At 25.9% G+C, this 57,671-nt stretch carries 57 protein-coding genes, 1 tRNA gene, 2 pseudogenes and 1 riboswitch (2 of these 61 cut by a window edge); of the genes and pseudogenes, 28 read left to right on the top strand and 32 right to left on the bottom strand.

What is annotated here, in order from left to right:
• The 3 genes in view from T364_RS0108545 to T364_RS0108535 are tightly spaced (at most 17 nt apart) and all read right to left on the bottom strand, a layout consistent with a single transcriptional unit that may run on beyond the window.
• A protein-coding gene (locus tag T364_RS0108545; RefSeq protein ID WP_027129217.1) for an aminotransferase class I/II-fold pyridoxal phosphate-dependent enzyme crosses the window boundary here: on the bottom strand, nucleotides 1-747 show its 5' portion. The gene continues 402 nt to the left of window position 1, outside the view; 747 of the gene's 1,149 nt are visible here — the first part of the coding sequence; the start codon lies at nucleotides 745-747; its stop codon lies off the left edge, out of view.
• Nucleotides 748-764: 17 nt separating this feature from the next.
• Nucleotides 765-1,829 carry an iron-containing alcohol dehydrogenase gene (locus T364_RS0108540; protein WP_027129216.1) on the bottom strand — a complete coding sequence of 355 codons (1,065 nt, stop codon included), beginning with the start codon at nucleotides 1,827-1,829 and terminating at the stop codon, nucleotides 765-767.
• 1 nt (nucleotide 1,830) lies between these two features.
• On the bottom strand, nucleotides 1,831-2,559 hold the full coding sequence (locus tag T364_RS0108535; protein ID WP_027129215.1) for a transporter substrate-binding domain-containing protein: 729 nt from the start codon (nucleotides 2,557-2,559) through the stop codon (nucleotides 1,831-1,833).
• 456 nt (nucleotides 2,560-3,015) lie between these two features.
• On the opposite strand from T364_RS0108535, the gene ggt reads away from it, so the two are divergent.
• The 3 genes from ggt to T364_RS0108520 all read left to right on the top strand — a co-directional run bounded on the left by ggt (nucleotide 3,016) and on the right by T364_RS0108520 (nucleotide 5,829).
• Nucleotides 3,016-4,647 (top strand): gamma-glutamyltransferase, encoded by a 1,632-nt coding sequence (gene ggt / locus T364_RS0108530; RefSeq protein ID WP_027129214.1) that lies wholly within the window; start codon nucleotides 3,016-3,018, stop codon nucleotides 4,645-4,647.
• An 82-nt stretch (nucleotides 4,648-4,729) separates the two neighbouring features.
• Complete coding sequence (locus tag T364_RS0108525) at nucleotides 4,730-5,269, top strand: chromate transporter (protein WP_027129213.1); 540 nt, start codon at nucleotides 4,730-4,732, stop codon at nucleotides 5,267-5,269.
• Nucleotides 5,266-5,829 (top strand): chromate transporter, encoded by a 564-nt coding sequence (locus tag T364_RS0108520; protein ID WP_027129212.1) that lies wholly within the window; start codon nucleotides 5,266-5,268, stop codon nucleotides 5,827-5,829. The genes T364_RS0108525 and T364_RS0108520 overlap by 4 nt, the downstream gene beginning before the upstream one ends.
• A 29-nt stretch (nucleotides 5,830-5,858) precedes the next feature.
• On the opposite strand, the gene dtd is transcribed toward T364_RS0108520, so the two are convergent.
• Nucleotides 5,859-6,326 carry a D-aminoacyl-tRNA deacylase gene (gene dtd / locus T364_RS0108515; RefSeq protein ID WP_027129211.1) on the bottom strand — a complete coding sequence of 156 codons (468 nt, stop codon included), beginning with the start codon at nucleotides 6,324-6,326 and terminating at the stop codon, nucleotides 5,859-5,861.
• 202 nt (nucleotides 6,327-6,528) lie between these two features.
• On the opposite strand from dtd, the gene T364_RS0108510 reads away from it, so the two are divergent.
• Together T364_RS0108510 and T364_RS0108505 are read left to right on the top strand one after the other, a co-directional pair.
• Nucleotides 6,529-8,043, top strand: a complete 1,515-nt coding sequence (locus T364_RS0108510) for a nicotinate phosphoribosyltransferase (protein WP_027129210.1) — start codon at nucleotides 6,529-6,531, stop codon at nucleotides 8,041-8,043.
• A gap of 21 nt (nucleotides 8,044-8,064) precedes the next feature.
• Nucleotides 8,065-8,631: a xanthine phosphoribosyltransferase gene (locus tag T364_RS0108505; RefSeq protein WP_027129209.1), complete on the top strand. Its 567-nt coding sequence runs from the start codon at nucleotides 8,065-8,067 to the stop codon at nucleotides 8,629-8,631.
• A gap of 70 nt (nucleotides 8,632-8,701) precedes the next feature.
• Here the strand turns inward: T364_RS0108505 and rfbD are convergent, their stop codons facing one another.
• Genes rfbD through proB form a run of 4 tightly spaced genes read right to left on the bottom strand, consistent with a single transcriptional unit; the run spans nucleotide 8,702 to nucleotide 12,683 of the window.
• A complete protein-coding gene (gene rfbD, locus T364_RS0108500; RefSeq protein WP_035945594.1) occupies nucleotides 8,702-9,541 on the bottom strand; it encodes a dTDP-4-dehydrorhamnose reductase in 840 nt (279 codons plus the stop codon).
• 8 nt (nucleotides 9,542-9,549) lie between these two features.
• The gene (rfbB, locus tag T364_RS0108495) at nucleotides 9,550-10,569 is read right to left on the bottom strand and encodes a dTDP-glucose 4,6-dehydratase (RefSeq protein WP_027129207.1); all 1,020 of its coding nucleotides are present in this window, start codon (nucleotides 10,567-10,569) and stop codon (nucleotides 9,550-9,552) included.
• A gap of 56 nt (nucleotides 10,570-10,625) precedes the next feature.
• Nucleotides 10,626-11,870, bottom strand: a complete 1,245-nt coding sequence (locus tag T364_RS0108490) for a glutamate-5-semialdehyde dehydrogenase (protein ID WP_027129206.1) — start codon at nucleotides 11,868-11,870, stop codon at nucleotides 10,626-10,628.
• A 12-nt stretch (nucleotides 11,871-11,882) separates the two neighbouring features.
• On the bottom strand, nucleotides 11,883-12,683 hold the full coding sequence (proB, locus tag T364_RS0108485; RefSeq protein WP_027129205.1) for a glutamate 5-kinase: 801 nt from the start codon (nucleotides 12,681-12,683) through the stop codon (nucleotides 11,883-11,885).
• Between the two features lie 157 nt (nucleotides 12,684-12,840).
• Here proB and nox point away from each other — a divergent pair, with 157 nt between their 5' ends.
• The 6 genes from nox to T364_RS0108455 all read left to right on the top strand — a co-directional run bounded on the left by nox (nucleotide 12,841) and on the right by T364_RS0108455 (nucleotide 20,371).
• Nucleotides 12,841-14,175, top strand: coding sequence for a H2O-forming NADH oxidase (gene nox, locus T364_RS0108480; protein ID WP_027129204.1), 1,335 nt, complete (start codon nucleotides 12,841-12,843; stop codon nucleotides 14,173-14,175).
• A gap of 268 nt (nucleotides 14,176-14,443) precedes the next feature.
• Complete coding sequence (locus tag T364_RS0108475; RefSeq protein ID WP_027129203.1) at nucleotides 14,444-17,260, top strand: DEAD/DEAH box helicase; 2,817 nt, start codon at nucleotides 14,444-14,446, stop codon at nucleotides 17,258-17,260.
• A gap of 174 nt (nucleotides 17,261-17,434) precedes the next feature.
• Nucleotides 17,435-18,118 (top strand): MORN repeat-containing protein, encoded by a 684-nt coding sequence (locus T364_RS10995; RefSeq protein ID WP_027129202.1) that lies wholly within the window; start codon nucleotides 17,435-17,437, stop codon nucleotides 18,116-18,118.
• Between the two features lie 15 nt (nucleotides 18,119-18,133).
• A complete protein-coding gene (locus tag T364_RS0108465; RefSeq protein WP_027129201.1) occupies nucleotides 18,134-18,748 on the top strand; it encodes a hypothetical protein in 615 nt (204 codons plus the stop codon).
• Nucleotides 18,749-18,758: 10 nt separating this feature from the next.
• On the top strand, nucleotides 18,759-19,652 hold the full coding sequence (locus T364_RS10990; RefSeq protein ID WP_051532703.1) for a type II toxin-antitoxin system HicB family antitoxin: 894 nt from the start codon (nucleotides 18,759-18,761) through the stop codon (nucleotides 19,650-19,652).
• A gap of 2 nt (nucleotides 19,653-19,654) precedes the next feature.
• On the top strand, nucleotides 19,655-20,371 hold the full coding sequence (locus tag T364_RS0108455) for a hypothetical protein (protein ID WP_027129200.1): 717 nt from the start codon (nucleotides 19,655-19,657) through the stop codon (nucleotides 20,369-20,371).
• A gap of 55 nt (nucleotides 20,372-20,426) precedes the next feature.
• On the opposite strand, the gene T364_RS0108450 is transcribed toward T364_RS0108455, so the two are convergent.
• Nucleotides 20,427-20,513 (bottom strand) — tRNA-Leu (locus tag T364_RS0108450).
• 147 nt (nucleotides 20,514-20,660) lie between these two features.
• Here T364_RS0108450 and T364_RS0108445 point away from each other — a divergent pair.
• The 3 genes from T364_RS0108445 to T364_RS10770 all read left to right on the top strand — a co-directional run bounded on the left by T364_RS0108445 (nucleotide 20,661) and on the right by T364_RS10770 (nucleotide 24,961).
• Nucleotides 20,661-21,785 (top strand): alanyl-tRNA editing protein, encoded by a 1,125-nt coding sequence (locus T364_RS0108445; RefSeq protein WP_027129199.1) that lies wholly within the window; start codon nucleotides 20,661-20,663, stop codon nucleotides 21,783-21,785.
• Nucleotides 21,786-21,860: 75 nt separating this feature from the next.
• Nucleotides 21,861-22,910: a dual-specificity RNA methyltransferase RlmN gene (gene rlmN / locus T364_RS0108440; RefSeq protein WP_027129198.1), complete on the top strand. Its 1,050-nt coding sequence runs from the start codon at nucleotides 21,861-21,863 to the stop codon at nucleotides 22,908-22,910.
• A 14-nt stretch (nucleotides 22,911-22,924) separates the two neighbouring features.
• The gene (locus T364_RS10770; protein WP_051532702.1) at nucleotides 22,925-24,961 is read left to right on the top strand and encodes a transglycosylase domain-containing protein; all 2,037 of its coding nucleotides are present in this window, start codon (nucleotides 22,925-22,927) and stop codon (nucleotides 24,959-24,961) included.
• Nucleotides 24,962-25,048: 87 nt separating this feature from the next.
• Here T364_RS10770 and T364_RS0108430 read toward each other — a convergent pair whose 3' ends face one another.
• The 3 genes from T364_RS0108430 to T364_RS0108420 form a co-directional block, all read right to left on the bottom strand.
• Nucleotides 25,049-26,341 carry an NCS2 family permease gene (locus T364_RS0108430; RefSeq protein ID WP_211249040.1) on the bottom strand — a complete coding sequence of 431 codons (1,293 nt, stop codon included), beginning with the start codon at nucleotides 26,339-26,341 and terminating at the stop codon, nucleotides 25,049-25,051.
• 56 nt (nucleotides 26,342-26,397) lie between these two features.
• Nucleotides 26,398-26,498: riboswitch (purine riboswitch) on the bottom strand.
• The gene (locus T364_RS0108425) at nucleotides 26,490-26,981 is read right to left on the bottom strand and encodes a nucleoside deaminase (RefSeq protein WP_027129196.1); all 492 of its coding nucleotides are present in this window, start codon (nucleotides 26,979-26,981) and stop codon (nucleotides 26,490-26,492) included. It overlaps the preceding riboswitch by 9 nt.
• 198 nt (nucleotides 26,982-27,179) lie before the next feature.
• The gene (locus T364_RS0108420; RefSeq protein ID WP_027129195.1) at nucleotides 27,180-27,890 is read right to left on the bottom strand and encodes an NAD-dependent protein deacylase; all 711 of its coding nucleotides are present in this window, start codon (nucleotides 27,888-27,890) and stop codon (nucleotides 27,180-27,182) included.
• Nucleotides 27,891-28,032: 142 nt separating this feature from the next.
• Between T364_RS0108420 and kdsB the strand changes: the two genes are divergently transcribed.
• Both kdsB and T364_RS0108410 read left to right on the top strand, forming a co-directional pair.
• A complete protein-coding gene (gene kdsB / locus T364_RS0108415; RefSeq protein WP_027129194.1) occupies nucleotides 28,033-28,770 on the top strand; it encodes a 3-deoxy-manno-octulosonate cytidylyltransferase in 738 nt (245 codons plus the stop codon).
• A 9-nt stretch (nucleotides 28,771-28,779) separates the two neighbouring features.
• The gene (locus T364_RS0108410) at nucleotides 28,780-30,309 is read left to right on the top strand and encodes a SpoIID/LytB domain-containing protein (protein WP_027129193.1); all 1,530 of its coding nucleotides are present in this window, start codon (nucleotides 28,780-28,782) and stop codon (nucleotides 30,307-30,309) included.
• Between the two features lie 232 nt (nucleotides 30,310-30,541).
• Here T364_RS0108410 and T364_RS0108405 read toward each other — a convergent pair whose 3' ends face one another.
• Complete coding sequence (locus T364_RS0108405; RefSeq protein WP_027129192.1) at nucleotides 30,542-32,242, bottom strand: DUF2207 domain-containing protein; 1,701 nt, start codon at nucleotides 32,240-32,242, stop codon at nucleotides 30,542-30,544.
• A complete protein-coding gene (locus T364_RS0108400) occupies nucleotides 32,223-32,777 on the bottom strand; it encodes a LemA family protein (RefSeq protein WP_027129191.1) in 555 nt (184 codons plus the stop codon). The genes T364_RS0108405 and T364_RS0108400 overlap by 20 nt, the downstream gene beginning before the upstream one ends.
• 129 nt (nucleotides 32,778-32,906) lie before the next feature.
• Here T364_RS0108400 and T364_RS0108395 point away from each other — a divergent pair, with 129 nt between their 5' ends.
• Nucleotides 32,907-34,457 (top strand): ABC-F family ATP-binding cassette domain-containing protein, encoded by a 1,551-nt coding sequence (locus T364_RS0108395; RefSeq protein WP_276845380.1) that lies wholly within the window; start codon nucleotides 32,907-32,909, stop codon nucleotides 34,455-34,457.
• 112 nt (nucleotides 34,458-34,569) lie between these two features.
• Here T364_RS0108395 and T364_RS0108390 read toward each other — a convergent pair whose 3' ends face one another.
• Nucleotides 34,570-35,118, bottom strand: a complete 549-nt coding sequence (locus T364_RS0108390) for a DJ-1/PfpI family protein (protein ID WP_027129189.1) — start codon at nucleotides 35,116-35,118, stop codon at nucleotides 34,570-34,572.
• A gap of 187 nt (nucleotides 35,119-35,305) precedes the next feature.
• Between T364_RS0108390 and proC the strand changes: the two genes are divergently transcribed.
• The gene (proC, locus tag T364_RS0108385; RefSeq protein WP_027129188.1) at nucleotides 35,306-36,112 is read left to right on the top strand and encodes a pyrroline-5-carboxylate reductase; all 807 of its coding nucleotides are present in this window, start codon (nucleotides 35,306-35,308) and stop codon (nucleotides 36,110-36,112) included.
• Between the two features lie 12 nt (nucleotides 36,113-36,124).
• A complete protein-coding gene (locus tag T364_RS0108380; protein ID WP_027129187.1) occupies nucleotides 36,125-36,649 on the top strand; it encodes a gamma carbonic anhydrase family protein in 525 nt (174 codons plus the stop codon).
• Between the two features lie 49 nt (nucleotides 36,650-36,698).
• Here T364_RS0108380 and T364_RS11315 read toward each other — a convergent pair.
• The 6 genes and pseudogenes from T364_RS11315 to T364_RS0108350 all read right to left on the bottom strand — a co-directional run.
• Nucleotides 36,699-37,082 (bottom strand): annotated as a pseudogene (locus tag T364_RS11315) (arsenate reductase/protein-tyrosine-phosphatase family protein); the annotation flags it as partial.
• Between the two features lie 15 nt (nucleotides 37,083-37,097).
• Nucleotides 37,098-37,637, bottom strand: a pseudogene (gene rnmV / locus T364_RS11310) (ribonuclease M5); the annotation flags it as partial.
• Nucleotides 37,624-38,844 carry a class I SAM-dependent methyltransferase gene (locus T364_RS0108365; protein WP_027129186.1) on the bottom strand — a complete coding sequence of 407 codons (1,221 nt, stop codon included), beginning with the start codon at nucleotides 38,842-38,844 and terminating at the stop codon, nucleotides 37,624-37,626. The pseudogene rnmV and the gene T364_RS0108365, both read right to left, overlap by 14 nt.
• Before the next feature lie 82 nt (nucleotides 38,845-38,926).
• The gene (locus T364_RS0108360; RefSeq protein ID WP_027129185.1) at nucleotides 38,927-39,472 is read right to left on the bottom strand and encodes a Fe-S-containing hydro-lyase; all 546 of its coding nucleotides are present in this window, start codon (nucleotides 39,470-39,472) and stop codon (nucleotides 38,927-38,929) included.
• An 11-nt stretch (nucleotides 39,473-39,483) separates the two neighbouring features.
• On the bottom strand, nucleotides 39,484-40,326 hold the full coding sequence (locus T364_RS0108355; protein WP_027129184.1) for a fumarate hydratase: 843 nt from the start codon (nucleotides 40,324-40,326) through the stop codon (nucleotides 39,484-39,486).
• Between the two features lie 128 nt (nucleotides 40,327-40,454).
• Nucleotides 40,455-41,807 (bottom strand): hemolysin family protein, encoded by a 1,353-nt coding sequence (locus T364_RS0108350; RefSeq protein ID WP_027129183.1) that lies wholly within the window; start codon nucleotides 41,805-41,807, stop codon nucleotides 40,455-40,457.
• Nucleotides 41,808-42,023: 216 nt separating this feature from the next.
• On the opposite strand from T364_RS0108350, the gene T364_RS11165 reads away from it, so the two are divergent.
• The 5 genes from T364_RS11165 (at nucleotide 42,024) to mscL (ending at nucleotide 45,466) form a co-directional block, all read left to right on the top strand.
• Complete coding sequence (locus tag T364_RS11165; RefSeq protein WP_158413633.1) at nucleotides 42,024-42,170, top strand: hypothetical protein; 147 nt, start codon at nucleotides 42,024-42,026, stop codon at nucleotides 42,168-42,170.
• 69 nt (nucleotides 42,171-42,239) lie between these two features.
• Nucleotides 42,240-42,731 (top strand): PTS sugar transporter subunit IIA, encoded by a 492-nt coding sequence (locus T364_RS0108340; RefSeq protein WP_027129182.1) that lies wholly within the window; start codon nucleotides 42,240-42,242, stop codon nucleotides 42,729-42,731.
• An 81-nt stretch (nucleotides 42,732-42,812) separates the two neighbouring features.
• Nucleotides 42,813-43,874: a M42 family metallopeptidase gene (locus T364_RS0108335; protein WP_051532701.1), complete on the top strand. Its 1,062-nt coding sequence runs from the start codon at nucleotides 42,813-42,815 to the stop codon at nucleotides 43,872-43,874.
• Between the two features lie 15 nt (nucleotides 43,875-43,889).
• On the top strand, nucleotides 43,890-45,053 hold the full coding sequence (locus T364_RS0108330; protein WP_027129180.1) for an NAD(P)-dependent malic enzyme: 1,164 nt from the start codon (nucleotides 43,890-43,892) through the stop codon (nucleotides 45,051-45,053).
• An 8-nt stretch (nucleotides 45,054-45,061) separates the two neighbouring features.
• A complete protein-coding gene (gene mscL / locus T364_RS0108325; protein WP_027129179.1) occupies nucleotides 45,062-45,466 on the top strand; it encodes a large-conductance mechanosensitive channel protein MscL in 405 nt (134 codons plus the stop codon).
• A gap of 41 nt (nucleotides 45,467-45,507) precedes the next feature.
• Here mscL and T364_RS0108320 read toward each other — a convergent pair whose 3' ends face one another.
• From T364_RS0108320 to T364_RS0108305, 4 genes are all read right to left on the bottom strand, one after another.
• Nucleotides 45,508-46,266, bottom strand: a complete 759-nt coding sequence (locus T364_RS0108320) for a TrmH family RNA methyltransferase (RefSeq protein ID WP_027129178.1) — start codon at nucleotides 46,264-46,266, stop codon at nucleotides 45,508-45,510.
• 15 nt (nucleotides 46,267-46,281) lie between these two features.
• Nucleotides 46,282-46,743, bottom strand: a complete 462-nt coding sequence (locus T364_RS0108315) for a YbaK/EbsC family protein (protein WP_027129177.1) — start codon at nucleotides 46,741-46,743, stop codon at nucleotides 46,282-46,284.
• Nucleotides 46,744-46,871: 128 nt separating this feature from the next.
• Complete coding sequence (gene dnaN / locus T364_RS0108310) at nucleotides 46,872-47,963, bottom strand: DNA polymerase III subunit beta (RefSeq protein ID WP_027129176.1); 1,092 nt, start codon at nucleotides 47,961-47,963, stop codon at nucleotides 46,872-46,874.
• A 21-nt stretch (nucleotides 47,964-47,984) separates the two neighbouring features.
• A complete protein-coding gene (locus tag T364_RS0108305) occupies nucleotides 47,985-49,031 on the bottom strand; it encodes an extracellular solute-binding protein (RefSeq protein ID WP_035945667.1) in 1,047 nt (348 codons plus the stop codon).
• A gap of 271 nt (nucleotides 49,032-49,302) precedes the next feature.
• Here T364_RS0108305 and T364_RS0108300 point away from each other — a divergent pair, with 271 nt between their 5' ends.
• Complete coding sequence (locus tag T364_RS0108300; RefSeq protein ID WP_051532700.1) at nucleotides 49,303-50,277, top strand: magnesium transporter CorA family protein; 975 nt, start codon at nucleotides 49,303-49,305, stop codon at nucleotides 50,275-50,277.
• Between the two features lie 29 nt (nucleotides 50,278-50,306).
• On the opposite strand, the gene T364_RS11160 is transcribed toward T364_RS0108300, so the two are convergent.
• From T364_RS11160 to T364_RS0108280, 4 genes are all read right to left on the bottom strand, one after another.
• The gene (locus tag T364_RS11160) at nucleotides 50,307-50,456 is read right to left on the bottom strand and encodes a hypothetical protein (protein ID WP_158413632.1); all 150 of its coding nucleotides are present in this window, start codon (nucleotides 50,454-50,456) and stop codon (nucleotides 50,307-50,309) included.
• A gap of 12 nt (nucleotides 50,457-50,468) precedes the next feature.
• Complete coding sequence (locus tag T364_RS0108290; protein ID WP_027129173.1) at nucleotides 50,469-51,020, bottom strand: hypothetical protein; 552 nt, start codon at nucleotides 51,018-51,020, stop codon at nucleotides 50,469-50,471.
• Nucleotides 51,021-51,091: 71 nt separating this feature from the next.
• Nucleotides 51,092-51,856 (bottom strand): DNA alkylation repair protein, encoded by a 765-nt coding sequence (locus tag T364_RS0108285; RefSeq protein WP_051532699.1) that lies wholly within the window; start codon nucleotides 51,854-51,856, stop codon nucleotides 51,092-51,094.
• A complete protein-coding gene (locus T364_RS0108280; RefSeq protein WP_027129171.1) occupies nucleotides 51,831-52,355 on the bottom strand; it encodes a nitroreductase family protein in 525 nt (174 codons plus the stop codon). Before T364_RS0108280 ends, T364_RS0108285 begins: the two co-directional genes overlap by 26 nt.
• A 134-nt stretch (nucleotides 52,356-52,489) precedes the next feature.
• Between T364_RS0108280 and T364_RS0108275 the strand changes: the two genes are divergently transcribed.
• The 3 genes from T364_RS0108275 (at nucleotide 52,490) to T364_RS0108265 (ending at nucleotide 54,648) form a co-directional block, all read left to right on the top strand.
• A complete protein-coding gene (locus T364_RS0108275; RefSeq protein WP_027129170.1) occupies nucleotides 52,490-52,783 on the top strand; it encodes a hypothetical protein in 294 nt (97 codons plus the stop codon).
• Nucleotides 52,780-53,460: a pseudouridine synthase gene (locus tag T364_RS0108270; protein ID WP_027129169.1), complete on the top strand. Its 681-nt coding sequence runs from the start codon at nucleotides 52,780-52,782 to the stop codon at nucleotides 53,458-53,460. Before T364_RS0108275 ends, T364_RS0108270 begins: the two co-directional genes overlap by 4 nt.
• Nucleotides 53,461-53,679: 219 nt before the next feature.
• On the top strand, nucleotides 53,680-54,648 hold the full coding sequence (locus T364_RS0108265) for a tyrosine-type recombinase/integrase (RefSeq protein WP_027129168.1): 969 nt from the start codon (nucleotides 53,680-53,682) through the stop codon (nucleotides 54,646-54,648).
• 362 nt (nucleotides 54,649-55,010) lie between these two features.
• On the opposite strand, the gene T364_RS0108260 is transcribed toward T364_RS0108265, so the two are convergent.
• The 3 genes in view from T364_RS0108260 to T364_RS0108250 are tightly spaced (at most 17 nt apart) and all read right to left on the bottom strand, a layout consistent with a single transcriptional unit that may run on beyond the window.
• A complete protein-coding gene (locus T364_RS0108260; protein ID WP_027129167.1) occupies nucleotides 55,011-55,769 on the bottom strand; it encodes an alpha/beta hydrolase in 759 nt (252 codons plus the stop codon).
• A gap of 10 nt (nucleotides 55,770-55,779) precedes the next feature.
• Nucleotides 55,780-56,535 carry an esterase family protein gene (locus tag T364_RS0108255; RefSeq protein ID WP_027129166.1) on the bottom strand — a complete coding sequence of 252 codons (756 nt, stop codon included), beginning with the start codon at nucleotides 56,533-56,535 and terminating at the stop codon, nucleotides 55,780-55,782.
• Nucleotides 56,536-56,552: 17 nt separating this feature from the next.
• A protein-coding gene (locus tag T364_RS0108250) for an ATP-grasp domain-containing protein (RefSeq protein ID WP_027129165.1) crosses the window boundary here: on the bottom strand, nucleotides 56,553-57,671 show its 3' portion. Its footprint extends 75 nt past the window's final position; 1,119 of the gene's 1,194 nt are visible here — the last part of the coding sequence; its start codon lies off the right edge, out of view — the gene reads right to left on this strand; the stop codon is at nucleotides 56,553-56,555.

The following is a 57,671-nucleotide window of genomic DNA, read 5'->3' as shown; positions in this document are numbered from 1 at the left end:
TTTTTGTCCTATAATGTATCCTATTCTCCAACCAGTCATAGCAAAATCTTTAGAAAAACTACAAACACTAATAGTTCTTTCTTTCATATCTGGTAAAGTATAAATAGGAGTAAAATTTTTTTCAAAAGAATAGAAATCATATACATCATCAGCTATAACTAATAAATCATATTTTATAGCAAGTTCTTTAATAATATTTAGACTTTCTAAATTATAACAAACTCCTGTTGGATTACAAGGAGAATTTAATATAATTGCTTTTGTTTTATTAGTAATTTTCTTTTCGATATCCTCTTTTATTAATTGAAACTTATTTTCAAATTTAGTTTCAACTATGACTGGAATTCCATCAGAAAGTTTTATTGCATCGCTATAAACAGCAAAAAAAGGTGAAAGTAATATAATTTCATCATTTGGATTTAATATTGTTTTAAAAAGAAGATAAAGCCCATGACATGCTCCTGATGTAACTAAAACTTCATCAGTTGAAAAATTATAATTTTTAAAATTTTCTTTATGATATTTACAAATTTCTTTTCTAAGTTCTAAGTAACCAGCAGGGTTAGTATAGTGAGTATGACCATTTAAAGCATCTTTATAGGCTTTTTCTATAATAATTTTATCTGTTGTAATATCTAAATCACCTATTCCTAAATTAATTGTAGGAAAAGAACTTTTATTAATTACTTTACTTTCTCCCATAGGAGAAGACATATTTTGATATTTAGTCGCAATAAAATTTTTCATTTTGATTTCTCCTCTAACTAATTATTTTTATAAAATAATGCTTCTTTTAAATTATTTTTATTAATATTAAAATTAAAATCTATAAGATCTGGCCCTCTTAAAATTTCTTCTAATATATCATTTTCCTTTTCTAAAAATTCTTCTAATATAACAACATCAGTTAAATTTATTGGAAATTTTAATTTTTTATAAAATTCTGTTAATCTTTTATATTCTTCTAGATTATTTTCTAATAAAAGTTGAACTAAAATTCCATATGCAACAACTTCTCCATGTAGATGTTCTTTTTCGATTCTAGGTAGGATAGTTAATCCGTAAAATACAGAATGTGCAATAGCTCCATTTAAAAAATCATCTATAAAATTAGATACCATTCCAGTTGTTACAATTATAGTTAGGACTACATTTTTAAATGCTTCATTGATTTCATGAGAATAGTATCCTTCTTCACTATTTTTTATTATAATATTTTTGCAATTATGTGATAACTCTATTGCCATTTGTGTTGGAAAATTTATTTTTTTGTTATTAGCTAGACAATATTCATGTTTTATTTTAACTTCATAATATTTTGCTAAAGTATCTCCTATTCCAGCCCATGTGTATCTAGAGGGAGAATTTTTTATAGTTTCTAAATCTATAAATATTTTTTCAGGTGGAGCTTTAAAGAAAGCTATCTCTTTAAAGGTTTTATCTTGATTGTAAACAACAGATAAAGCTGATGTTCCAGCACATGTAGAAGCAATGGTTGGGATTATAAAAATAGTTTTATTTATTTGATTGGCAACTAACTTAGCTGTATCTATTGCTTTTCCTCCACCAATTCCTAAAATTAAATCTACTTGTTTTCCAATTATATTTTTAATTATAGTAGAAGAATGCTCATAACAGCACTCTCCTAAATAATTTTCTATTATAATATTTTTATTCTCTAATATAGGTAAAATATTTTCTTTTACAGCTTCAAAAGATTTATTTCCTGTAATTATTAAAATATTATTATAATTTTTTAACTCAACTTTTAAAGTTTTCCATATAACTTTATCCACATAATAACTTGTAAACGAGAAATTTTCAAACATATTAAACACCATATTTCTTTCTTAAATTATCTATAGTTCCATCTTCTAACATCTCTTTTAATACTTTATTAAATTTTTCTAAAAGTTCAGCATCTTCTTTATTAAATGCAACAGCTTTAGGTTCTCCTTCTTGGAAGCCTATTAACATTAATTCAGGATTTCCATTAAGATAACTATTAGCAACACTTTCATCAACAACAATAGCATCAACTTTTTGTGATTTTAAAGCTATAAGAGCAGCTGTATTTCCAGCAAAAGGAACTACTTTTGAATCTTTTATTTTTCTAGCTGAAGCTTCTTTTGTTGTCCCTAACTCAGCTCCAAAAGTTTTTCCAACTAAATTTTCAACTCCACTTATTGGATTAGATTTATTTCCTAAAAAAGCTACTTTAGAAACTAAATAAGGCATAGAAAAATTAACAGATTTGGCTCTTTCAGGAGTAATACTCATACCAGCAATAACTATATCTAATTTTTTTGTTTGAAGAGCTGGAATTAAACCATCAAAATTTATATTAGACCATTGATATTTTATTTCCATTCTTTTAGTTGCTTCTTCAATTATGTCAGCATCTAAACCACAAACTTTTCCATTTTCTATGTATTCAAATGGTGGATATTCAGCATTAGTTCCTATAATATAAACTTTTTCTTCTTGTTTTTTTTCAGAAGAACCTCCACAAGCAACAAATATAAATGCTAAAGATAACATAAATAATAATTTTTTCATAAATCCCTCCTAAATTTTTAATGATTAAAATAAAAAATACCAGCCAAAAAACTGGTATTTTGAAAACAATATTATATAACCTTATTAAAGGACATAAAAATATATTAAAAAGATTTCAAAAAGACACTTTTCTTGGAACAAAAATAATTATTTAATTGTAAATTGCTCCTCCTTAAATGTCTTAACATACTCTCCTCCAAATTTTTCAAATATGAATTTTTTTAGAATTATAATATAATTTTTTTTAAAAGTCAATAATTTTTTTAATATTATAAAAATTATTTAATAAATAACTTTTATTGATTATTTAGAAATATATTGACTATTAGAAATATATTGACTATAATTTTATTTATAATATTAAGAAATTTAAAAATAAAAAATATTAAAATAAAGGAAAAATGAATAAAACTAATAATAAAAATATAAAGTAAAAATATTAATTTAGGAGGGGTTATGGATTTTGATTTTGATGCTCTAAAATATAGTTATTCTTCAACCAGAAGAGTAGTTTATGGAAAGAAAGGAATGGTTTGCACCTCTCAACCTCTTGCTGCTCAAGTAGGATTAGATATTTTAAAAAAAGGCGGAAATGCTGTTGATGCAGCTATAGGAGTGGCTGCTGCTTTAACTGTTTTAGAACCTACAAGTAATGGAATAGGTGGAGATGCTTTTGCTCTTGTTTGGATAAAAGATAAATTATATGGAATGAATTCTTCAGGACCAGCTCCTATGAGATTTAATACAAAAAAAGTTATAGAAAAGTATGGAAATACTATGCCTAAATATGGTTGGATTCCTGTAACTGTTCCAGGAATTCCATCAGCTTGGGCTGAATTATCTAAAAAATTTGGAAAATTATCCTTAAAAGAAATCTTAAAGCCAGCTATAGAATATGCTGAGGAAGGATTTCCTGTTTCTCCTATAATTTCTAAATTATGGAATATGGCTTTTGAGAATTATAAGAATTCTTTTAATGAAAATAATAAAATAAAAGAGGAATTTAAACCTTGGTTTGAAACTTTTACTTTTGGAGGGAAAGCTCCTCAACCAGGTGAATTTATAAAACTTCCAAATCATGGAAAAACTTTAAGAGAATTGGCTGAAACTAATTGTGAATCTTTTTATAGAGGAAAAATTGCTGAAAAAATAGATGAATTCTCTAAAAAAACAGGAGGATTTTTAAGAAAAGAAGATTTAATGAATTTTAAAGCTCAGTTTGTAGAACCTATAAGTACTAATTATAGAGGATATACTATTTCAGAAATTCCACCTAATGGCCATGGAATAGTTGCTCTTATGGCTTTAAATATTTTAGAGGGATTTAAATTTGAATCTGTTAGAGAATCAGCAAAAACTATTCATAGACAAATTGAAGCTATGAAGTTAGCTTTTGTAGATGGGCAACATTATGTAACAGATAGTAGATATATGAAAGTTACACCAGAACAACTACTTTCCAAAGAATATGCAGAAAAAAGAAGAAAATTAATTGGAGAAAAAGCTATTGACCCTAAATATGGAGACCCATCTTGTGGTGGAACTGTATATCTTTGTACAGCTGATAAAGATGGAAATATGGTTTCATATATTCAAAGTAATTATATGGGATTTGGTTCAGGAATAGTTATACCTGAGACAGGAATTGCTCTTCATAATAGAGGAAATAATTTTAATTTAGATGTTGAAAGTGAAAATTGTGCTATTCCAGGTAAAAAACCATATCATACAATAATTCCAGGATTCTTATCTAAAGATGGAAAACCTATAGGACCATTTGGAGTAATGGGAGGATTTATGCAACCACAAGGTCATTTACAAGTTTTAACAAATACTATTGACTTTGGAATGAATCCTCAAGAAGCTTTGGATGCTCCTCGTTGGCAATGGGTAGGAGGAAAAAAAATAGAAGTAGAAAGAAATTTTCCTTATGCTATAACTGAGGAATTAATTAGAATGGGACATGAAATAAAAGTTGTTCCTGATTCTATTGCAATGGGAAGAGGACAAATAATTTGGAGAAATGAACAGGGAGTATTAGTTGGAGCTACAGAACCAAGAACAGATGGAGTGGTAGCAGCTTGGTAAATATAAAAAATTATTTACCTAAAAAGAAAAAGAGTATATAATATTTATTATATAGAATTTTTTAAGTTTGAGGGGATTAATTATGGAAAAAGAAAAAAGATCATATTGGAAACTATTTCTTTCAACATTTTATTTAAGTGCTTTTACTTTTGGAGGAGGATATGTTATAGTTCCTCTTATGAAAAAAAAATTTGTTGAAGACTTAAAGTGGATAGAAGAAAAGGAAATGTTAGATTTAGTCGCTATTGGACAATCTTCACCGGGACCTATAGCTGTTAATACATCTATCCTTGTAGGATATCAAAGTGCTGGAATTCCAGGAGCTTTTTGTTCAATAACAGGAACTGTTTTACCACCACTTATAATTATAACTATAATTTCTTTTTTTTATGAAACATTTAAAACTAATCTAATAATAAATGCAGCTTTAAAAGGAATGCAGGCTGGAGTTGCTGCTGTTATTTTTGATGCTGTATATAAAATGATTTTGGATATAGTTAAACAAAAAAGATTAAGTCAAGTTATAATAATGATAATCGCTTTTATAGTAGCTTACATATTTAATGTAAATGTAGCATTAATAATAATTATTGCTGCTTTAATTGGGGTGGTAAAAAAATGATATATTTAACTTTATATTGGAGTTTTGTACAAATTGGACTTTTTAGTATAGGTGGTGGATATGCTGCACTTCCTCTTATAGAACATCAAGTTATAGAAATTCATCAATGGCTTACAATGAGTGAATTTACTGATCTTTTAACTATTTCTCAAATGACTCCAGGACCTATAGCTTTAAATGCTTCAACTTTTGTAGGAACAAAAGTAGGAGGACTTTTAGGAGCAATAATAGCTACTGTAGGTTGTGTTACTCCATCATGTATAATAGTTATGACTTTAGCATATTTTTATTATAAATATAATAATTTAGCTGTTGTAAAAAAAGTTTTAGATGTATTAAGACCTGTTGTGGTTGCATTGATAGGATCAGCTGGACTTTCTATTATAGTATCTGCATTTTGGGGAGAAAAAGTTATAGGAAGTTTAGAAAATATTAATAAGATAGCAGTAGTTTTATTTTTATTAGGAGTTGGAATTTTAAGAAAGTTTAAATTAAGCCCTGTGACAATAATTTTTGTTTCAGGTATAGTAGGAGTTATTATTTATAGTGGAATAATATAAAAAATTGGGAGAAAAATCTCCTAATTTTTTTATATTCCATTTATGTTTTTTATATCCTTTGTATCAATAATCAACGTTACAGGACCATCATTTATAAGAGAAACTTTCATATCAGCACCAAATTTACCAGTTTCAACTTTACCAACATTAAATTCTTTAAATTTTTCTATAAAATTTTCATAAAGAGGAATAGCAATATCAGGTCTAGCAGCTTCAGTAAAACCAGGTCTTTTTCCTTTAATACAGTTTCCATAAAGAGTAAATTGAGAAACTATAAGAATATCTCCAGAGATTTCATCAAGTCCTAAATTCATTTTTCCGTTTTCATCTTCAAAAACCCTAAGGCCTTTTATTTTATTAGCTAACCATTCAACTTCTTTTTTGGTATCTGTGTGAGTTATTCCTAAAAGAACTAAAAATCCTTTTCCTATTTTTCCTATAGATTTATCATTTATTTTAACTTCAGACTCAAGAACTCTTTGTATCAATGCTCTCATAATTTTCTCCTTAAATATAATAATTTTTATTTTAATTATAAATATTATACTATACAAAAAAAATTTATTCAATTAAATAAATATAAATATTATCTTTAAAAAATTAAAATTAAGTTCATTTTTTTTTGATTTAGTGCTATAATATCTCTAATATCATATAAAAAATAAAAAGTACATATAAATAAAAGTAATGAGGTAGAAAATGGAGAGAGTAAAAGCATTAACAGATTTTGCAAGAGTTATAAACTCAGATAGGTATCAATATACAGAAAGTGATATCTTTGTAATGGAAAATACTCATGAAAGAGAAGCTATTTTTGATATGTATTTCAGAAAAACAGAGGATAATGGTCTTGCTGTAGTGTCTGGAATATATGAGGTAGTGGAACTTATAAAAATTTTAAATGAAACTTCTGAAAAAGAAAAAAGAAAATATTTTTCAGAAATAATTCAAGAGCAACATCTAGTGGATTATTTATCAAAATTAAAATTTACAGGAGATATTTTTGCTATGAGAGAAGGAGAAATAGCTTATGGAAATGAACCTGTAATTACAGTAAAAGCTCCTCTTATTCAGGCTAAAATTCTAGAAACTCCTATATTAAATATTATGAATATGCAAATGGCTATTGCTACAAAAGCTTCTAGAGTTACAAGAGCAGCTCATCCAATAGCTGTATCTTCTTTTGGAAGTAGACGTGCTCATGGATTTGATAGTGCTGTATCAGGAACAAAAGCTTCAATAGTTGGAGGATGTATGTCTCATTCTAATCTTGTAACAGAATATAGATATGGAGTACCTAGTGTTGGAACAATGGCTCATTCATATATTCAAACTTTTGGAGTAGGAAGTAAGGCAGAAAAAGAAGCTTTTTCAACTTTTATAAAATATAGAAAAAATAGAAAATCAAATGCTTTAATCTTACTTATTGATACTTACAACACTTTAAAAATGGGAATAAAAAATGCTATAGAAGCTTTTAAAGAAAATGGAATTGATGATTCTTATGATGGAATTTATGGAGTGAGAATAGATTCTGGAGATTTAGCTTATTTATCTAAAAAATGTAGAAAAGCTTTAGATGAAGCAGGTTTAAAAAAGGCAAAAATATTTTTAACTAATGGATTAAATGAAGATTTAATAAAGTCTTTAAAAGAGCAAAAAGCTTCAGTTGATATTTTTGGTGTTGGAGATTCAATAGCGGTTAGTAAATCAAATCCTTGTTTTGGTGGAGTATATAAAATTGTAGAAATTGATAATCAACCTGTTATAAAATTATCTGAAGATTTAATAAAAGTTTCGAATCCTGGTTTTAAAGAAGTATATAGAATATATGATAAAAATGGATTTGCATATGTTGATGTAATTACTTTAGCTAGAGAAAAAGATGAGGATAGAGAAAATATAATTAATGGAGAAACTTTTAATACTAGAGATGAACAAGACCCATTAAAAAATAGTACATTAATAAAAGGGGAATATACTTATAAAAAACTTACAAGAGTTTATGTAAAAAATGGAATTATAACAGATGAACATGAAATTTTAGAAGATGTAGTTGGCTCTAGAAATTATTATTTAGAAAGTCTTGAAAAAGTATCTGAGGAGAGAAAAAGATTAGAGTTTCCTCATAAATATAAAGTAAATTTATCAAAAGATTTAAGAGAATTAAAAGTTAAATTAATAGAAAGTATATCAAAAGAAATTAATGAATAGATAAGGAGAAGATACAAGTTTATGGAAATGCTAAAAAAAATGATAATTGAAAAAGGTCATGTTTCAAATTCGGCTTTATTAAAAGTAGACAGCTTTTTAAATCATCAAATTGATCCCAATTTAATGTATGCTATGGGAGAAGAATTTAAAAGAATATTTGGTGATTTAGGTGTAAATAAAATATTGACAATTGAGGCTTCTGGAATAGCTATAGGAGTTACAACAGCACATGCCTTTCAAGTACCTTTAGTTTTTGCTAAAAAAAATAAGCCATCTACAATGGGAGATAGTTATAATACTGTTGTTCGTTCATTTACAAAAGGAAAAGAATATAATATTACAGTTTCTAAAGAATTTTTAAACAAAGGGGATAAAATACTTATAGTTGATGATTTTCTTGCTATGGGAAATGCAATTTTAGGTTTAAAAACAATAGTTGAAGAAGCTGGAGCAGAGGTAGTAGGAGTTGGAATTGCTGTAGAAAAAGGATTTCAAGATGGAGCAAAAATTTTAAAAGGAGCAGGAATAAACTTACATTCTCTAGCAATTATTGATAGTTTAGAAAATGATAAAATTACTCTTAGATAATAGAGATAAATTTAAAATATAAAATAAAGGATTATTCTTAGTTTATTAACTAAGAATAATCCTTTTATTTTTATTTATTTTCTTTTAAAAATCTATCAATTCCATTTTGCCAAGTTGGAATTTTTTCATTTAAAAGTTTTTCAATTTTTTCACTACTTAACTTTGTATAAGGTGCTCTTTGAGCCTTTAAATTAAAATCACTAGTTTTAGCTTTTTTTAATTCCCCATTCCAACCAATTTTATTTAATAGATATTTTCCTTGGTCATATTTTGAAGCTTCTCCATCATTTGAGAAATGATAAAGTCCATATTTTTTTGTTTGAATAAGTTTCCAAGTGAAATAAGCTAAATCTCTAGAATATGTAGGACTTGACACTTGGTCATCTACTAAAGATAGTTGTGTTTTTTCATTACTCCAGTTAATAACTTGTTTGTTAAAATTATTGTTAGCAATACCAAAAACCCAAGAACTCCTTACTACAAAAGATTTCTCATAATTTTTTAAAACTTCTTGTTCCCCTAAATATTTTGTTTTTCCATAAGTAGATAAAGGATTAGGAGTGTCATTTTCTGTATATGGGGAATTTTTTTTACCATCAAATACAAAGTCAGTAGAGTATGTTATATATTCAGCACCTATTTCTTTAGAAACTATTGCTAAATCTCTAGGGGCATAGGTATTTAACTTTGTGCAAAGTTCTATTTCATCTTCTGCTTTATCAACATTATTATAGGCAGCACAATTTATAATTAAAGATATATTTTTATCTTTTACAAAAGCTCTTACTTTTTCTATATCTGTTATATCTAATTCATTTACATCAGTAGCTATATATTCTATATTTTTTTCTTTAAATAATCTTTGAAAATCAAAACCAAGTTGTCCATTAGCTCCTGTAATTAATATCATAATATCACCTATTTATTTTCATACATTTTTTTATAATAATTTTGGTATTCTCCGTTTATTATATTTGTCCACCATTCTTTATTATCTAAATACCATTTTATTGTTTTCTTTATTCCTTCATCAAATAAAGTTTCTGGTTCCCAACCTAATTCTTCTTTTATTTTTGTTGGGTCTATTGCGTAACGCATATCATGTCCTGGTCTATCTGTTACATATTTTATTAAATCTTCTGACTTTCCAAGCTCTTTTATTATAGTTTTTACTACTTCTAAATTAGTCCTTTCATTATGTCCACCAATATTATAGACTTCTCCAACTCTTCCATTATGAATTATCATATCTATTGCTCTACAATGGTCTTCTACATATAACCAATCTCTTACATTTTCACCTTTTCCATAAACAGGTAGTTGCTTATCATTTAGTGCATTAGCTATCATTAAAGGAATTAATTTTTCTGGAAAATGGTATGGTCCATAATTGTTAGAACATCTTGATATTGTAATAGGTAGTTTAAATGTTCTATGATAAGCTTGTACTAATAAATCAGCAGAAGCTTTTGAAGCAGAATATGGACTTGATGTGTGTAATGGAGTACTTTCTGTGAAAAATAAATCTGGTCTATCTAAAGGTAAATCTCCATAAACTTCATCAGTTGAAACTTGATGATATCTTTTTATTCCATATTTTTTACAAGCATCTAATAAAACACCTGTTCCTATCACATTTGTTTGTAAAAATATTCCAGGGTCTTCTATTGACCTATCCACATGACTTTCTGCAGCAAAATTAACTATTATATCTGGTTTTTCTTCTTCAAAAAGATTATATACAAATTCTCTATCAGCAATATCTCCTTTTACAAATTTAAAGTTTTTATTTTCCATTACAGGAGCTAAAGTTTCAAGATTTCCAGCATAAGTTAATTTATCAAGACAGATAATTTTATAGTCATTATATTTTTTTAACATATAGTGGACAAAATTTCCACCAATAAATCCAGCTCCACCTGTTACTATTATTTTCATAAATTATATTTTGTATGATAAATAAAAATATTTATTATACAATTCCTCCTTTTAAATTATTTTCTTACTTGCCCATTTCCCATTATTACATATTTAGTTGTAGTAAGTTCTTTTAATCCCATAGGACCTCTAGCATGAAGTTTTTGAGTACTAATTCCTATTTCAGCTCCAAAACCAAATTGACCACCATCTGTAAATCTTGTGGAAGCATTAATATATACAGCAGCAGCATCAATTTCATTTAAAAATCTTTGAGCATTAGAATAATTTTCTGTAACTATACATTCTGAATGTTTAGTTCCATATTTTGCTATATGTTTTATAGCTTCATCTAATCCCTCTACAATTTTTATTGCTACAATATAATCTTCATACTCTGTTGCCCAATCTTCTTTAGTAGCCTCAACAGAATTTTCTATATATTTTCTTACTGTTTCATCTCCTCTAATTTCTACATTTCTAGAAATTAATTCTCTTCCTAAATTAGGAAGTAAATCTTTAGCGATGTTTTTATGAATTAAAAGAGTTTCAACAGCATTGCAAACACCAGGTCTTTGAGTTTTTGCATTTATAATTATATTTATAGCATCATCTAATTTTCCACTTTCATCAACGAAAATGTGGCAATTTCCAACTCCTGTTTGGATACAAGGAATTGTACTATTATTAATAACTGTATTTATAAGTCTTGAACTTCCTCTAGGGATTAAGACATCAATATATTCATGAGCTTTCATAAGTTCATTTGCAATTTCATGACTTGTATTCTCAACGATTTGAATTGCATTTTCATTCAAATTACATTCTTTTAAAACTTCTTTAAAAACTTTTACAATGGCAATATTAGTATTTATAGCTTCTTTTCCACCTCTTAAAATAACAGCATTCCCACTTTTTAGACATAATCCAAAAGCATCAGCTGTAACATTTGGACGAGATTCAAAAATTATAGCTACTACTCCTAAAGGAACTCTTTTTTGTTGAATAATAAGTCCATTAGGTAAAGTTTTTCCATATATAAATTCTCCTACAGGGTCATTTAAAGAAACAATTTGTTTTAGGCCATCAGCCATATCTTTAATTCTTTTTTCTGTTAGAGTAAGTCTATCTATAAAAGCATCTTTTACTCCAGATTCTTTAGCTTTTTCTACATCTTTTTTATTGATTTCTATAATTTTAGTAGAATTTTTTAAAAGAGCTTCAGCAGATTTTAGTAAAACTTCATTTTTAATTTCAGTTGAAAGTTGAGCAATCTGTATTTCAGCTTCTCTTGCTAATAATCCTAAATTTTCAATATACATATATCCTCCTAATTATTTAGAACAACCAAAAATTGTTCCTATATCTTTTCCTTGAATTAAATCTTCAATATATAAAGGATTTGAACCATCTATTATAGCCATCATAACTCCACCATCATAACACTCTCTAGCTGCTAGAAGTTTAGTTTCCATTCCACCTACACTAAATTCACTCCCTTTTTCTCCACCCATTTTTAAAATATCATCAGTAACTTTTTCTACATAAGATATTCTTTTAGCTTCAGGATGAGTTTTAGGATTTGAATCATAAAGTGCATCTATATCTGTTAAAATTATTAAAAGGTCTGATTTTAATAATGAAGCAACACTAGCTGATAGTCTATCATTATCACTAAATTCTATTTCAAAAGTAGAGATTGTATCATTAGCATTTACTATTGGAATTACTCCAAAAGATAAAAGAGTTTCTAAAGTATTTGTTGTATTTGTTTTTCTTTCTCCCTCTTTAAAATCATCTTTAGTTAAAAGGACTTGTGCAACTCCTTGATTATATTCACCTAAAAAATTTTGATAAATATGCATAAGTTCAGCTTGTCCAACAGCTGCTGCAGCTTGTTTTTCTCTAATTTCTGTAGGTCTAGTTTTAAAATTTAATTTTTTAGAACCTACTCCAATAGCTCCAGAAGTAACCAAAATTACATCTTTTTCTTGATTTTTTAGATCAGCTAAAACCCAAGCAAGTCTATTCATAAGATGAAAATTCAAATTTCCATTTGAATATGTTAATGTTGAAGTTCCAACTTTTATAACTATTCTTTTAGAGGATTTTATTTTTTCTCTTGTATTTTCCATTAATATATTCACCTCATAATTATTGATACTTATATTATATTAAAAAAAAAATTTTTTTTAAAGAGTTTTTTCGTGAAAATTCCTTGCCTTTTTTATTTTATTAATGTATAATAGTTTTATATCAAACTATAATAATAACATTTTTGGAGGTAATACAATGAGTAAAATAGTAGTAGTGGGAGCAAATCATGCTGGAACAGCTACAATAAATACAATATTAAATAATTATCCTAATAACGAAGTAGTAGTTTTCGATAGAAATTCAAACATTAGCTTTTTAGGTTGTGGAATGGCTTTATGGATAGGGAAACAAATTTCTGGACCAGAGGGATTATTTTATTCTTCTAAAGAAACTTTAGAATCTAAAGGAGCAAAAATTCATATGGAAACTGAAGTTAATAATATAGATTTTGAAAAGAAAGTTGTTTTTGCAACTGGAAAAAATGGAGAAAAATATGAGGAATCATATGACAAATTAATACTTTCAACAGGTTCATTACCAATTGACTTAAATATTCCAGGAAAAGATTTAAAAAATGTTCAATTTGTTAAATTATATCAACATGCAGCAGATGTTATAGAAAAATTAAAAAGTCAAGATTTAAAAGATATCGTTGTAGTTGGAGCTGGATATATTGGAGTAGAGTTAGTTGAAGCGTTCCAAAGATGTGGAAAAAATGTAAATCTTGTTGATTTAAGTGATAGTTGCTTATCAGGATATTATGATACTGAATTCAGAAATATGATGAGTAAAAATTTATCTGATAATGGAATTAAAGTAAATTATGGAGAAAAAGTTTTAGAAATAAAAGGAACTGATAAAGTAGAAGAAGTTGTAACTGATAAGAAAACTTATAAAGCTGATATGGTAATTTTAGCTGTTGGTTTTGTTCCAAATAATATTTTAGGAAAAGGAACTCTTGAATTATTTAAAAATGGAGCTTATAAAGTAGATTTAACTCAAAAAACAAGTTTAGATGATGTTTATGCTATTGGAGATTGTGCTACTGTATTTGATAACTCTATTGAAAATACAAATTATATAGCTTTAGCTACTAACGCTGTTCGTTCTGGAGTAGTAGCAGCTCATAATGTATGTGGAACAAAATTAGAAAGTATAGGAGTACAAGGTTCTAATGGAATTTCTATATTTGGATTAAATATGGTTTCAACAGGATTAACTTTAGAAAAAGCTACTAGATTAGGATATAATGCTATTGCTACTGACTATGAAGATTTACAAAAACCAGCTTTCATAGAGCATAATAATAATAAAGTAAAAATTCGTATAGTTTATGATAAAGAAACAAGAAGAGTTTTAGGAGCTCAAATGGCTTCAAAACAAGATATATCTATGGGAATTCATATGTTTTCATTAGCTATTCAAGAAAAAGTAACTATTGATAAATTAAAATTATTAGATATTTTCTTCTTACCTCATTTCAATCAACCATATAACTATATAACTATGGCTGCTTTAAGTGCAAAATAATTAAAATTTTTAATACACCTAAAATTTTTAGGTGTATTTTTTTATAAAAATAATTTAAAATAACAAAAGATATAATTAATAAAAAATTTAGATTTCATAAATTTGTAAGAATAAATTTTATGGTTCAAAGATACTATTGAAACATAAGAAAATTTATTGTTAAAAATAAATGAAATAGTATAGAGATGGACTTATAATAAATATAAATAAAGATTTTTTATCCTAAATAAAGATATGATATAATAATTATAAAAAAATGGAGGATAATATGGAATTATCTTTAATGGATAGTTATAAAACTAGTTTAATTAATAGTGAATTTAATTCTTTTGAAGAATATCAACATAAATTACTTTCTAATAATGAAGAAAAGATAATAACTACTATCAGAAGTCAATTAGAAAATTGTGATGAATTTATAATTTCTGTAGCATTTATAACAGAGAGTGGAATAACTTTATTATTAGAACAACTTAGAATTTTAGAGGAAAAAAATATACAGGGAAAAATTCTTACAGGAGATTATCTTAATTTTACTCAACCTAAAGCATTAAAGAAATTACTTTCATACAAAAATATAGAGATAAAATTATTATCTAAAGAAAAATTCCATGCTAAAGGATATTTTTTTAGAAAAAGTAATATTTGGACAATGATAATAGGAAGTAGTAATCTTACTCAAACAGCTTTAACTACTAATTTTGAATGGAATTTAAAAGTAACTTCTTTAGAAAATGGAAAATTAATACAAGATTCTTTAGAAAAATTTAATAATATTTTTTTGGATTTACCAATTCTTACTATGGAAGATATAGAAAAATATGAAAATTTGTATCTATCTAGTAGAGAATTTTATAAAAAAATAAATTATGAAAATGAGAAAATATTATTAAAAGATGTAAAACCAAATTTAATGCAAAAAGAAGCTTTAGAAAATTTAGAGGTTTTAAGAAAAAATGAAAAAAAAGGACTTTTAATAAGTGCTACAGGTACAGGCAAAACTTATCTTGGAGCTTTTGATGTAAAAAAAGTTAAACCTAAAAAATTTTTATTTTTAGCCCATAGAAAAAATATTTTGGATAAGTCACTTCTTACATTTAAAAGTATAATTGATGATAAAAAAATGGGGATATATGGGGAATGTCCTATTGATACAGACTATTTATTTGCTATGGTACAAACTTTAAATAGAGATGAACACCTTAGCAATTTTTCTCCAGAATATTTTGATTACATAATAGTAGATGAGGTTCATCATGGAGGAGCTAAAACTTATCAGAAAATAATTAATTATTTTAAACCTAAATTTATTTTAGGGATGACGGCTACTCCAGAAAGAAGTGATAATTTTGATATTTATAAGATGTTTGACCACAATATAGTTTATGAAATCAGATTACATGATGCTTTAAAAGAAAATTTACTTTGCCCTTTCCATTATTTTGGTATTTCTGATATTTTAATTGATGGAAAAGAGATATCTGAAGATACTACTATAAAAGATTTAGTTATAGATAAAAGAGTTGACCATATACTTGAAAAAAGTAAATATTATGGATATTCTGGAGAAAAGTTACATGGACTTATATTTGTATCAAGAGTAGAGGAAGTTTATGAATTAGAAAGAAAATTTCTTGAGAGAGAAATATTATCCATTGGACTAACAGGAAAAAATACAAATGAAGAGAGAGAGAATGCAATCTCAAAATTGGAAAAAGGAGAGATTTCATATATTATATCTGTAGATATATTTAATGAGGGGATAGATATTCCTTGTGTAAATCAAGTTATATTTTTAAGACCAACAGAATCTTCTATAATTTATATTCAACAATTAGGTCGTGGGCTTAGAAAATATAATGACAAAGATTATGTAGTTATTCTTGATTTTATAGGAAATTATAAAAATAACTTTTTAATTCCTACTGCTATATCTCAAAATAATAGTTTTGATAAAGATTATATGAAAAGATTTTTAATTAATGGGACAAATATGATTCCAGGGGAAAGTAGTATAATTTTTGAAGAGATAGTGAAAGAAAGAATATTTGAAAATATAAATTCTACAAATTTTTCTACTAAAAAAAATATTGAACATGATTTTAATTTATTAGAAAAACAACTTGGAAGAATTCCTTTTTTATTTGATTTCTTTAATAGAAATATGATAGAACCAAATATAATTTTGAAGTATAAAAAAGATTATGATGAAGTTTTAAAAGTTTTAAGACCAAAATTTGTAGAAAATTTAACAAAATTAGAAAAAAATTATTTAGAATATTTATCATCATTTTTTACTCCAAGTAAAAGACTACATGAGATGAATATTTTAAAACTAATTTTGGAAAAAGGAAAAATAACTATTGAGGAGATAGAAAAAACTATAAAAGAAAGATATTTTTTAAATAATCAAAAAGAAAGTATAGAGAATGCTTTAAAACATTTTACAAAAGAGATATTTACAAGTCTTTCTACAGCAAAAACTTATGAGCCTATAATTAAAAGAGATAATAATATATTTATTATAGAAGATGACTTTAAAAAGTCGTATGATAAAAATAATTATTTTAAAAAATTGATAGATGATTTAATAAATTATAACTTAGCTTATGTAGAAAAAAATTATAAACAAACAGGAGAAAAATCTATATTAAAATATAAAGAGTACACAAAACAACAAGGATTTTGGAATCTTAATTTAGATTTTAATAATGGGTATCAAGTTAGTGGATATACAACATTTGAAGAAGAAAAAAAGGTTATAATTTTTATAACTTTAGACAACAATAATTTATTTGATAATCAATTTGTAAATTCTGGTATTTTTACATGGTTTTCAAAAAATAATCGTTATTTAGAGAAAAAGGGAGTAAAAACTATTGAAGGAAAGATAGCAGATAATTATTATAGTATTGAAGTTTTTATGAAGAAAAAAGAGGGAGAAAATTTTTATTATCTAGGAGAAGTAGAGAGAGTTATGGAATTTCAACAATGTTTTAATGAAAAAGAAGAAAGTTATATAAAATATACTTTAAAATTAAAAAATGAAATTCAAAAAGATTTATTTGAATATTTCATATTATAAAATATGTATTAAAAATAAACTTATTATAGCATAAAATAAAAAAATTTTCTAAAATATTGACTTTTTTATCTTATTTATATATTATAAAATTATAAGTATTTTTATTTAATTATCTTTAAAAAAAAAGATTAGAAAAAATAAAAAAACGAATGTCTTATGATTAAGGAGTTAATTATGGATGAAAAAAAGAAATTATTTTTAGGAATTGGAATTTCAATAATTATAGCAGCAAGTATTTCAGGAACAATGACATATCTTGATAAAAGGAATAGTAAGAAAAATATAGAAAAGATATTTGGAACTACTTTTGTAAATCAAGAATATCAAGTTGATTTAAAAGAAAATCAGGTGGCAAAAGATTATGTGCCTCTAGATTTTGAAGCTATTAAGAAAAAAGTTGGAATGAATAATAAAGAAAATCAAGGCAGTTTTAATAAGGTAGAAGAAATAAAAAATGATAAAGGGGAAGTTATAGGAAAAAAAGAATATAAAACTAAAAATGATGTTATAAAAACTAATTTTAATGGAAAAAGTATAGTTTCAACAGAAGTTTATAAAGAAAAAAATGGTAAACCTGAAGGAAAAGCAACTCTTACTTATTCTGATGGAGTAGTAGAAACATATAATTATCAAAATGGAATAAAAAATGGAGAAGCAGAGATAAAATTTTTAAACGGGGATAAAGAAGTATATAAATATGTAAATAATCTACAAAATGGAGAAGCTGTATATTATTTTTCAAATGGAGATAAAGAGATTTATAACTATAAAAATGGTGTAGTTGATGGAGATGCAAAATATATATTTAAAAATGGAAAAGAAGAAATATATAAATATGTAAATGGTCAAAGACAATAATTTTTAGGGGGAGTTATGAAAAAAATATTATTAATAGCTAATTTGATTGTAGGATTATTTTTTGTAGGATGTACAAATGTAGATACAGTGATGAATAAGATTTCAAGTGGAGTAGAAGCTGGAATAGATAATGTGGTGGGAATGGTTGAAAAATTAAAAGGAGATACTCCTGCTAGTATAAAATTACCTGTTCCTTCTGGTAAAAACTTTGCTTTTGAAGGATATAAATTAGAAATAAAATATGTAGAAAAAACAGGTTTGGAAACTTCATTAGTTGGAAAAGTTCAAAATAAAACAAATTCATCTTTAGTAGTTGTAACAACATTTCCTATTTATGACTTAAATGGAAAAATTGTTAGTTATGGATATTTTAGAAATGATGTAAATGGAAATACTATAAAGCAACTTCATGGAAATTATTCACAATATAGTCTAAAAAAAGATTTAAGAATAATTCCTGAAAAAGTAATGACTCGTGTATATTCTAATGATAAACTTATAGCAACAACTCATAAAATTCAAAACCCAAAAACTGTAAAACAAAATAGAGTAAATCAAGTAAACCAAGAGAAAGTAGAAAATAATAATTCCCAAATTCAACAAAGACAAACTAGACAAAGTATAAGATAAGGAGGATATTATGGAAAAATCATATAAATATATAGCTGTAATAAAACAATTAGAAAATGGAAAATTTTTAATAAAATTTCCAGATTTTGAAGGAATAACAGGATTAGCTGAAAAAGAGGAAGGGATAGAAAAGATAGCTACTGGAATATTAAAAGCAAAGTTACAAGAATTAAAAGATGAAAATCTAGAAATACCAACAGCAAAAGAAATAATGGAAATACAAAAAACTTTACAAGAGGGGGAATTTACAACTTATATAACTATTAATAACTTAATAAAATTTAATATTAATAAAGAAAATGTAAAAGAAACTTTTGACAATTTTCGTAATAAATCTGAAGAAATGTTGAAAGGTGATTTTAAAGAAAATGTAGAAAAAATTTATAATAAATCTGAAGAGTTTGTAAAAAATAAAATAGGAACTAATGTAAAAAGTGAAAACTATCATTTTATAGGTGTAGTAGGTGGAATTTTATATATATTAGGAGCGTTTATGCCTTTTGTTGGGGCTAATATACCTTTCTTTGGAAAAATAAGATTTGGAGTGACAACTTTAGGAAGATTAAAAGATTTCCAAGGATTTGTAGATATATCTCAACAAACATTTACTATTAGATTTATAGTTATATTATTTATAATGAGTGGAGCTTTTACAGCTTATTCAGCTTATAAAAAACATAAATTTTATTTTAAATCAGGAATATTAATTTCTGCTGTTTTATATATAATGTCATTTTTATATTTATTTATTCAAATTATGAGTATCGATAAAGAAGCAAGACCTTATATTGGATTTTCTTTTGCTTGGATTGTATTATTTTTAGGATTAATCTCAATGGGAGTATCTTTTATTTTACAAAATAAGAATCCAGATGAATCAGAAGAAATTTCTCAGGAGGAATAATTATGAAAAAAATATTAACTATTTTATTTATAGGATTATTATTATGTTCTTGTGGAAGGTATAAAGAATTAAATAAGGAAGAAAAATTTAAATTACTTTATGAAGCAGAAGTTTTACATAAAAAAGAAGCAAGAAAAGAAGTAAAAGAAATATATGAAAAAATTAATAAATATATAGAGAAAAAAGATGAGGATGCTATAAAAGAGAAAGAGGAGTATAACAAGATTGTAAATTTCTTTAAAGGACAAATAATAATGTATGGAATATTTTTAGATGGAATAAAATATCCTTCTACAAAAGAAGTTATGGGTAAAGATGGAGAAATTATAAATACTCAATTCCGTCTATATCATGATTCTGGAAAATATTATGATTATATTACTGATAAATTATATACAGGACTTGGAACTCTTAGAAATTGGAATGGAGAAATTCAAAAAGTAATTAAATTTGAGAATGGAGAGATAAAAGACTTAATTCAAAATAATAGTTTTGATATGAATGGAAACTTATTAGAAGAAGTTTACTATGAAAATGGAGATATTATAGCAGTAAGAAAATATAATGAAAAAAGAGAAATTAAAGAAGAAAGATATATTTTAGAGAGATATAAAAACGGTGGAGTAAAAAAAGATTATTTAGTAGTAAATGGTAACAAGAAAGGAAAATTAAGAGAATTTAATAAAAATAATGTGGTAATAAAAGAGGAAGAGAAATAATAGAAAGAAAAACAGCCTTTTGGGCTGTTTTTTATATAAAAAATTATTTATTAAATGGTGCCCAGAGCGGGACTCGAACCCGCAAGGTATTGCTACCGACAGATTTTGAGTCTGTTGTGTTTACCAATTTCACCATCTGGGCAATTACTTGCTACGAAATATAATACATTATTTTAGTTAGAATGTCAATATTTTTTTAAGAAAAAGACATTTTATTTTTTAACTTTGAAAATAAAAAAAATTATAGTATAATTATTTTATAAATTTATATTTTAAAGAGGTGACTTAATTGGAACTAGAGATAATAAAATGTATAAAAAATAAAAAAAATTATGAAATAACTGTAAATTATTTAGAAGAAAATTCTTTAAAATTTTATATAGATGGAAAGGGTGGACAATTAGGTGATAGAGGTCATATAGGTGAAGCTAAAGTTTTAGAAGTTCTACCTGATAAAATTATAATAGATAGAGAATTAGAAATTGGAAAATACTCATATTCTATAGATATGAAAAGAAGAGAGGATATAGCTGTTCAACATACAGCAGAACATTTATTCTCAGGAATTGCTACGAAATATTTTGGATTACATAATGTAGGGTTTAGAATGGCTGAGGAAGTTACTACTGTTGATTTAGATAGTGACAATATTTCAGAAGAAATTGTAAAAAAGTTAGAGAAAAAAGTAAATGAAGTAATAAAAAATGGTGCTAAAGTAATAGAAAAAAATGTAACTATTTCAGAGGCAAAAGAATTACCCCTTAGAAAACCACTTAGTGAGAAAATTAAAGAAGGTCTTGTAAGAATTGTAGAAATAGAAAATTATGATTTTTGTGCTTGTGCAGGATTTCATCTAAAAAATATTCAAGAAGCGAGAGTTTTAAAAATTCTTTCTCATGAAAGAATAAAAGGAAAATATACAAGATTTTATTTATTAGCTGGGGACAGAGCCATTGGAGATTATAATAAAAAATCAGAAGTTATAAAAGAATTAAATCATAAATTTAGTTGCAGAGACAATGAAATTATTGAAATGTTAGAAAAATATATGATAGAGCATGAAAATTTAAAAAGAGCTTATGGATTTTTAAATCAAAAATATTCAAAAAATATATTTGAAACTTTAATAAAAACTTCAACAGTTATAAAAAATAAAAAATTTGTGATTTATGAAGATGAAAAAGATGTTATTAATGAAGTTAGAAAATATTTTTCTGATAGAGATGAAACATTTATAGGAATTTCAGATAGTGCAATTATGTTAAGTAGTAATACTTTAAATTGTAATGAAATTATTAAAAAAATTGTTGAAAAGAAAAATACCTTAAAAGGTGGTGGAAGTCAAAATCAGGGAAATATAAAAGGAACTGCTACAAAAGAGGAAATAATGGAGTTATTAAATAACATATTATAATAAAGACTTGTTATTTTTTTAAAAAACTGATAAAATATATAGTCAAATACAATTTTTTATAAAGATGGAGGAAGAATGGAAAATTCAAAAATAGCATTATTAAATCTTAATGAGGCTGAATTAACAGATTATATTTTATCACTTGGAATGAAAAAGTTTTATGGTAAACAAATATATAATTGGTTGCATTCAAAGTTAGTTAGAAATATTCATGATATGACAAATATTTCTTTAAAAGATAGAGAAGCTCTAGACAATAATTCATATATACCATTATTAAATATAATAAAACATCAAATTTCAAAAATAGATGGAACAGAGAAATTTTTATTTAAATTAGAAGATGGGAATACAATAGAAACAGTATTATTAAAACATAAAGATAGAAATACAGTTTGTGTATCTACACAAGTTGGATGTCCTATAAAATGTAAATTTTGTGCAACAGGAGCTTCAGGATATGAGAGAAATCTTACAGTTCATGAAATTCTAAATCAAATTTATACAATAGAAAGAAGACTTAGAAATAGAGAACAAAATGTAAATAATATAGTTTTTATGGGAATGGGAGAACCATTTTTAAATATTGATAATTTAATAAAAGTTATTAAAATAATTTCTGATGAGAAAGGACTTAACATTTCAAGAAGGAAAATAACAGTTTCAACATCTGGAATTATCACAGGAATAGAAAGATTAATGGAAGAAAAGTTACAAGTTGAATTAGCAATCTCTCTTCATGCTGTATTTAATGAAAAAAGAGATGAACTAATGCCAATTAATAAAAAATATCCATTAGAAGATTTATTTACAGTATTACAAGAATATCAAAAAAGAACAAATAGAAGAATTACTTTTGAATATATTTTAATAAAAGACTTCAATGTATCACAAGGAGATGCTGAAATGTTGGCAGACTTTGTACACGAATTTGACCATGCATTAAATTTAATACCATATAACCCTGTGGTAGAAAATGATTTTGAAAGACCTAGTGAGAAAAAAATTGAGAAATTTTATAATTATTTAAAAAATGATAGAAAAGTAAATGTTATAATAAGAGGAGAAAAAGGTACAGATATAGACGGAGCTTGTGGACAATTAAGACAAAGAACAACTAAATAAATGGAGATAATTCAATGAAAAAAGCTTTTAAAATAACTTTAATAACATGTGTAGCATTATTTTTTACTGGAATTTTAAGTGTGACTTTAGTTATAAATCATTATAAAAAACAAATGCCAGATATAGAAAACTTGATAGAATCTTATACACCATCAATACCTACAAAAGTTTATGATATAAATGGAGTAGTTATAGATGAATTATACAGAGAATCAAGAATACCAGCAAAATTTGATGAAATACCAGAAAATTTAAAAGATGCTTTTGTAGCTATTGAAGATAGAAGATTTTATAATCATTATGGAATTGACCCTATTGGATTAATGAGAGCCATTGTTGTAAATATAAAATCAAGAAGTAAAAGTCAAGGAGCTAGTACTTTTACTCAACAATTAGCAAGAAATGCTTTTTTAAATCATGAAAAAAAATTATCAAGAAAAATAAAAGAAGCAATTTTAACAATTGAGATAGAAAAAAGATACACTAAAAATGAAATTTTCGTAAAATATTTAAATGAAATTTATTTTGGTGAAGGAGATTATGGAGTAAAAAGTGCTGCAAAATCTCTATTTAAAAAGGATATTAGATATATAAATGTTTCAGAGGCTGCAATGCTTGCTGGAATTCCTAATAGACCTGGATATTATAATCCTAGAAAAAATTTAGATGCTTCATTAGAGAGAATGAGATTAGTCCTTTCACAAATGAAGCGTTATGGATTTATTAGTGAATCTGAATATCAAAAAGCTATAAATCATAAATTTATATTAGAAGAAGATGTAGAGGGAAAAATAGACCCAGTAACAACTACTATTGTTTACGAAAGAGAAAAAGTAAATAAATCTTTAGCTCCAAGTTTCACAGATTTAGTTTTAGATTATTTACAAGAAAATTTTGATGAAGAACTTATTTATAATGGTGGTTTACAAGTTTTTACAACTCTTAATTACAATATGCAAAAAGTAGCTCAACAAGTATTTAATGAATATCAACCAATAGTTGATAATCCAGAGTTAGAGGGAGCTATGGTAACTATTAATAGTTCAAATGGTTATGTAACAAGTATAATTGGTGGAAGAAACTTTATTCCTGGAAACTTTAATAGAGCTATATCTTCTCGTAGGCAAATTGGTTCATCTTTTAAACCTTTTGTATATCTTTCTGCAATAATGAAAGGTTATAAAGAAAATACCATAATAGAAGATTCTAGAGCTCTTTATGATAATGGTTGGGCACCTAAAAATGTTACAACCACATATAAAAATAATCAAACTTTACTTGAAGCATTTAATAGGTCAGCTAATAGTGTTGCTATAAAATTATTAGAAGATATTACACCAAAATTTTTAAATGAAAATGTTAAGAAATTAGATATTGGAATGGAACCAACTACAAATTTAAGTGCTGCTTTAGGAGCTTTAACAGCTACACCGCTAAATTTATCAAAAGCATTTGCTATTTTTTCTAATGGAGGTTACATTGTAGAACCAATGTATGTTTTAGAAGTAAGAGATAAAGATGGAAATACTTTAATTAAAAATACTCCAAGCGTGAAAAAAGTTTTTGATACTAAAGATATTGCTCTTACAACTAATTTATTAGTAAGTTCTGTAAAATATGGAACAAGTAAACCTGCTACTGTAGTTACTAAAAAAGGAAAAAATATAGAACAGGGAGGAAAAACTGGAACAACTAACGATTCATTAAGTGTTTGGTATGCAGGAATAACTCCAGAATATGTAACAACAGTTTATTTAGGATATGATGATAATAAAGAAATTCCTAGAGGAACAGGTGGAGGATTAGCTGCTCCTATTTGGAAAAGATATTATGAAGAAATAATAAATGCTGGATATTATTCTCCTAGTAAGTTTGAATTTATTGATAGTTTAGTAGCAAGTGGTGATTTATATTATCAGAACTTAGACCCAGATAACGGACTTTTATCAACTAAATGGAATGCAAGAAAATTCTTAATGGAAAATCATACAATAGAAATAGAACAATCAAATAAATATAGAAAAAATATAGCAGAAATTTTATATAATTAATAAAAAAACTACATTTAACTTTGTTAAGTGTAGTTTTTTTATTATAACTATAAAGAAAATTAAATTTATAATAAATATTATGATTTATTATATTAGTAAATTTATGACAGATAAAATGCCAATTAACCATAATGTAATTGAGATTTTTTTATAATCTCTAGCTGCTACATTTATAATAATGTAAGAAATAAATCCTATACTAAGTCCAATAGCAATACTATGAGTCATTGGCATAAATATTATAGTCATAAAAGAAGGAATAGCTTCTTTCATATTGCTTAAATCTAATTGTGAAACATTTCTAAACATAAATATTCCTACAATAACAAGAGCTGGAGCTACAGCAAATACAGGAATAGCTTCTACAATTGGAGCGATAAATAGAGCTAATAAGAATAGAAGGCCTGTAAAGATAGAAGCAAGACCTGTTTTTGCTCCCATTTTAATACCTGCAATAGATTCTCCATAAGTTGTAACAGTACTAGTTCCTAAAAGAGCACCAATTATTGTAGAAGAACAATCTGCATAAAGCATTCTTCCTAATCCTTTTTTTCTTTCTTCTTCATTTCTAAAGGGAACTTCCTTATATGAAAACATTAAAACACTTAAAGAATCAAAAAGATCTATAAACATAAAAGAAAAAATAGAGCCTAAAAGACTTAATTTTAGAACACCTAATATATTTAATTTAAAAAATAAAGGTTTCATACTTGGAGGAGAAGATAACAATTTTTCAGGAATAGGAACTTCTCCTAGAAACATTCCAACAATAGATGTAATAATAATACTTAATAAAACGCCACCTTTTATATTTTTCATATCTAAAATATACATTAGAAATAAACATCCTAAAGAAAGACCAACAGGTAAAGTGATAGGAGCTATTTTTACAAGAGTTGTTGGGTCAGCTACAATTATTCCCATACTTTTAAGTCCAATCAAAGATAAAAATAGACCAATTCCAACAGTAGAAGCAGTAGCTAAAGATTGAGGAATAGAATTTATAATCTTTTCTCTAATACTACCAAAGGCAAGAATTAAATAGAAAACTCCAGAAAAAAATACTACTCCTAAAGCATCTTGCCAAGGAATACCATTTCCCATTACGAGAGTGAAAGTAAAAAAAGCATTAAGTCCAACACCTGGTGCAAGAGAAATAGGAACATTTCCTAAGATTCCACCAAGAAAAGAGCCAATAGCACTAGCTACACATGTAACAGTTACTAAAGCAGCTTTATCCATACCAGTAAGAGAAAGGACAGCAGGATTTACGAAGATAATATATGATATTGTTAGAAAAGTAGTTAAACCTCCTAAAAATTCTCCTTTAAAACTTCCTCCTCTTTCTGAAATAAAAAATTTTTTATCTAAAAATTGTATAAGTTTATTATTCATAAAAATTTTTCTCCTTTAATGTTTTTTATTAAATTCGAATTGGACTTTTTGAGTCAACTCGTAGTAGTTCTATTTAGGTAGAACTGTAGAAACTTTTGAACCGAATTATCAAAATTATACGAGAAATTTAAAATTATTTATTCCAATATCCAATGTGAGCTTTTGCTATTTCTTTTGCTAATTCATCATCAGCTATTGGTCCTATAACTTCAATATTTTTTTGTCCTTTTGCTAAAATTTCTCTACAAGGCATATCAAAAGTAGGATTATCTTCATCACTACCTGTTAATTCTAATAATTTTTTTTCACTTATTCCATAAACTATTCTTCCAATATTTCCCCAATAAATTGCTCCAGTACACATACAACAAGGTTCAGCAGTAGAATATAAAGTACAATCCCATAAAAATTCTCTAGAATATAATTTTACAGCTTTTCTAACAGCAGTAGTTTCAGCATGTCCTGTAGCTTCTTTTTCAGTAACTTCAATATTTCCAGATTCTACTATTATATTTCCCTCCTTATCAACAATTAAAGCTCCAAAAGGATGGTTTCCGCTAGCCATAGATTCGTTGGCTATTTCAATACATCTTTTGATGTATTTAACATGATTTAAAGTTTTCATAAAGTCCTCCTAAAAAATAAAATAAATAAAAAAGGTAACCCTTGGGTTACCTTATAATTCACTATACACTCCACCCAAGCAAGATGAGTAGCAATTAAATCTACCTAATGAGTCTCTTGTGGGCGCCATTGTTGCTTATTAAATTTTATGAAAGTATTTTATAAAATTTTTTTAAAATTGTCAATAAAAATTTTAGAATTATTTTAAAATTTTCATAACTTTTTCCATAATTGCTGCAAATTTTTCTCTTATAACTACATTTGCCATTCCATCTTGTGAAGTAGGAGTTTCATTGATTATTATAAGATTGTTTCCTTTAAAATAATTTATATAATATGCTGCTGGATAAACAGTTAAACTTGTTCCAATTATTATTAAAGTATCAGCTTTTTTTATTTCTTTTATAGCATTTTCAGTTACAACCTCATCAAGCATTTCACCATAAAGAGTTACTTGAGGTCTCACAGTGCCACCACAAGAACATTTAAAATCCTCATTAGATTTTTTACCACAGTTTAGACAATACCATTTTTTTAAAGTTCCATGAAGTTCTAAAACATTTTTACTTCCTGCTTCTTGGTGTAAATTATCAATATTTTGAGTAATAACAGTTTTTAATTTTCCTAATTTTTCAAGTTCAGCTAATGCTTTATGGCCAAAATTTGGTTTTATTCCATCTATAGAAAGTTTTTCCTTTAGGTATCTATTAAAAATATCTCTGTGAGCAAAAAAGAAATCATGGCTAAGAATTTCCTCAGGCTCATATCCCATAAAATTTCTGTCATTATAAAGCCCATTTTTTCCTCTGAAATCAGCAAGTCCAGAATCTGTAGAGGCTCCAGCCCCTGTAAAAGCAACAATATAATTACTATTTTTTATAATATCAGCAAATTTTTTTATATTTTCCATAAAAGTCCTCCTCTGAGCATTCTATATAATAATTATACTATAAAAAAATAAATTTTCTAAATTTATTTTTTACAATAATATAGAAATATGATACAATTTTAATAATGTATAAAATCATTTTAATGTTATAGGAGGATTAAAAGTGAAATTTTTAGGAGTAATACCAGCTCGTTATGGTTCAAGTAGACTAGAAGGAAAACCTTTAAAAGATATATGTGGTCATACAATGATAGAATGGGTTTATAAAAGAGTAAAAAATTCTGATTTAGATGATGTGGTAGTAGCTACTGATGATAAAAGAATATATGATGAAGTAGTTAAATTTGGTGGAAAGGCTGTTATGACAAGAGAAGACCATCCTAATGGAACAAGTAGAATAGCAGAAGTTTGTGAAAAAATAACAGATGCTGATGTAATTATAAATATTCAAGGGGATGAACCACTAATTGAAAAAGATATGATTAATTCTTTAATAGATGCTTTCAAAAAAGAACCTCAATTAGAAATGGGAACTTTAAAATTTAAACTTGATAATCAAGAAGATATAGAAAATCCTAATAGTGTAAAAGTTATTACAGATAAAAATGATTATGCTATATATTTTTCAAGGTCAGTAATTCCATATCCAAGAAATAAAAATAAAGATATTTATTATAAACATGTAGGAATTTATGGATATAAAAGAGAGTTTGTAATGGAATATTCTCAATGGGAGCAAACATCACTTGAAATTTCTGAATCATTAGAACAATTAAGAGTTTTAGAAAATGGTCACAAAATAAAAGTTTTAGAAACTCAATATAAAATTATAGGTGTTGACACTGTGGAAGAATTAGAGAGAGTTAGACAGTATATTAAAGCAAATAATATTACCTTATAAGGAGAAATAATGAAAAAATATATTTTAAGCTTTTTTACTTTAATTATTATGATATTTTATGTAGGGTGTGGAAATAAAAAATCATCTACTTATTACAGACCAACTTATAATCAAAATGTTGGAAGAGATGGAAGAATTTCGTATTTTTCAAAGTATGGATATCCAACACCAGATGTTACTTATACAGATAATTTTCCATATTTAAGAGATAGTAGCCATTTAACAAATGGAAGATTTATTGGGAAGTCAGAAAAAGATTTTATAATATTTTTTAGAAATTCTAAAATGCAAGGATATGGAGATAATTCAAGTTATTGGAGATGGACTTATGAAATTGATTCTTCTGACTATGCAAAAAGTATTAATAAAGTTTTACCTACAATAAATAAATCATTTGTATTTACTTTAGAAAAAAATAGATGGGTTAGAAAACCTATAAAATCTAATCCAGTAGGAAGATTAAAAGATATTATTGTTTTAGAAAGAGGAAAATCAGGAGTTATTACTTATCTTTTAATAAAAGGAAGTAATGGAGAGTATCTTTTAAGAGGAGAATATACAATAAGAAAAGTTTTAGGTTTAGCAAAGTATAATGTAGGAAAAAAAGTAGAACTAAAACTTGCAAAAGGTGGAGATAAAAAATATACTTCGACAAAATATAATCCACCACTATTACCATCAGGATTTTTTGCTATAGAGAAAAAAGGTGGAGATTTTGTAGTTTATGGTGGAGGATTTGGACATGGTTCTGGTATGAGCCAATATGGAGCTTACGACTTAAGTAAAAATTATGGAAAGAATTTTAAAGAAATTTTGAATTTTTATTATAAAGATATAGAAATAAAAAATATGTATTCTTTACCTGGAGTTGGAAGAGAGATAAGAATAGGACTTACTACAAGTAATATGTCTAGTCTGAATCATGAAGTGGTTACAATAAAAACTGATGCTAAATCAGACCTTGTAAATAGTTGGATGAGAATTACTTTAAAAAAAGGTGATGAAGTAAAAATAGTTCCTAAATCATCAAAAATGTATGTCTATGTAAATGGGAAAAAGAGAGCTGAAACAAAAGAAAAAGTAGAACTTAGAAGTTCTAACAATAGATTTACTATAACTTCTATAAGAAGAGCCCATAAAAATCCAACATATAGAGGAACTTTAGAAATAAAATTATCACAAACTGCTTCTGGTAGACTTAATCTTATTAATGAAGTCTTTATAGAAGATTATTTATTACAAGTTGTACCTAGTGAAATGCCAAGAAGTTTTGGTATTGAAGCTCTAAAAGCTCAAGCTGTGGCAGCTAGAACTTACGCCCTTAGTGACTATTTAAAAGGTAGATATAGAGCTCAAGGTTTTCATGTAACAGATAATACAATGTCTCAAGTTTATAATAATACACATGAAAATCCAGAAACAAGAGAAGCAGTTAAAAAAACATATGGATTAGTTATGTTATATAAAGGTAAGCCAATAGATGCAAAATATTATTCTACAAGTTGTGGCTTTGGGGCTTCAGCTGTAACAGTATGGTAAAATAAAAAGGTTCATTACATTGTAATGAACCTTTTTTATATAAAACTCCCCTGCCAAGGAATTATATTATATATCTTTTTTTTATAGTAGTAAAGATAATATTACAAAAAAATAAAAGAAACTGTGACCGGCTAATATCACAGTTTCTACCATTTCTTATATTTAAAAGGAAAGGTCTTATGAACAAATTCATTATATTAAAACATTATGTCAGAAGTGTGGCATATAAGTTTTACCAACTTCCTCCACCTCCACCTCCTGCTCCTCCTCCAGAAGAACCACCACTAGAAGAAGAACGACCACCACCAAAATTAGTCGAAGATTTAGGTGATGAAAGCATAGAATTATTTAATGAATTTAAAGAATTATTAAATCTTCCCATAAAATGAGAAAATACAAATACATCACTTGTTGAATTTGTATTATACCAAGTAGGAGGAGCAGTAACTAAATCTTTAAATTTATTAGCCCATATATCACTTACTCCCAATACAATAGCATAAGGTAAAATATCATAAAAATAATTTGGATTTTCTTCTAAAAGCATTTCTAATTTATCTTTTTCAGTAACTTCTAAAAATTTCTTAAATCCACGGCATCTACCTAGAATTTTATTTCCATATTCTGAGCGTACTCTAAGTTTTCTAGAAAGTTTTTCAAGTAATGCACAAGTTATAATAGTAGCTATAAAGAATAAGATAACATTAGGAAAATTTCCATCACTAAAAGTACTAATAAGAATAAAAGTAGAAAGCATAGTTACAGGAATTAAAAAAGTTATTTTTCTAGTATTTGTTTTATTTTCTTTAGAATATAGTGTTTTCTTATTTTTTATTAAATCTATTTGAAAAATATCACTTGTTTTTTCCATATAAATATAGAATTCATTTCTTAACTCTGAAATATTTACTATATTTCCATTTGCAAAGGCAAATAAACTATCAAATAAATATCTTTCAAAAGTTTTATCAGTTTCTATATCTTTTAATTTTTCTAAAAAGATTTGTTTTCTATTAAATAATCCACCAGTCTCCTTTTCGATTATTGAGAGATAACCTTTATCACCCCAATAGAAAATCATACTAGTCAAATCTTTTGCATCAACTGAACCATCTATATAATAACCTACTTCAGTAGGAGTAAGATTATCTGGTGGATAAAATTCAACTGTTTCAATAACTTTTAATTCTTTTTTATTTTTCTTATAAATATAGAAAGCAATAAATAATATTATAGGATAAATTCCAAATAAAAGGAATTTTCCGACAGAATAAATTATATTATTTAAATAGTAAAATATTTTACTACTACCAATATCAAAATAGCCATTTTCTAGAGGGATAGCCAATGTAAGACTATCATAAGGAGATAATGATGAAGTTGTATATCCATATATTGTATTACCTTTTACTTGCCAATATACTCCATTAGATGTTGTATTACCTCTAGACCCAGAAGTAAAAGAAATTTTGTTTATATCAAATGGTTTTGGTAATGTTACAGAAAATTCAACTTTTTTTATAGTTGTATCCCAATCATTTCCAATTAGATTATAATAAACTTCATCATATTCATTTGTTTTATCCCAACCAAGATTGTGATTAAAATAAATTTTATAATCTTTTATACCTGTTATATATTTATTAGGGTCACCAAGTCTAATGAAAGTAGTATCATCACTTTCTCTTATAAGAGATTTCTCATTAACTTTTATGTCTGTAACTTTAATAGTCCTTCCGTTGTATTTAGTAGGAATTATTCTATATAATCCTCTACTAGGTCTTAAAAAATTAGCTTGTATTTCCTCTTCAATTTTATATACATTTTTTTCAGTTATATTTATATTGACTTTATAATTATTTATAACATAATTATTACTACCAAAGGATATTGTAAATAAAATAAAAAATATACTAGAAACTAATTTTAACATTTTCTTTCTCCTTGCTTTCTTCTATATTAAAGAATGGATATTTTTTAAATCCAAACATATTAGCAATGAAAAGATTAGGAAAAGTTTCACAATAAGTATTATAATTTCTTACACTGCCATTATAATATTTTCTAGCTTGTAAAATGTCCTCTTCAATTTTTGTAATTTCTCCTTGAAGAGATAAAAAGTTTGTATTAGCTTTTAAATCAGGATAAGATTCTTGCAATGCGAATAATTTTCCTAAAGTCCCAGCTATCATATTTTCATTTTCTATTTTGTCATTCATATTTGTACAGCTCATATATTTATTTCTTGCAGCTATAACTTTTTCTAAAGTTTCTCCCTCATAATCCTTATATCCTTTTACAGTAGCTACTAAATTAGGAATAAGGTCATATCTTTTTTTCAAATAAGCATCTATTGTAGAAAAAGCTTCTTCTACAAAATTTTTCTCTTTTACTAATTTGTTATAAATTCCAATTAGAATAAAAGCAATAATAACAATTAGTAAAACAATAATACCTAAAAAAATCATAGTAAGTCCTCCTTGTATATTGATAATATAATTATACTATATTTTTATAAAAATAAAAATAATTAATGAAAAAAACTAAAAAGTATGATAAAATAATAAATTGTAGAGTTTTTAATTTTGGAGGAAATAATGATATTAGAAGTAACAAATGTTAGTCATGGATATGGAGCGAGGACTATTTTAGAAAATGCTTCTTTTAGACTTTTAAAAGGAGAACATGTAGGACTTGTTGGAGCAAATGGAGAGGGAAAAACAACATTTTTAAATATTATAACAGGAGAACTTGTTCCTGATGAAGGAAAAGTTACTTGGTGTAACCACATTACAACAGGGTATCTTGACCAATATAGTACTTTAGAAAAAGGAAAAACAATTAGAGATATATTGAGAAGTGCTTTTGACCATATGTTTGAATTAGAAAAAGAGATGATGGCACTATATGATAAAATGGGAGATTGTTCTCCAGAAGAGATGGATTCTTTAATGGAAGAAGTTGGAGAAATTCAAAGTATATTAGAAAGTGGAGATTTTTATTCTCTTGATTCTAAAATAGAAGAGTATGCAGCAGGGCTTGGACTTATGGATATAGGACTTGATAGAGATGTTACAGAATTATCAGGTGGACAAAGAGCAAAAATTTTATTAACAAAAGTTTTGTTGGAAAATCCTATGATACTTATACTTGATGAGCCTACAAACTTTTTAGATGAAAATCATATTATGTGGCTTAAAAATTTCTTAAAAAATTATGAAAATGCTTTTATCCTTGTTTCTCATGATATACCTTTCTTAAATGAAGTAGTAAATGTTATTTATCATGTAGAAAATGCTGAACTTACTCGTTACACTGGAGATTATTATCAATTTAAAGAGATGTACGAGTTAAAGAAAAGACAAATTGAACAAGCATATAAAAAGCAACAAAAAGAAATTGCTCATTTAAAAGATTTTATTGCTAGAAATAAAGCGCGTGTAGCTACTACAAATCTTGCAAAAGACCGTCAAAGAAAATTAGATAGAATGGATATAATTGAAATCGCTAGAGAAAAACCAAAACCAACTTTCCAATTTAAAGAGGCTCGTACTCCAAGTAGAGAAGTTGTAACAGTTAAAGATTTAGTGATAGGATATAATGAAGCTTTGACTAGACCACTTAATTTTACTATAGAGAGAAATCAAAAGATAGCTATAAAGGGAGTTAATGGGCTTGGAAAATCCACATTGCTGAAAACAATTCTTGGAAAATTAAAACCATTTTCAGGAGAAGTTGAGCATGGACAATTTTTAGAAATTGGATATTTCCAACAAGAAGAAAATATTTCTGGAATAACAGCATTAGATTATATTTGGAATTTATATCCTAGTATGACAAATCAAGAAGCAAGAGCTGCACTTGCTAAATGTGGACTTACAAGAGACCATATTACAAGCCAAGTACAAGTTTTGTCTGGAGGAGAAAATGCAAAAGTCCGTTTATGTAAATTAATGTTACAAAATATAAATTTCTTAGTGCTTGACGAACCTACTAACCACTTAGATGTAGAAGCTAAAGACGAATTAAAAAGAGCGTTACAAGAATTTAAGGGAACAATAGTTTTAGTAAGCCATGAGCCAGAATTTTATAATGATATAGCCACTGAAGTTTGGAATGTAGAAGATTGGACAACAAAAATAGTTTAAAAAAATATAAATTTTATAAACTACAAAAATATTAATAAAAAATAAAAAGTCTGTAGAATTATTTTTAATAATTTTTACAGACTTTTTTTTATTTATAAAGAAATTAATAAGATTAATCTTTTATAGTAAGAGCTTTTTTAACATCAGCAACTTTTTCAGGAACAAGATAGTTTACAAGAGCAAGTCCCATATCAACAGAATATCCAGCTCCACTACCTGTAATAAGATTTCCATCTACTACAATTGGTTTATCAATAATATTACATTTATTCCCAACTAAATCATAACAACCAAAATGTAAAGTAATATTTTTTCCATCTATAACTCCAGCTCTAGCAAGACTAGAAGGAGCTCCACAAATAGCACCAACTAATTTATTATTTTTCAAATAATATTTTCCAAGTTCCATAGCTTTTTGAGATTTTAATAAATTTTCATATCCTGGATATCCACCAGGGAAATATATCCCATCTCCATCTTTAAACTCTCCATCAAAAATTTTATCAGCCATAACTTTTATATTATGAGAAGACATAACTTCAAGATTGTTATTAAGAGATAAAGTAATAACTTCTATTCCAGCCCTTCTCATAATATCTACAGGGGCAAGAGCTTCTATAACTTCAAAACCATCAGCAAGTAAGACATAAACTTTTTTCATAATTATTCCTCCTAAGTAAATAATTTAATCTAATTTAATTATATCAGAATAGAAAATAAAAGTCTAATTTTATTTAGTCCGATAAAATTATATAATATATTATTTTTTATTATAGTTAAAAAAAATAAAAAATGGTATAATACTATTGTTAATTTTTAAAATTAAATTTAATTTTAAGGAGGATTTCATGGAAAAAATAATTGGATTTATTGGTGGTGGAAATATGGGATATGCTATTGGAGGTGGAATAATCTCTTCTAATATTGTACCTAAAGAAAATATTATTTATTCAGACCCATCAAATGAAAGACTAAAAAAATTATATAATGATTTAGGAGTAAAAACTTCAAATTCAAATTTACTTGTAGCTAATGAATCAGATATATTATTTTTAGCAGTAAAACCTGATATGTATCCAGAAGTTATTAATGAAATAAAAGATTATATTAAAAAAGATGTAATCATAATTACTATTGCAGCAGGAGTAAAATTAGAAAAATCAAGAGAATTATTTGGAAAAGACGTAAAAATTATAAGAATAATGCCAAATACTCCAGCTCTTGTAAAAGAAAGTATGACTGCTGTTATGCCTAATGAATTTATAACAAAAGAGGAATTGGATGAAGCACTTTTATTACTTAATGCTTTTGGAAAAACAGAAGTTGTAAGTGAAAAATTAATAGATGGAGTAATAGCTGTAAGTGGTTCTTCTCCAGCTTATATTTTTATGCTGATAGAAGCTATGGGAGATGCTGCTGTTTCTAGTGGAATGCCAAGAAAAATGGCTTATAAATTTGCTGCTCAAGCTGTATTAGGTTCAGCAAAAATGGTTTTAGAAACTGGAATGCATCCTGGAGAATTAAAAGATATGGTATGTTCTCCAAAAGGAACTACTATTGAAGCTGTAGAAAAACTAGAAGAATGTGGATTTAGAAATGCTATTATTCAAGGAATGAAAGCTTGTGAAAAAAAATCAAAAGAGATGTCTAAATAAAGAGGAGGAATAATGTTATTTAAATTAGGAAATAATATCCCTAAAATTGGAGAAAAAGTTTTTATAGCTGATACTGCTAGAATAATAGGGAATGTAAATATTCAAGATGATGTTTCTATTTGGTATGGAGTAGTTTTAAGAGGAGATATTTTACATATAGAAATAGGGGAAGGAAGTAATATACAAGAAGGAACTACTGTTCATGGAGAACATAATGCTGATGTAGTTATTGGAAAAAATGTAACTATCGGTCATAATTGTTTAATACATGGAGCAAAAATAGGAGATAATTCTTTAATTGGAATGGGAACTATTATAACAGATAATGTAGAAATTCCAAAAAATTGTTTTGTATCTTCAAGAGCTTTAGTAACTTCAAAAATTGGAAAAATTGAAGAAGGAAGTTTTATAAAAGGAAATCCTGCTAAAGTAGTTGGAAAAATATCAGAAGAACAACTAAAAATGATGATAGCAACTTGCAAATCATATCAAGATAAAAAAAATTTATTTCTTGAAACTTTAGAAGAAATTAAATAAAAATTAAAAATAAATTATATAAAAAAGGCTGTAATAGCAACAGCCTTTTTTATATAAGATTTTTTTCTATTCTCTCTTTAAGGGAAAGTATTTTTTCTTCAATAAGTTTTATTGTCTTATAAAATTCCTCTTTAGATTTTCCACTAGGGTCTTCTAATCCCCAATCCTCTCTATATTCACAAGGTAAATAAGGACAATTTACATTACAACCCATAGTTATAACTATATCTACATTTGGAATATCAGAAAGAAGTTTAGATTTTTGTCCCTCTTCTTCCATATGTATATTATATATTTCTTTAACATATTTTACAGCATCTTGATTAATTTGATTTTTTATCTCAGTCCCAGCACTATAACTTTCAAAAACATCATTTCCATATAATTTTCCTAAGGCTTCAGCTATTTGACTTCTACATGAATTATGAACACACACAAAAGCGACTTTTTTCTTTTTAAAAGATTTTACAGCATTTTCAAATTCTTCTCTAGTAATTCCATAATTATTTAATTTTGATAAAAGTTGTTTTCCATTAGAATATCCTATACCAAGTTTTTCTCCAAGTTTCTCTCTATAAAATTTAGAATTTTTATGTCCTGTAAGATTATTTTCTATAAGGTCATTAACAGTAAAAATTTTACTAGCTTCAACAGTTTCACATTTTGCCATTTCAAGAGCTCTTATAATAGCTTCAGGAGAAGCATTTTCTACTCCAATATCTCCATCTTTTTTTCCTTCCCATCTATTTATATAAGCTTGTTTTGCTAAAGGAAAACGAGATTTTATAATTCTTCTAATTTGTAATCCAGCAAAATCTGGGTCGGTTAATATTATAATTCCCCTATTTTCATAAGCCTTTTGTATTCTTTCAAGATTTTTTTTGACTGAAAATCCATGAACAGCTATAACTTCAGCATTAACAGCCCTTTTTACAGCTGTTATATCATCTCTTCCCTCTACAACAATAATCTCTTTAATTATTTTCATTTTTTACCTCTTTAATTTTAAAATAAGGTCTTAATAAGGTATCTAATAGTGGTTCAATACCTAAAAAGTTTTTATAATTTTCATATTCTACTAATTTTTTTTCTAAAGTTTTTTCATTAGTTTTATCTACAATTTCTCTTATAAGAATATTTTTAGGAGTATGCTCCATATCTATAAATTCCATTACTTGAGTTTTATACCCACAAAGTTCTAAAGCTTGAGCTCTAAAAGCATCAGTTGCTATTGAAGCAAATTTCTCTAAAAGAATTCCATGTTTTCCTATAGGATTAAAATTAGAATAAAATTCACTTTTTTTGTTAGAACTCATTTTTTGATTAAATTCATGTTGACAACATGGAACAGCTAAAATAACTTTCGCATTTAATTCCAAACCTTTTAATAAAGAGTAATCAGTAGCATTATTACAAGCATGAAGAGAAAAAATCATATCCACATTTTTTAATTTATCAAAATCTTTTATATCTCCTGTTAAAAATTCTAAATTTTCAAGATTTAATTCTTTTGCTACTTTATTACAATATTCTATAACATCTTTTTTTAAATCAAGTCCTATAACTTCAAAAGTCATATTTTGAATATTTTTTAAATAGTGATGTAGAGCAAAAGTAAGATAAGATTTTCCACAACCAAAGTCCACAGCCTTAATATGATTTTCTATAAGTTTTTTACTTTTTAATTCTTTTATAGTATCATCTATAAATTCCAAATATTTATTAATTTGTCTAAACTTATCATAAGAATTTTTAAAAACTTTTCCATCTTCACCCATAATTCCCAATTTAATTAAGAAAGGTATTCTAGTCCCCTCTTCTAATATATATTTTTTAGTTTTATTGTGAGATAAAGAACAAACCTCTTTTTCATTAGTAACTTTCTTTACATTAAAATCTTTTTTCCCACGGATAATTTGAATATCACTATTTTTTGTAAATACCATATGCTGATAAAAATTATCTACAATTTCTTGTAATTTTTTCTTTGCTTCCTCAATAGTTATATTTTCATGATAAGCTTTATTATTTTTAAATTGTTCAAATTGATATAGAAAATTATTTTTTATAACTAAAGGTTTAACTATGATTTTATTATATTCATAATCTCCCTTCATATTTGAAAAAATACATCTCACTATATTTTTATTTTCAAACTCTTCTTTTAAAAGAGAAAGAACTTTTTCGTCTGACATTTTCATAAAAAAATACTCCTTGAATTTTTATTATCAAAGAGTATTTTATCATGGGAATAATTATCTGTCTAGAGAAAAATATTTATTCTCTATTCCATTTACTTTGTCCCTCTTTATATAAATCATTTCCATAAACATCATTTATAACTACTACTGGAAAATCTACAACTTCCAATTTTCTAATAGCTTCAGCACCTAAATCTTCATAGGCTATAAGTTCAGCTTTTTTTATAGCTTTAGAAAGTAAAGCTCCAGCTCCTCCAATAGCTCCAAAATATACAGCTCCATATTTTTTTATAGAATCGATTACCTCAGAAGAACGCCCACCTTTTCCAATCATTCCTCTTAATCCATTTTCTATAAGAAGAGGAGCATATGGGTCCATTCTATAACTTGTAGTTGGTCCAGCACTTCCTATAACTTGTCCAGGTTTTGGTGGAGTTGGTCCTACATAAAATATCGCTTGATTTTTTAACTCAATAGGAAGTTTTTCTCCTTTTTTTATAAGCTCGACAAGTCTTTTGTGGGCAGCATCTCTTGCTGTATATATAGTTCCTGTTAAAAAAACAGTATCTCCTATTTTTAATTTTTTTAAATCATCTTCATTAAAAGGTACAGTTAATTTCATATTTTCATCTCCTAAATTATAACAGATTTATGTCTAGCTACATGACAATTAATATTAATAGCTACTGGCATAGACGCAATGTGACAAGGAAAACTATTAACTTTTACAGCAAGAGCTGTATTTATTCCACCAATTCCCATAGCTCCCACTCCTGTTTTATTTATAAGTTCTAAAATCTCTTTTTCAAGTTTTGCATCTATTGGATTAGAACTTTCATCATCTAAATCTCTAAGTAAAGCTTCTTTTGCAAGTAAAGCAGCTTTTTCAAATGTTCCTCCAAGTCCAATTCCTATAACTATAGGTGGACAAGGATTTCCTCCAGCATTTTTTACAAAATCAACTACAAATTTTTTAATTCCCTCTTCTCCATCAGCAGGTTTCATCATTTTAACTGTACTCATATTTTCAGAACCTCCACCTTTTGGAGCCATAATTATTTTTATTTTATCTGAATTTGGAATAAGTTTTGTATGAATTATAGCAGGAGTATTATCTTTTGTATTAACTCTATCAATTGGATGTCTTACAGCTGATTTTCTAAGATATCCATTTTCATATCCTCTTCTCACTCCCTCATTTATAGCTTCATATATATCCCCATTTATTTTTACTTCAGTTCCTATTTCTAAGAAAATTACTGCAAGTCCTGTATCTTGACAAATAGGTAAATTTTCTTCAAAAGCAATTTTATCATTTTCAATAATTTGTCCTAAGATAGTTTTTGCTACTTCTGATTCTTCTGTTTCATAAGCATTTTTTAATTTTTCTAATACATCTTTTCCAATATAATAATTAGCTTCTATACATAGTCTTTCAACTTCTTTTGTAATCACTTCCAAATTTATTTCTCTCATGGCCTACCCTCCATAATTAATATTTTTTATTTTAACACAAAAATATAAAAAATAAAAGTCATAGAAATTTTTATAAAAATTAAATAAAAAAGATGTTACTTAATAGTAACATCTCTTGTTATTATAATTTATTCATCTTCCTTTTCTATATCATCATCTTCATTTTTTTCTATATGATGAATAGTAATTTTTATTTTATCAATACATTTTTCTTTTACACCTAAAATTTCAAAAGATATATTTTTATAATCTATTGATAGTTTTTCATTTTCTTCTGGAATTTTTCCAAGTAGATTTATAACAAAACCTGATACAGTATCAAACTCTTCATTATCAAATTTTAAATCAAGCTCATAATTTAAGTCATCCATAGAATAAAGACCATCTACTATATAATTATCTTCATCTATTTTTTCTAATTTAGGTTCTGCTTCATCATGTACTTCTTCTATAGAACCCATAATCTCTTCTATTAAATCTTCCATAGTTACTATACCAGAAAATCCACCATACTCATCTATAAGTAAAGCTATAAATATTTTTTTCTCTTGAAACTCCTTAAATAAAACATCAATATTTTTATTTTCAAGAATAAAATATGGCTTTTGCATAATATCTCTAATATTTACATTTTCAAAACCTTTTAATCTAGCTTCTATTATAAAATCTTTTATATATAGAATACCTATTATATTATCTTTATCTTCTTCATATATTGGAACTCTTGAATGACGAGTTTCTAATAATTCATCAATATATTCACTTAAAGGTTCGTTAATATCTATACAATATACATTTTTTCTTGGTGTCATAACTTCTCTAGCACATTTATCATCAAAAGACAATACAGATGTTATCATCTCTTTTTCTGTTTCATTAAATACACCATGTTTTTCTCCAATTTCTATTAAAGATTTAATTTCCTCCTCTGAAACTCTCTCTTCCATATTTTTTAAATTCATACCTAATACTTTTAAAACAAAATTTGTAAAGAAAGATAAAAGTTTTATAAAAGGTAAAACTATCTTTGAAATTAGATATACAATTCTTACTGCAAATAAACTCATAGTTTCTGCTTTTTGTAGAGCTACTCTTTTAGGAACTAATTCTCCAAAAACTAAAGTAAAGAAGGATAAAATAATAGTTACAAGAATAAGAGCTATCTCTTTACTGTAAGGAATATTAAATAACATAAGCCAATTTGCTACAATATATGAAAAATTAGTAGCTGCTGAAGCACTGGCAAAAAATCCTGATAAAGTAATAGCTACTTGTATAGTTGATAAAAAGTTTGTTGGCTCTTCTAAAAGTTTTAGAATAAGTTTAGCCCTTTTATCTCCTTTTTCAGCAATCATGTTAATTTTGTTTTTATTAACAGACACCATAGCCATTTCGGTACAAGCAAAAAAAGCATTAACCAAAGTTAAAAACACTAAAAATAATAAATTTGAAATCATCTGTCCTGACGTGGGAACTTCCATTTAAAACCTCCTAAAAAATTTATTTGATGATATAATATCATATTCCTTAACTAAAAACAAGTAGCAATTCATTTAGAAAATAAATGTTTGGATTAAAAAATATAAAAATAGTTGATTTTTAAAAATTATATTGTATAATAGTACTAAGATGATATTTTTTAATCATCTATATTCACATATAATAATTTACTCAAGCATAAAAGGAGTGTGTATACTATGATGATAATTAACAAAAAAAAAGAAATTGTAAAAAAAATAATAAAACAATTTGAAGAAGAAAAAGCTCTTAGAGAAAGTTTATATCCTAAACAAATAGAAGAAGATTTTCAAAAATATAGAGAATATATAAAAAGATGTAGATAACTATTGAATTATTTTTAAGAATATGTAATAATATTATATAACAATAAAATAAATAAAGGAGAATTAAAAATGGGATTTTTTGATTTTTTAAAAGGTAAAAAAAATACTAAAATTGTAGAAATTTATTCACCACTTGCAGGAAAAGTTATTCCATTAGAAGAAGTTCCAGATGAAGCTTTTTCTCAAAAAATGATAGGAGATGGATGTGCTATTGACCCATTACCAGGTGCTATTTACTGTCCTGCAGATGGAGAAGTTGATATATTTGAAACTAATCATGCTATCAGTGTTGAAACTCCTAGTGGATTAGAATTAATTGTACACTTTGGAGTAGATACTGTAAAATTAGATAAAAAAGGATTAACAAGAGTTGGAGAATTAGGTGGAAATAAAAAAGGGACTAAATTAGTTGAATACGATTTAGATTTTATAAAAGCTAATGCCCCTTCAGTAAAAACTCCTATTATAATTACAAGTATGGATATGGTTGAGTCTATTGAAGTTGTAGCAAAAGGAGATGTACAACCTGGAGATTTATTAATGAGAGTTACTTTAAAATAAATTTTCAAATAGCTTTTCAAAAGAAGAATCAATTTTTTCTGATTCTTCTTTTTTTATCAATATAAGAAAAAGGAGATAGATGTGAATAGTATAGATTTAATAAAAAAATTAAGTGATACTGAGGGAATATCTGGATTTGAAGATAAAGTACTAGAAATTATAAAAGATGAAATGAAAGATTATTATAATATAGAAAAAGATTCTATGAATAATTTATATATAAATAATATTGTTCCCGAAGAGAGAAAAAAACCTGTGATTATGTTAGAAGCTCATTCAGATGAAGTTGGATTCATGGTTCAATCAATAGAGGCAAATGGACTTTTAAAGTTTATTCCAATAGGTGGATGGAGCTCTCAACAAGTACAAGCTCATAAAGTAAAAGTACAAAATTCTGATGGGAAATATATAAATGGTATAATTTCTTCTGTACCACCTCATTTTTTAAAAAATGATGGAAAAACAGAGCTTAAAGATATGTTTATAGATATTGGAGCTTTTTCATATGAAGAAGTTAAAGAAATATATAAAATTGAAATAGGTGCTCCTGTTATTCCAAATGTAATTTGTGAATACAATGAAACTTCAAAATTATTCTTAGGAAAAGCTTTTGATGATAGAATAGGTTGTGCTATAATTACAGAAGTAATGAAAGATATAAAAAATGAAAATTTAGATGTAGATGTTGTAGGAGTTATCTCATCACAAGAAGAAGTTGGATTAAGAGGAGCTATAGTTAGTTCTCAAAAAGCTTTGCCAAATGTAGCTATAGTTTTAGAAGGTCCTCCTGCTGATGACACTTTTAGAAACAAATATACAAGTCAAGGTGGAATAGGAAAAGGGGTTCAAATAAGACATATTGACCCTACAATGATAGCTAATCCAAAACTTGTAAAATTTATAAAAGATATTGCTAAAAAATACAGTATAAAATATCAAGAAACTGTTAGAGAAAGTGGTGGAACTAATGCTGGAAAAATTCATTTAGAAAATTTAGGAATTCCAACAATAGTTTTAGGTGTTCCTGTAAGATATGCTCATTCTCATCATAATTTTGTATCATTAAATGATTATCAAGAAACTGTTAAATTAGTTAAAGCAATAGTAAAAGAATTAAACGAAAATATTATTAAAAATTTTTAACTTAGGAGGAAAGTAATGAATATCTATGAAGAAGCATTAAAATTACATGAAGAACATAAAGGGAAAGTAGCAATGGTTTCAAAAGTACAAGTAAATGATAGAAAAGATTTATCACTTGCTTATACTCCAGGAGTAGCTGAACCTTGTAGAAAAATAGCTGAAAATAAAGATAATGTTTATAAATATACTTCTAAAGGAAATACAGTAGCTGTTATAACAGATGGAACAGCTGTTTTAGGTTTAGGAGATATTGGACCAGAAGCTGGACTTCCTGTTATGGAGGGAAAATGTCTTTTATTTAAAAGATTTGCTGGAATAGATGCTTTTCCTATATGTTTAGACACTAAAGATACAGAAGAAATTATAAAAACTATAAAATTAATTTCTCCAAGCTTAGGAGGAATTAACTTAGAAGATATTTCTGCTCCTAGATGTGTAGAAATAGAAACTAGATTAAAAGAGGAATTAAATATTCCTGTCTTCCATGATGACCAACATGGAACAGCTATTGTTGTTACTGCTGGATTAATAAATGCTTTCAAATTTTTAAATAAAAAATTTGAAGATGTAAAAATTGTTGTAAGTGGAGCTGGAGCTGCTGGTTCTTCAATATGTAAACTTTTACATCAAATGGGAACTAAAGAGATTGTAGCTGTAGATATTGATGGAGTTTTAAATAGAGATGATATAGAAACATATAATCCATTAAAAAAAGATTTAATGAAATTCTTAAATCCTAATAACATAAAAGGTGGATTAAAAGAAGCCATTGTTGGAGCTGACGCTTTTATAGGAGTATCTGCCCCTAAACTTTTAACAAAAGAAATGGTGGCTACAATGAATAAAGACTCTGTTGTATTTGCTATGGCTAATCCAGAGCCAGAAATATTACCAGAAGAAGCTAAAGCTGGTGGAGCTAGAATAATTGGTACTGGACGTTCTGATTATCCAAATCAAATTAATAATATTTTAGCTTTCCCTGGAATTTTTAGAGGAGCTTTAGATTCAAGAGCTAGTCAAATTACAGAAGAAATGAAAATAGCTGCTGCTAAAGGAATAGCTGCTGTTATAAAAGATGAAGAATTAAGAGAAGATTATATTATTCCAGATGTATTTGATGAAAGAGTAGTAAAAGTAGTTGCTAAATCTGTATCTGATTTTGTTTTAAATACTAAATAGGTGATAGTATGAACTTCATTAAAGAATTTAAAAAGTTTGCTCTTCGTGGAAATGTTTTAGATATGGCAGTTGGGGTTATTATAGGGGGAGCTTTTAGTAAAATTGTAAATAGTATGGTAAATGATATTATAATGCCTATAATTGGAATTCTTACTGGAAAAATAGATATTTCCTCTCTTCAATTTTTAATCCCATCTAGTATAGCTGGTGGAGAACCTGTTGTTGTAAAATATGGTCAATTTTTACAAAATATTTTAAATTTCTTAATAATAGGTATAAGTATATTTTTTATGGTTAAATTAGTAAATAGACTAATAAAGAAACATGAAGATGAAAAACCAGCACCAAAACCTACAAATGAAGAGATTCTTTTAACAGAGATTAGAGATTTATTAAAAGAAAAACATAATTAAAAAGAAAAAGCTGTTGTATTTATTCTACAACAGCTTTTATTTTATAATATCTCTCTCATTTTATAAAGAATTACTCCACAAGCTATCCCTACATTTAGAGATTCAGCAGTTCCATAAATAGGAATTATAATTTTTTCATCAGATACAGCCAATATACTTTTTGATATTCCATTTCCCTCATTTCCAAATATAATAGCATTTTTCTTTTTTAATTTCATTGCTGTATATGGGATTGAATTTTTATCTAAAGCTGTAGAGATTAATCTATAGTCTTTATCTTTTAAAAACATTACCATTTCATCTTCATTCATATAATGAAGCCTTACATTAAAGATAGAGCCCATTGTACTTCTAATTACTTTTTCATTGTAACAATCTACACTACCTGTAGTAAGAATTATATCTTTAAATCCTGCAGCATCTACTGTTCTTATAATTGTTCCAAGATTTCCAGGGTCACTAACTTTATCTAAGACTACTATATTATTTTCTAGAGTATCTAAAGAATATTTTTCATATGAATATACTAATATAACTCCTTGAGAATTTTCTTGTGAACTTAATTGAGAAAATAATCCAGAAGAGAGAATATATTTTTCACATTGAAATTTTTCTAATTTATTTTCAATAAGAGATAAATCAAAGTCTTCATCTATGAATATATAATTAGGAGTAGTTATAAAATCTAAAAACTTTACTCCTTCTGCTAAAAACATTTGGTCTATCTCACGATATTTTTTTTGCTTTAATTTTTTTACTTTTTTAAAAAGAACATTGTCTTTTCCTGATATTTGTAACATAAAATCTCCTTAATTTTATTTTGTTATATTAACCCATTCACCTTTTGTAACTTCTGCTAGCATATCCACAGTTATTTTAACTGCTGAATGAGGAGTTCCACCTGCTGGATAAACTACATTAAATTCTTTTAAAGTTTCATCTAAAAATATTCTTAAATCTTTTTTCAAACCAAAAGGACAAACTCCTCCAGGCATATGCCCAGTTAATTCTTCAACTTTATCAAAAGGTATCATAACAGCTTTTTCTTTAAATTTAGCTTTAAATTTTGAATTATCAACTCTAGCAGTACCTTTCATAAGAATTAAAATACATTCTCCATTTTTTAATAAAAATCCCATTGTTTTAGCAATTTCATCCTCTTCTATTCCAAAAGCTATTGCTGCATTTTTTACAGTTCCTGTATCTTTATCTGTTTCACTTACAATAAGTGGTAAATTATTATCTAAAAAATATTTTTTTACACTTTCTAAACTCATAAATTCCTCCTATCCATTTAGCTTACAAAATATTATATCACTACTTTCATTTAAGTCAATTTTATTTTTAGAAATTTTACTAAAATTATAAAAAAACTGGTAGCAAAAGCTACCAGAATTTTATTTTTTTATCCTTTTAGTGCTAATGGCATCAAAATATAAATATAATTAGGATTATCATATTCTGTAATTCTAAACATTGATGAAGCATTAACACCTTCTACCATAGTATTTTTTGAGATATTACTTAAAAACTCTAATAAAAATTTTGTATTTAAAGACCCTTTAAAATTTTCTCCTGATTTTATCATATTAACTTTTTGACTAATCTTTCCTTTTCCTGAATGTGATTGAATTGTTAAAAGATTATTCTTAAAATCAAATATAGCTCCATATTTTGCTTCGTAACTTGTTTTAGCAACAGTTATAACTTTTTTTAAAGAACTTTTTAACTCATCTGTATTAAATTCCATATTCTTATCAAAAGAATTAAAGTCTAAAATTTGACGGAAATTAGGAAAAGCTAAATCTATTGTTCTAGTAGAATAATAAGTATTTTCCCATATGAAAACTAAGTGCTTACTACTATATCCTATAATCATATCTTTATCTACATCTTTTATAATTTTTGTAAAAGAATTTATACTATCAAGAGGAATTGAATATTCTTTTTCTTCATTAGAATTATTATTTGTCTTAAAATAAGTTAATCTATATGAATCACTAGCTATAAATTCCATAGATTCTTTATTGAATAAAACTTTTATACAATTTAATGCTAAATTATCACTAGTTTGATAAGCACAAAATTTACATTTTTCAAGTGCTTCACAGAATAATTTTGCATTTATAGTAGTAATTTGATTGTATTCTTCTTTTACTATTATTGGATATATGCTGTCATCTAAAATAATAAATTCTGCTTGATGAACTATTAATGAATTATCTTTTAAATAAATTTCTATTTCTTCTTCATCTAAAAGCTTTATATATTCAAGAATAAGTTGAGATTTTACAACTACTATTCCCTCTTCTTCTATTTTTCCTTCTACAACTTTTATTAAGTTAGATTCAAGAGAAGTTCCTGTAAAAATTATATTATTTTTAGTAGCTTCTATTTTTAAACCAGCTATTATAGGTTTTATTGGATTTTCTTTTAATATAAGAGAAAAATCAGATAAAATATTTATAAATTTTTCTCTATTAATTCTAAATTTCATACTATCACCCTATATATTTATTTAAAAACCACCTTTTATTTTTTCCCAATATCTATTTTGCATTGGTAAAGTAGCAGTTGTATCTCTTAATAATTGACTATTTTTTAAATCTTCCATTTGGAATAAAGGTTTTTCTTTTGTAAGCTCTCTAGCAGGGACATTTATTGATGGAACTACTAAATAATCTGCAATCATTGCATAAACTTCTGGCTTATGGATATATTCCATAAATTTATGAGCAGCTTCTTTATTAGGAGCAGTTTTTAATACTACAAAAGAATCCAAACAGAAAATTCCACCTTTTTCAGGAACTATAAAGTCAGTAGTTTTCTTTTGCTCATCAGAAAGTTCCATATAAATATTTTCTCCATAACCTTGCACTACCCAAAAATCTCCACTAGCAAAATTCTTACCAAAAGATTCAGAATCAAATTTTGCTATATTTTGTTTCCATTTATTTATTTTTGTTTCTGCTTCTTTAAAAGCTTTTTCATCAGCTACATCTTGTGGATATCCACACATTCCTAAAGCTGCTCCCATAACCTCTCTCATATCATCTAAAAGGCTCATTTTTCCTTTTAAATCTTCCCTCTCATAAATAGAGTAATCTCTTGGATAATCTTTTACATATTTAGTATTTACTGCTATTAAAGTTGAACTTACTGCATAAGGAATTGAATAATCATTATTTGCATCAAAGACAGCCAATTTCTCTAACATTTCTTTATCTATATTTTCAAAAGTAGATATTTTTGATTTATCAATTTTATCTAACATTTGCTCTTTTATCATAATTTCTACATAATCAGGTGAAGGCATAACTAAGTCATATCCTGTTGCTCCTGCTTTTAATTTTGTAAACATCTCTTCATTTGTAGAATAAATATCCTCTACTACTTTAATTCCTGTTTCTTTTTCAAAACCATCAAAGACTTCTGTTGGAATATATTCAGCCCAGCTATAAACATGAAGAATATTGGAATTTGTCTCTTGCTTATTTCCCCCACATGACACTGTAGCCATTGCTATTGTTCCAGCCAAAAAAATTTTTGAAAATGATTTGAACATATTTTTTTTCAATTTAGACCTCCCATAAAATAAAATATTAACTAAGTTATTATACAATAATTTTTTTAAATTCACAAGTAAATAATTATTAGTTAAAAAATACTTTACAAGTTATAAAAATTTTAGTAAAATGTAATGTAAATAAAATTTTAGTTAAAGAGGTGGTTTTGTTATATGGACACGTATTCCTTGTGTTATAAAAAAATATAGTTCTCTTTATCATCAAACTTTCATGATAAAGAGATGTTTTGTTATGAAAGGTGGATTTTAAATGATACAAGTTATAAAAACTAATGAAAAAAATAAGTTAGATTATTTATACTATAAAACTGATGATGATGATATAGTTAACTATGAAATTTTAAAAGAAAAAAACACTTGGATAAATTTAACTGCTCCTACTGATGAAGAAATTGAAGCTTTGGAAATAGTGTTAGATATTCCACAAGAACATTTACGTGCAGCCTTAGATGAAGAAGAAAAATCACGTTTGGAAATAGATGGTGACATAATCTTGATTATTATAGATATTCCCATTCATAATGATGGTGATGATAAATGTTCCTTTACAACAATCCCTCTTGGTATTATACTTTTACCAGATAATATTATTACAATTACTATAGATAAATTTCCATTAATAGATGAATTTATAAAAGGAAAAGTTAAAGAGTTTTTTACTTATAAAAAGACTAGATTCATTTTACAACTTCTTTTTAGAAATACATCATATTATCTATATTATTTAAGACAGATTGGTCGTGTTAGTGATGTTGTAGAAAGTCGTTTAAAGAAAAACTTAGATAATGATGAACTTATGTTGTTACTTGAACTAGAAAAATCACTAGTTTATTTTACAACTTCATTAAAATCTAATGAAGCTGTTTTAGATAGAATTATGAGAATGCAACTTGTAAAAAAATATCCAGATGATATGGAGCTTCTTGATGATATAATTATTGATACAAAACAGGCTATAGAAATGGCAAGTATTTATACTAGTGTCTTAAGTAGTACAAGAGATGCTTTTTCTACCATTATGTCAAATAACTTAAATAATGTTATGAAAAGACTTACATCAATTACAGTTGTTCTAGCTGTTCCTACTATTATTTCGGGAATATGGGGAATGAATGTATTAGTTCCATTTGGTGAAAGTAATTTTGGATTTTTAAGTGTGATTATTATATCAATTGTTCTTAGTTTTCTAATAGCTCTTTGGTTATCAAAAAATAAAATGTTATAATTAATAAAATAGCTGGAGATAATCTCCAGCTATTTCATTTTATAAGTTCTATTTTCTATTTTATATTTTTTTAAAAAATTATCATAAATTCTTAAGAAATATCCTGTTATAAATATAGGAAATAAAAATATATAAATAGATATTTTTAATAAATATTTATAAAAAATATTTTTTTTCATAAAATTCTCCTACTACATTTGTTTATTTAATTTTTTGACAGCTTTTAACAATAATTTGTTGGTATTAATTTTTTCAAACATACTTAAAAACCAATTTAATTGTTCTTCATTTATATCTAAATTTTCCATTATAAAATCTTCTAATTTTTTTATTTCTTCAGGAAATAGATTTATTTTAGTAGAATCATTTATTTCTCCAATAGTTTTTCCTCCGCCAAAATAAATAAGTAGTCTCTTCCAATTATCCATTAAGTCTACTTTTCTTAAAAGCATAATAGAAGTATAATTTAGTTCAGGGATATTTACATATCCTTTTCTTCTAAGAAAATTTCTGATTTCAGAACTATCTTTTTTAGTTTCTTGTAAAACTTCTCCTGCTTTTTTCATATTCATAACTTTGGGAAGTTTTGTTACTTTTCCTTTTGTCCTTAGATACTTAGATAAAGGTACAACTTTAGAAACATTATAAAATTCTACAGCAAATTCATTAAATGTAAATATATCTGGGACTTCTCCTTTTTCTATATAGTCTATATACTTATCTAATTTATTAAAGTCAACCATTAAAAGCTCTCCTTACCATGTAATTTATAAGGTATATTATACACTATATAATAAAAAAATCAAAGGAAAATCTATTTTTTAATCTTTAAATCCTCTAAAAATTTTTTATCTTCTTTTGAAACTCTAAAAGATTCTTTAATTTTTTGTATAGTTTTATTATATGTCCACACATCAAAAGTTTCTCTTTTTTCAATTAAAAAATTTAAAGTTTTTTCTCTCTGCTTTACAAAAAGCTCAGACAGTAACCAAGCTAAACTTATATTTACATAGTATTCATCAGATTTTATCTTTTCACATATATCAAGAACTATATCTATATATTCATCATCTGTATAATAACTTAGAAGAGAGACTAATTCTATTCTTATAAGCCAAGGATTTTTAGATTTATAAAAATTTTTTATAAATTTAAAATATTCTTTTTTATATTTTTTTATAAATTTATAACTTCCTATAGGACAATCACATAAATTCCAAGAATCTACATATTTTTCAAAATAATCTTTTAGATAATTTTCCAATTCATTATAAGGAAGTTTTAAATAACTTAAGACTAATCCTCTTATTAACTTTTCTTCATATGTATTATTAATATCAAGCTTTAAAAAATTTTTATAATCTCCTTTAGAAATATCTTTAGCTATCTTTTTTATAATAGGAGTTTTCAATCCAATACAAGTATCTACTGGAATATTAAGAACTTTGCAATGTCTTCCTATATCCCAATTTTTTTCTTTTTTTATGTGTAAAAACTTAATAAACTCTTTATAATTTTTTTGATTCCAATCTATATTTATTAAATCTAACTCTTTATCCTCTGTTTCCATATTTTCCATAGCTTACCTTCTCGAAATTTATATTTTTTTCTGTGTAACTAGTTTTTTCTTCATCAGGATAACCTAAAGCTATTAAACATAATACCTGATATTTTTCAGGTGTATTAGTAAGTTTTCTAAAAACTTCTTCTGATGGCTTTCCATCTACACTTTGTCTTTCTTTTAAATGACACCAACAACTTCCAAGCCCTAACTCATGTGCTTTTAATTGTATAACATAAGCAGCAATAGAAGCATCTTCTACCCAAGTCATAGCTTTTTCTCCATCACAAATCACACCTATACAAGCTTGAGCAGTTTCTAAAAAACCAGCTCCAGAACTTTTTATCCCAATCAAAGATTTTACATCTTTTTCATTATCAAATACCACAAATTCACAAGCTCTAGCATTATGACCAGTAGGAGATACCAAAGCAACTTTTAATAATTCATCTAATTTTTCCTTTTCTATAGGAATATTTTTATATTTTCTAATACTTCTTCTTCCATAAAAATCCATAAATTCCATCTCCTTTAAAATTTAATCTATTCTTTAGACTAACTTTGTACTCTTATTGTTAAAGAAAGAAAATATAATTTTATTTATTAATAATTTTATGATACAATAATATATATTGTATTTTGGAGAGTAAAATGAATAGAGAAAGTAATATATATAAAGAATATAATGCCTTTAAAAATTATATTTTAACTTTAGAAAAAAAGGAAATTTTTAACAGAGCATTTGAAATTAATTTTTATACTGAAGTTTATAACTATATAAAATATCTTGATGATGAGAATATAAAGCTATATCATATAGATTCTCTTGAGATATGGAAACTTTTTAATTTTTATACTGATAGTGATTTATACAGTATAGAATCTCAAAAGGAAATTTTAATTCTTATAAATGCCTATAATAAATATAGAAAGGAAAAAAAATGAGATTAGATAAATTTTTAACTGAATGTGGTTTAGGAAGTAGAAAAGATGTAAAATCTTTAATTGAAAGTAAAAAAATATCTGTTAATGATAACTTTAAAATTTCTCCAAAAGATAATATCAATGAAAATGAGGATACAGTAAAAGTAAATGGAGAAATTCTTACATATAAAAAATTTAGATATTATATTCTAAATAAAAAAGCTGGTTTTATAACTGCTGTAGATGACCCAAGAGAAAAAACGGTAATGGAACTTTTGCCAGATTGGGTTATAAAAAAAGACTTAGCTCCAGTAGGGAGATTAGATAAAGATACAGAAGGATTATTACTTCTTACTAATGATGGGGTGCTTAATCATAAATTACTTTCTCCTAAAAGTCATGTTGAAAAAACATATATGGTCATATTAGAAAAAGATATATCAGAAGAAGATTTAGAAAAATTAAGAAATGGTGTTGATATAGGTGGATATATAACAATGCCAGCAAAAGCTATAAAAATAGAAGATAAAAAAATTCATTTAATCATAAAAGAGGGAAAATTTCATCAAGTAAAAAAAATGTTAGAAGCTGTAAACAATAAAGTTATATATCTATATAGAATTTCTTTTGGAAAATTAGAAATAGGAGATTTAAAAATTGGAGAAGTAAAAGAAATATCTTTAGAAGATATTATATAATAAATATAATTAAGAATAGGACTTTTTATAATATGTAGTTTTTAATATAAATTATTTAATTTTTCTTAAATAAAAATTATTTTTGTAAATTATTAATTTTATATTTATACATTGATAAAAAAATTAAAGATATAAATTAATTATTAAAATTTAGAAAAATAAAAATATATAATTTTTATAAAAAGTCCTATAGATTAATATATAAAAGAGGTGTTGTTTTTGGATTTAATAGTAAAAGAAAAAAATGAAGTTTCTGTTCGGCGTAGAAAAAAAAGAGAAAAAGAAAATAGAAAATCCATATTTGAAATCTATCGTAGTGAAAAAACTATGAAAGATTATTTTTTTTATTTGAATGATTTTTTACTTTTTGTTTATGACAATGGAGAACCTATACAAAATGATGAAGTTTTAGAACTTATGTCTGATATAACAGAAGAAGATGTAGAAGATTATCTTTCTCATTTATTATATGAAAGAAAACTAAAAAAAACATCTGTTAATAAAATTATGTCAGCCCTTAAATCTTTATATAAGGAGTTAGAAAAATATAATGTTCTTAACCCTTTAAAACATATAAAGCTTTTTAAAACTTCTAGAAACTTAGATAACATTTTAAAAGTATCTTACGAAGATATAAAAAATATTTTAGCTAATTACAAAGTTTCTGGAGAAAAGGAATATAGAAATACCATTATTATGTATACACTATTTTATACAGGAATGAGAAGTCAAGAATTATTAAATGTCCGATATAAAAATATACTTAAAAGAGATAATGATTACTTTATAAAAATTGAAAAATCTAAAAGTGGTAAGGAGTTATATAAACCACTTCATAATATTCTTGTAGAAAAACTTTTAGAATTTAAAAATTATATTATGAATATGTATGGATATTCAGAAGAGGAGTTAGAAGAGAGATATGTTTTTTCTAGTTCTTATGAAAAAAACTCTCAACTTTCATATAAAGCTCTCTATAATATAATTCAAGATATGGGAAAAGTTATAGGATTAAATATAAGCCCACACAATATAAGACATGCAATCGCTACGGAACTTTCTTCTAATGGAGCAGACTTAATAGAGATTAGAGATTTCTTAGGACATTCAGATACTAAAGTAACAGAGATATATATCAATGCAAAATCTTTACTTGATAAGAAGGTTATATCTAAAATCCCTGATTAAATAAATATAAAAAATAATAGGACTTTTTATACTATATTTTTGTTTTTTAATTTATAAAGGATTTTAAGATATTTTTATTTTTTAATTAGTATTATATAATCTTTAAGTTAAATTATATATTTTTATGCAAAATTAAAAACTTATAAAAATAATTTTTATTTTTATAATAATAAGTGGATTTATTAAATTAGATATAATTAACATTATATTGAGTTAAATTATTTAACTTACAAAAATAATTTTTATTTTTATAATAAAACAGTTAAATATTCTATATAAAGTCCTATTATTAAAAATATTTATATATACACAAAATAAAAAAAGGTATTACAAATTAATCAACTTTGTAATACCCTATTTTTTTATTTTATATATCCCAACTCATAGAAAAATGATGGCAACTCTTTTTCCCAAGAAGTTTCATCATGTCCACCACTAACCATTAAATGAGGAAAAACTTTAGCTCCTTTTTCTGTAAACATTCTACTTATTATTAGATTTTTTTCAGTTCCTATAGCAAGATTTTTAGCTCCTGCAAATTCTCTTTTTCCCCAACTTATATATATAGTAGTATCAGAATTAAAAGACGTATTTTCTATATCTTTAACAAGTTTTCCAAATATATAATCATAAAAAGGCGAAACACAAGCAGCTTTTGAAAAAACATCTGACCTAGTTGCTATTCCATAAACAGACATTAATCCTCCCATTGAGCTTCCACCTATACCAGTAAATTCTCTTTCTGGTAAAGTTGGAAATTTAGAATCAATATATGGCTTCAAAACATCTGCTATCCAATTAGTAGTTTTTTTACCAAGACCTCTTACTTTTCCCCATTCTTCATCAGTAAAAGAGTATGGAGAAAATTCACATAATCTCATATTTCCTTCATGATTACATTCTATACCAACTATAATTATTCTTCCATTAACAGAATCTAAAAAATCTTTTATACCCCAAGATTTTCCATATGTAGCATCTGTATCATAAAAAAGATTATGTCCATCAAACATGTACATAACAGGAAATCTTTCTCCCTCTTTTATATTGTCTGGTAAATAAATATGTAAAAGTCTATTTGTTTTAAAAGGTTTTATAAAAATTTCCTCTTTGATAATCATAAATCACTCCTTACAATATATGACTTAAAAAATATGGAAGTTGAACTCTCCACCATGGCCAATCATGGTCAACATCATATCCCCAATAATCTATCCAAGCTGGAACTTGTAATCTTTCAAGATTTTCTTTCATATAGTTTGTATCTCTAATACATTCTTCTTCCCATCTACCTTGTCCTACACAAATTACAATTTTAGAATTTCTATATATATCTAGATATGGATGATTCCAAGGCATATTTCTTAAAAACTCAACAGGTGAATTATTATAAATTAGTTCATTAAAATGGTTTGGAAAAAAGAAGTTTGCATCATATAATCCACTTAATGATATAACACTATCAAATACATCAGGACGACGGAAAAAGAAATTTGCTGAATGATACGCTCCCATACTACAACCTGTTGTTAAAAATTTTCCATAATAATAATTTCCAGAAGTTTCACCATAAATTTCTCTAAATCTTGGAATAGCTTCATTAATTATATAATTAAACCATTTTTCATGTTGTTCTATTCTTTGCTGATAATCTCCATTTTTTCTAGACCAACTTTCTAAATCTATGCTATCAACACAAAATAGTTGAATTTTCCCCTCTTCTATATAATTTTTTATACATTCAACCATTCCAAATCCTTCATAATCAAAAAATCTTCCATCTTGAGCTGGAAAAACTACACATGGTTTTCCACTATGTCCATAAACTTTAAATTCCATATCTCTTCCTAAAAAATGGCTATATTCTTTATAATAAGCTATATACATATTCTCTCCCCCTTTTTCTAGTATTGTTTTAGATAATCATTTTCAAATTCTAAGCATTGTTCTAGTGTCTCAAATCTTGCAGTAATCATATCATTTCCCATTGCTGCTGAAAATATATCAGGCATTCTTTCTATCATCACTATATTATTTTTATATTTCTCTAAAACATATTCTTTTGAATTTACATAATTATGTTCATCTCTTCTTGAAACATAAATACAATGATATGGTCTTGAATCAACATCAAATTTTCCTTCATCAAAACAAATCATATTTGCCCAAACTTGATAAACATCTATATTATTAGCGAAATTCATCATATCAGGAGTATATCCTCCAGGTGGACGCATATTAACTTCTAATCCTACTATTTCTCCTTTGTTTCCTAATCCTGGTTTATCTTCTAAAAGTCTAAAGAATTCACAATGAAAAAAACGACTATTTGTATCAAAAGTTTGAACAGTTTTTCTTCCTGCCTCTTTTAAATCTTCTGGTATAATTCTATAAGAATAGTAAGTTACATCTTTTTTCTCATTTACAATATCCATAATAGGTGTAGGATAAGCATGAGCTGTTTCAAAAACTATTTCTTTTTTACTATTTACTATACCATCATATGAAAGTAATTCTCCATTTATAAATTCTTCCATTATATATTCTATATCTTTATCATAAGTTTCATAGAAAAAATTAAATTCTTCATCACTATCAAGTCTATAAGTAGCAGCTGCTCCAACTCCATTATTTGGTTTTACAATTACAGGATAGCTTACTTCTCTAATAAATTCTAAAGAATTTTCATAATTATCAACTATATGATAACGAGCTGTTTTAACTCCTGCCATAGCATAAAATTCTTTCATTTTACTTTTATATTTTATACCAGCTATCTTATCATTTTTTAATCCTGTGTTTACATTAAAATCTGTACGAAGTCTAGCATCTCTTAATAACCAATATTCATTGTTACTTTCTATCCAATCAATTTTTCCATATTTAAAAGCAAAGAAAGCACAAGCTCTATAAACTTCATCATAATTTTCTAATGATGAAACCTTGTAATATTCATTAAGAGAATTTTTTAATTCTGGAGATAAACTGTCATATTCTGCATCCCCAATCCCTAATACATTAAC

The organism is Fusobacterium perfoetens ATCC 29250, from assembly GCF_000622245.1.
In the GTDB taxonomy this organism is placed as follows: domain Bacteria; phylum Fusobacteriota; class Fusobacteriia; order Fusobacteriales; family Fusobacteriaceae; genus Fusobacterium_B; species Fusobacterium_B perfoetens.
Note: the sequence above shows the minus strand (reverse complement) of the source record. Positions and strands in the feature narration are given on the sequence as shown.

What these genes read in the sequence shown, in the direction of transcription:
- T364_RS0108540 (WP_027129216.1), bottom strand. Translation starts at nt 1,829, where the DNA reads ATGTTTGAAAATTTCTCGTTTACAAGTTATTATGTGGATAAAGTTATA.
- T364_RS0108535 (WP_027129215.1), bottom strand. Translation starts at nt 2,559, where the DNA reads ATGAAAAAATTATTATTTATGTTATCTTTAGCATTTATATTTGTTGCT.
- ggt (WP_027129214.1), top strand. Translation starts at nt 3,016, where the DNA reads ATGGATTTTGATTTTGATGCTCTAAAATATAGTTATTCTTCAACCAGA.
- T364_RS0108525 (WP_027129213.1), top strand. Translation starts at nt 4,730, where the DNA reads ATGGAAAAAGAAAAAAGATCATATTGGAAACTATTTCTTTCAACATTT.
- T364_RS0108520 (WP_027129212.1), top strand. Translation starts at nt 5,266, where the DNA reads ATGATATATTTAACTTTATATTGGAGTTTTGTACAAATTGGACTTTTT.
- dtd (WP_027129211.1), bottom strand. Translation starts at nt 6,326, where the DNA reads ATGAGAGCATTGATACAAAGAGTTCTTGAGTCTGAAGTTAAAATAAAT.
- T364_RS0108510 (WP_027129210.1), top strand. Translation starts at nt 6,529, where the DNA reads ATGGAGAGAGTAAAAGCATTAACAGATTTTGCAAGAGTTATAAACTCA.
- T364_RS0108505 (WP_027129209.1), top strand. Translation starts at nt 8,065, where the DNA reads ATGGAAATGCTAAAAAAAATGATAATTGAAAAAGGTCATGTTTCAAAT.
- rfbD (WP_035945594.1), bottom strand. Translation starts at nt 9,541, where the DNA reads ATGATATTAATTACAGGAGCTAATGGACAACTTGGTTTTGATTTTCAA.
- rfbB (WP_027129207.1), bottom strand. Translation starts at nt 10,569, where the DNA reads ATGAAAATAATAGTAACAGGTGGAGCTGGATTTATTGGTGGAAATTTT.
- T364_RS0108490 (WP_027129206.1), bottom strand. Translation starts at nt 11,870, where the DNA reads ATGTATATTGAAAATTTAGGATTATTAGCAAGAGAAGCTGAAATACAG.
- proB (WP_027129205.1), bottom strand. Translation starts at nt 12,683, where the DNA reads ATGGAAAATACAAGAGAAAAAATAAAATCCTCTAAAAGAATAGTTATA.
- nox (WP_027129204.1), top strand. Translation starts at nt 12,841, where the DNA reads ATGAGTAAAATAGTAGTAGTGGGAGCAAATCATGCTGGAACAGCTACA.
- T364_RS0108475 (WP_027129203.1), top strand. Translation starts at nt 14,444, where the DNA reads ATGGAATTATCTTTAATGGATAGTTATAAAACTAGTTTAATTAATAGT.
- T364_RS10995 (WP_027129202.1), top strand. Translation starts at nt 17,435, where the DNA reads ATGGATGAAAAAAAGAAATTATTTTTAGGAATTGGAATTTCAATAATT.
- T364_RS0108465 (WP_027129201.1), top strand. Translation starts at nt 18,134, where the DNA reads ATGAAAAAAATATTATTAATAGCTAATTTGATTGTAGGATTATTTTTT.
- T364_RS10990 (WP_051532703.1), top strand. Translation starts at nt 18,759, where the DNA reads ATGGAAAAATCATATAAATATATAGCTGTAATAAAACAATTAGAAAAT.
- T364_RS0108455 (WP_027129200.1), top strand. Translation starts at nt 19,655, where the DNA reads ATGAAAAAAATATTAACTATTTTATTTATAGGATTATTATTATGTTCT.
- rlmN (WP_027129198.1), top strand. Translation starts at nt 21,861, where the DNA reads ATGGAAAATTCAAAAATAGCATTATTAAATCTTAATGAGGCTGAATTA.
- T364_RS10770 (WP_051532702.1), top strand. Translation starts at nt 22,925, where the DNA reads ATGAAAAAAGCTTTTAAAATAACTTTAATAACATGTGTAGCATTATTT.
- T364_RS0108425 (WP_027129196.1), bottom strand. Translation starts at nt 26,981, where the DNA reads ATGAAAACTTTAAATCATGTTAAATACATCAAAAGATGTATTGAAATA.
- T364_RS0108420 (WP_027129195.1), bottom strand. Translation starts at nt 27,890, where the DNA reads ATGGAAAATATAAAAAAATTTGCTGATATTATAAAAAATAGTAATTAT.
- T364_RS0108410 (WP_027129193.1), top strand. Translation starts at nt 28,780, where the DNA reads ATGAAAAAATATATTTTAAGCTTTTTTACTTTAATTATTATGATATTT.
- T364_RS0108405 (WP_027129192.1), bottom strand. Translation starts at nt 32,242, where the DNA reads ATGTTAAAATTAGTTTCTAGTATATTTTTTATTTTATTTACAATATCC.
- T364_RS0108400 (WP_027129191.1), bottom strand. Translation starts at nt 32,777, where the DNA reads ATGATTTTTTTAGGTATTATTGTTTTACTAATTGTTATTATTGCTTTT.
- T364_RS0108395 (WP_276845380.1), top strand. Translation starts at nt 32,907, where the DNA reads ATGATATTAGAAGTAACAAATGTTAGTCATGGATATGGAGCGAGGACT.
- T364_RS0108390 (WP_027129189.1), bottom strand. Translation starts at nt 35,118, where the DNA reads ATGAAAAAAGTTTATGTCTTACTTGCTGATGGTTTTGAAGTTATAGAA.
- proC (WP_027129188.1), top strand. Translation starts at nt 35,306, where the DNA reads ATGGAAAAAATAATTGGATTTATTGGTGGTGGAAATATGGGATATGCT.
- T364_RS0108380 (WP_027129187.1), top strand. Translation starts at nt 36,125, where the DNA reads ATGTTATTTAAATTAGGAAATAATATCCCTAAAATTGGAGAAAAAGTT.
- T364_RS0108365 (WP_027129186.1), bottom strand. Translation starts at nt 38,844, where the DNA reads ATGTCAGACGAAAAAGTTCTTTCTCTTTTAAAAGAAGAGTTTGAAAAT.
- T364_RS0108360 (WP_027129185.1), bottom strand. Translation starts at nt 39,472, where the DNA reads ATGAAATTAACTGTACCTTTTAATGAAGATGATTTAAAAAAATTAAAA.
- T364_RS0108355 (WP_027129184.1), bottom strand. Translation starts at nt 40,326, where the DNA reads ATGAGAGAAATAAATTTGGAAGTGATTACAAAAGAAGTTGAAAGACTA.
- T364_RS0108350 (WP_027129183.1), bottom strand. Translation starts at nt 41,807, where the DNA reads ATGGAAGTTCCCACGTCAGGACAGATGATTTCAAATTTATTATTTTTA.
- T364_RS11165 (WP_158413633.1), top strand. Translation starts at nt 42,024, where the DNA reads ATGATGATAATTAACAAAAAAAAAGAAATTGTAAAAAAAATAATAAAA.
- T364_RS0108340 (WP_027129182.1), top strand. Translation starts at nt 42,240, where the DNA reads ATGGGATTTTTTGATTTTTTAAAAGGTAAAAAAAATACTAAAATTGTA.
- T364_RS0108330 (WP_027129180.1), top strand. Translation starts at nt 43,890, where the DNA reads ATGAATATCTATGAAGAAGCATTAAAATTACATGAAGAACATAAAGGG.
- mscL (WP_027129179.1), top strand. Translation starts at nt 45,062, where the DNA reads ATGAACTTCATTAAAGAATTTAAAAAGTTTGCTCTTCGTGGAAATGTT.
- T364_RS0108320 (WP_027129178.1), bottom strand. Translation starts at nt 46,266, where the DNA reads ATGTTACAAATATCAGGAAAAGACAATGTTCTTTTTAAAAAAGTAAAA.
- T364_RS0108315 (WP_027129177.1), bottom strand. Translation starts at nt 46,743, where the DNA reads ATGAGTTTAGAAAGTGTAAAAAAATATTTTTTAGATAATAATTTACCA.
- dnaN (WP_027129176.1), bottom strand. Translation starts at nt 47,963, where the DNA reads ATGAAATTTAGAATTAATAGAGAAAAATTTATAAATATTTTATCTGAT.
- T364_RS0108305 (WP_035945667.1), bottom strand. Translation starts at nt 49,031, where the DNA reads ATGTTCAAATCATTTTCAAAAATTTTTTTGGCTGGAACAATAGCAATG.
- T364_RS0108300 (WP_051532700.1), top strand. Translation starts at nt 49,303, where the DNA reads ATGATACAAGTTATAAAAACTAATGAAAAAAATAAGTTAGATTATTTA.
- T364_RS11160 (WP_158413632.1), bottom strand. Translation starts at nt 50,456, where the DNA reads ATGAAAAAAAATATTTTTTATAAATATTTATTAAAAATATCTATTTAT.
- T364_RS0108290 (WP_027129173.1), bottom strand. Translation starts at nt 51,020, where the DNA reads ATGGTTGACTTTAATAAATTAGATAAGTATATAGACTATATAGAAAAA.
- T364_RS0108285 (WP_051532699.1), bottom strand. Translation starts at nt 51,856, where the DNA reads ATGGAAAATATGGAAACAGAGGATAAAGAGTTAGATTTAATAAATATA.
- T364_RS0108280 (WP_027129171.1), bottom strand. Translation starts at nt 52,355, where the DNA reads ATGGATTTTTATGGAAGAAGAAGTATTAGAAAATATAAAAATATTCCT.
- T364_RS0108275 (WP_027129170.1), top strand. Translation starts at nt 52,490, where the DNA reads ATGAATAGAGAAAGTAATATATATAAAGAATATAATGCCTTTAAAAAT.
- T364_RS0108270 (WP_027129169.1), top strand. Translation starts at nt 52,780, where the DNA reads ATGAGATTAGATAAATTTTTAACTGAATGTGGTTTAGGAAGTAGAAAA.
- T364_RS0108260 (WP_027129167.1), bottom strand. Translation starts at nt 55,769, where the DNA reads ATGATTATCAAAGAGGAAATTTTTATAAAACCTTTTAAAACAAATAGA.
- T364_RS0108255 (WP_027129166.1), bottom strand. Translation starts at nt 56,535, where the DNA reads ATGTATATAGCTTATTATAAAGAATATAGCCATTTTTTAGGAAGAGAT.